This is a genomic window from Rhodococcus sp. KB6, assembly GCF_001445685.1.
GTDB lineage: Bacteria > Actinomycetota > Actinomycetes > Mycobacteriales > Mycobacteriaceae > Rhodococcus_F > Rhodococcus_F qingshengii.
In genome coordinates, this window is the sequence record NZ_LNAK01000134.1 from 173,227 (window position 1) to 229,702 (window position 56,476).

At 61.9% G+C, this 56,476-nt stretch carries 54 protein-coding genes (1 of these 54 cut by a window edge); 26 read left to right on the top strand and 28 right to left on the bottom strand.

What is annotated here, in order from left to right:
- The 3 genes from ASU23_RS20745 to ASU23_RS20755 form a co-directional block, all read right to left on the bottom strand.
- Positions 1–1,122 (bottom strand): RtcB family protein (locus tag ASU23_RS20745; protein ID WP_058038625.1); only part of this gene is annotated, 1,122 nt, incomplete at its 3' end.
- Positions 1,123–1,219: 97 nt separating this feature from the next.
- Positions 1,220–1,453: a hypothetical protein gene (locus ASU23_RS20750; RefSeq protein WP_058038626.1), complete on the bottom strand. Its 234-nt coding sequence runs from the start codon at positions 1,451–1,453 to the stop codon at positions 1,220–1,222.
- Positions 1,454–1,534: 81 nt separating this feature from the next.
- Positions 1,535–2,542 carry an iron-siderophore ABC transporter substrate-binding protein gene (locus ASU23_RS20755; RefSeq protein WP_253741419.1) on the bottom strand — a complete coding sequence of 336 codons (1,008 nt, stop codon included), beginning with the start codon at positions 2,540–2,542 and terminating at the stop codon, positions 1,535–1,537.
- 144 nt (positions 2,543–2,686) lie between these two features.
- Between ASU23_RS20755 and ASU23_RS20760 the strand changes: the two genes are divergently transcribed.
- The gene (locus ASU23_RS20760) at positions 2,687–3,493 is read left to right on the top strand and encodes an AraC family transcriptional regulator (RefSeq protein ID WP_058038627.1); all 807 of its coding nucleotides are present in this window, start codon (positions 2,687–2,689) and stop codon (positions 3,491–3,493) included.
- 114 nt (positions 3,494–3,607) lie between these two features.
- On the opposite strand, the gene ASU23_RS20765 is transcribed toward ASU23_RS20760, so the two are convergent.
- Positions 3,608–4,342 (bottom strand): hypothetical protein, encoded by a 735-nt coding sequence (locus ASU23_RS20765; RefSeq protein WP_007734864.1) that lies wholly within the window; start codon positions 4,340–4,342, stop codon positions 3,608–3,610.
- Positions 4,343–4,604: 262 nt separating this feature from the next.
- Here ASU23_RS20765 and ASU23_RS20770 point away from each other — a divergent pair, with 262 nt between their 5' ends.
- The 5 genes from ASU23_RS20770 to ASU23_RS20790 all read left to right on the top strand — a co-directional run bounded on the left by ASU23_RS20770 (position 4,605) and on the right by ASU23_RS20790 (position 9,478).
- Positions 4,605–4,961, top strand: coding sequence for a YraN family protein (locus ASU23_RS20770; protein WP_039973464.1), 357 nt, complete (start codon positions 4,605–4,607; stop codon positions 4,959–4,961).
- Complete coding sequence (locus tag ASU23_RS20775) at positions 4,961–6,469, top strand: YifB family Mg chelatase-like AAA ATPase (RefSeq protein WP_058038628.1); 1,509 nt, start codon at positions 4,961–4,963, stop codon at positions 6,467–6,469. Before ASU23_RS20770 ends, ASU23_RS20775 begins: the two co-directional genes overlap by 1 nt.
- On the top strand, positions 6,466–7,593 hold the full coding sequence (gene dprA / locus ASU23_RS20780; RefSeq protein ID WP_003942814.1) for a DNA-processing protein DprA: 1,128 nt from the start codon (positions 6,466–6,468) through the stop codon (positions 7,591–7,593). Before ASU23_RS20775 ends, dprA begins: the two co-directional genes overlap by 4 nt.
- Before the next feature lie 461 nt (positions 7,594–8,054).
- Positions 8,055–8,414 carry an Lsr2 family protein gene (locus ASU23_RS20785; protein WP_003942721.1) on the top strand — a complete coding sequence of 120 codons (360 nt, stop codon included), beginning with the start codon at positions 8,055–8,057 and terminating at the stop codon, positions 8,412–8,414.
- 293 nt (positions 8,415–8,707) lie between these two features.
- Positions 8,708–9,478: a siderophore-interacting protein gene (locus tag ASU23_RS20790; protein WP_058038629.1), complete on the top strand. Its 771-nt coding sequence runs from the start codon at positions 8,708–8,710 to the stop codon at positions 9,476–9,478.
- Here ASU23_RS20790 and ASU23_RS20795 read toward each other — a convergent pair.
- A complete protein-coding gene (locus ASU23_RS20795; protein ID WP_058038842.1) occupies positions 9,475–10,647 on the bottom strand; it encodes a multidrug effflux MFS transporter in 1,173 nt (390 codons plus the stop codon). The genes ASU23_RS20790 and ASU23_RS20795 overlap by 4 nt on opposite strands.
- An 84-nt stretch (positions 10,648–10,731) precedes the next feature.
- On the opposite strand from ASU23_RS20795, the gene ASU23_RS20800 reads away from it, so the two are divergent.
- Together ASU23_RS20800 and ASU23_RS20805 are read left to right on the top strand one after the other, a co-directional pair.
- Positions 10,732–11,658, top strand: a complete 927-nt coding sequence (locus ASU23_RS20800) for a tyrosine recombinase XerC (RefSeq protein ID WP_054187787.1) — start codon at positions 10,732–10,734, stop codon at positions 11,656–11,658.
- A gap of 123 nt (positions 11,659–11,781) precedes the next feature.
- Positions 11,782–12,891: a MinD/ParA family protein gene (locus ASU23_RS20805; protein WP_058038630.1), complete on the top strand. Its 1,110-nt coding sequence runs from the start codon at positions 11,782–11,784 to the stop codon at positions 12,889–12,891.
- A gap of 25 nt (positions 12,892–12,916) precedes the next feature.
- Here the strand turns inward: ASU23_RS20805 and ASU23_RS20810 are convergent, their stop codons facing one another.
- A complete protein-coding gene (locus ASU23_RS20810) occupies positions 12,917–13,417 on the bottom strand; it encodes a M23 family metallopeptidase (RefSeq protein ID WP_042924423.1) in 501 nt (166 codons plus the stop codon).
- 307 nt (positions 13,418–13,724) lie between these two features.
- On the opposite strand from ASU23_RS20810, the gene rpsB reads away from it, so the two are divergent.
- The 6 genes from rpsB (at position 13,725) to ASU23_RS20840 (ending at position 18,772) form a co-directional block, all read left to right on the top strand.
- The gene (gene rpsB, locus ASU23_RS20815; protein ID WP_003942709.1) at positions 13,725–14,582 is read left to right on the top strand and encodes a 30S ribosomal protein S2; all 858 of its coding nucleotides are present in this window, start codon (positions 13,725–13,727) and stop codon (positions 14,580–14,582) included.
- 152 nt (positions 14,583–14,734) lie between these two features.
- A complete protein-coding gene (gene tsf / locus ASU23_RS20820; RefSeq protein WP_007734877.1) occupies positions 14,735–15,562 on the top strand; it encodes a translation elongation factor Ts in 828 nt (275 codons plus the stop codon).
- A 200-nt stretch (positions 15,563–15,762) separates the two neighbouring features.
- On the top strand, positions 15,763–16,491 hold the full coding sequence (gene pyrH, locus ASU23_RS20825) for a UMP kinase (protein ID WP_003942722.1): 729 nt from the start codon (positions 15,763–15,765) through the stop codon (positions 16,489–16,491).
- Positions 16,492–16,534: 43 nt separating this feature from the next.
- On the top strand, positions 16,535–17,092 hold the full coding sequence (gene frr, locus ASU23_RS20830; RefSeq protein ID WP_042924420.1) for a ribosome recycling factor: 558 nt from the start codon (positions 16,535–16,537) through the stop codon (positions 17,090–17,092).
- A gap of 48 nt (positions 17,093–17,140) precedes the next feature.
- Complete coding sequence (locus tag ASU23_RS20835; protein WP_003942673.1) at positions 17,141–18,037, top strand: phosphatidate cytidylyltransferase; 897 nt, start codon at positions 17,141–17,143, stop codon at positions 18,035–18,037.
- Positions 18,038–18,043: 6 nt separating this feature from the next.
- Positions 18,044–18,772 carry a class I SAM-dependent methyltransferase gene (locus tag ASU23_RS20840; protein ID WP_058038631.1) on the top strand — a complete coding sequence of 243 codons (729 nt, stop codon included), beginning with the start codon at positions 18,044–18,046 and terminating at the stop codon, positions 18,770–18,772.
- Positions 18,773–18,851: 79 nt separating this feature from the next.
- On the opposite strand, the gene ASU23_RS20845 is transcribed toward ASU23_RS20840, so the two are convergent.
- Together ASU23_RS20845 and ASU23_RS20850 are read right to left on the bottom strand one after the other, a co-directional pair.
- Positions 18,852–19,694 (bottom strand): CoA ester lyase, encoded by an 843-nt coding sequence (locus ASU23_RS20845; RefSeq protein WP_030535660.1) that lies wholly within the window; start codon positions 19,692–19,694, stop codon positions 18,852–18,854.
- Between the two features lie 95 nt (positions 19,695–19,789).
- Positions 19,790–20,200, bottom strand: a complete 411-nt coding sequence (locus tag ASU23_RS20850) for a lipopolysaccharide assembly LapA domain-containing protein (RefSeq protein WP_073512295.1) — start codon at positions 20,198–20,200, stop codon at positions 19,790–19,792.
- Between the two features lie 102 nt (positions 20,201–20,302).
- On the opposite strand from ASU23_RS20850, the gene rlmN reads away from it, so the two are divergent.
- On the top strand, positions 20,303–21,412 hold the full coding sequence (gene rlmN / locus ASU23_RS20855) for a 23S rRNA (adenine(2503)-C(2))-methyltransferase RlmN (protein WP_003942816.1): 1,110 nt from the start codon (positions 20,303–20,305) through the stop codon (positions 21,410–21,412).
- Positions 21,413–21,490: 78 nt separating this feature from the next.
- Here rlmN and ASU23_RS20860 read toward each other — a convergent pair whose 3' ends face one another.
- Positions 21,491–21,760, bottom strand: coding sequence for a DUF2631 domain-containing protein (locus ASU23_RS20860; RefSeq protein ID WP_003942762.1), 270 nt, complete (start codon positions 21,758–21,760; stop codon positions 21,491–21,493).
- Positions 21,761–21,880: 120 nt separating this feature from the next.
- Between ASU23_RS20860 and dxr the strand changes: the two genes are divergently transcribed.
- The 5 genes from dxr to ASU23_RS20885 all read left to right on the top strand — a co-directional run bounded on the left by dxr (position 21,881) and on the right by ASU23_RS20885 (position 28,340).
- The gene (gene dxr / locus ASU23_RS20865) at positions 21,881–23,038 is read left to right on the top strand and encodes a 1-deoxy-D-xylulose-5-phosphate reductoisomerase (protein WP_003942815.1); all 1,158 of its coding nucleotides are present in this window, start codon (positions 21,881–21,883) and stop codon (positions 23,036–23,038) included.
- Between the two features lie 7 nt (positions 23,039–23,045).
- On the top strand, positions 23,046–24,263 hold the full coding sequence (locus tag ASU23_RS20870; protein WP_007734886.1) for an RIP metalloprotease: 1,218 nt from the start codon (positions 23,046–23,048) through the stop codon (positions 24,261–24,263).
- Positions 24,264–24,350: 87 nt separating this feature from the next.
- Complete coding sequence (ispG, locus tag ASU23_RS20875) at positions 24,351–25,508, top strand: flavodoxin-dependent (E)-4-hydroxy-3-methylbut-2-enyl-diphosphate synthase (RefSeq protein ID WP_007734888.1); 1,158 nt, start codon at positions 24,351–24,353, stop codon at positions 25,506–25,508.
- A gap of 111 nt (positions 25,509–25,619) precedes the next feature.
- Entirely contained in the window at positions 25,620–26,456 is an 837-nt protein-coding gene (locus ASU23_RS20880; protein WP_003942692.1) for a GNAT family N-acetyltransferase, read from the top strand.
- 69 nt (positions 26,457–26,525) lie between these two features.
- Entirely contained in the window at positions 26,526–28,340 is a 1,815-nt protein-coding gene (locus ASU23_RS20885) for a penicillin-binding transpeptidase domain-containing protein (protein ID WP_042450801.1), read from the top strand.
- 4 nt (positions 28,341–28,344) lie between these two features.
- Here ASU23_RS20885 and ASU23_RS20890 read toward each other — a convergent pair whose 3' ends face one another.
- The gene (locus tag ASU23_RS20890) at positions 28,345–29,154 is read right to left on the bottom strand and encodes a LuxR C-terminal-related transcriptional regulator (protein WP_058038632.1); all 810 of its coding nucleotides are present in this window, start codon (positions 29,152–29,154) and stop codon (positions 28,345–28,347) included.
- A gap of 178 nt (positions 29,155–29,332) precedes the next feature.
- Between ASU23_RS20890 and ASU23_RS20895 the strand changes: the two genes are divergently transcribed.
- Complete coding sequence (locus ASU23_RS20895) at positions 29,333–30,955, top strand: AMP-binding protein (protein WP_042450797.1); 1,623 nt, start codon at positions 29,333–29,335, stop codon at positions 30,953–30,955.
- A gap of 55 nt (positions 30,956–31,010) precedes the next feature.
- On the opposite strand, the gene ASU23_RS20900 is transcribed toward ASU23_RS20895, so the two are convergent.
- The 6 genes from ASU23_RS20900 to ASU23_RS20925 are packed head-to-tail and all read right to left on the bottom strand — an operon-like array spanning position 31,011 to position 36,753.
- Entirely contained in the window at positions 31,011–31,796 is a 786-nt protein-coding gene (locus ASU23_RS20900) for an ABC transporter permease (protein ID WP_058038633.1), read from the bottom strand.
- A complete protein-coding gene (locus tag ASU23_RS20905; RefSeq protein ID WP_042450795.1) occupies positions 31,771–32,673 on the bottom strand; it encodes a 2-aminoethylphosphonate ABC transporter permease subunit in 903 nt (300 codons plus the stop codon). Before ASU23_RS20905 ends, ASU23_RS20900 begins: the two co-directional genes overlap by 26 nt.
- Positions 32,670–33,845, bottom strand: a complete 1,176-nt coding sequence (locus ASU23_RS20910; protein ID WP_058038634.1) for an ABC transporter ATP-binding protein — start codon at positions 33,843–33,845, stop codon at positions 32,670–32,672. Before ASU23_RS20910 ends, ASU23_RS20905 begins: the two co-directional genes overlap by 4 nt.
- Before the next feature lie 2 nt (positions 33,846–33,847).
- On the bottom strand, positions 33,848–34,897 hold the full coding sequence (locus tag ASU23_RS20915; RefSeq protein WP_003942754.1) for a 2-aminoethylphosphonate ABC transporter substrate-binding protein: 1,050 nt from the start codon (positions 34,895–34,897) through the stop codon (positions 33,848–33,850).
- Positions 34,898–34,922: 25 nt separating this feature from the next.
- A complete protein-coding gene (locus tag ASU23_RS20920; protein ID WP_058038635.1) occupies positions 34,923–35,600 on the bottom strand; it encodes a phosphonatase-like hydrolase in 678 nt (225 codons plus the stop codon).
- Positions 35,601–35,625: 25 nt separating this feature from the next.
- A complete protein-coding gene (locus ASU23_RS20925; protein ID WP_007734899.1) occupies positions 35,626–36,753 on the bottom strand; it encodes a TIGR03364 family FAD-dependent oxidoreductase in 1,128 nt (375 codons plus the stop codon).
- A gap of 96 nt (positions 36,754–36,849) precedes the next feature.
- On the opposite strand from ASU23_RS20925, the gene ASU23_RS20930 reads away from it, so the two are divergent.
- The gene (locus ASU23_RS20930; RefSeq protein WP_007734901.1) at positions 36,850–37,593 is read left to right on the top strand and encodes a GntR family transcriptional regulator; all 744 of its coding nucleotides are present in this window, start codon (positions 36,850–36,852) and stop codon (positions 37,591–37,593) included.
- Between the two features lie 5 nt (positions 37,594–37,598).
- Positions 37,599–38,195 (top strand): methyltransferase domain-containing protein, encoded by a 597-nt coding sequence (locus ASU23_RS20935; protein ID WP_165638306.1) that lies wholly within the window; start codon positions 37,599–37,601, stop codon positions 38,193–38,195.
- Between the two features lie 20 nt (positions 38,196–38,215).
- On the opposite strand, the gene ASU23_RS20940 is transcribed toward ASU23_RS20935, so the two are convergent.
- The 7 genes from ASU23_RS20940 to ASU23_RS20970 form a co-directional block, all read right to left on the bottom strand.
- Positions 38,216–39,343 (bottom strand): NAD(P)/FAD-dependent oxidoreductase, encoded by a 1,128-nt coding sequence (locus ASU23_RS20940; RefSeq protein WP_058038636.1) that lies wholly within the window; start codon positions 39,341–39,343, stop codon positions 38,216–38,218.
- Positions 39,344–39,352: 9 nt separating this feature from the next.
- Positions 39,353–40,039, bottom strand: a complete 687-nt coding sequence (locus tag ASU23_RS20945) for a TetR/AcrR family transcriptional regulator C-terminal domain-containing protein (protein WP_030535648.1) — start codon at positions 40,037–40,039, stop codon at positions 39,353–39,355.
- A gap of 306 nt (positions 40,040–40,345) precedes the next feature.
- The gene (locus ASU23_RS20950) at positions 40,346–41,491 is read right to left on the bottom strand and encodes a serine hydrolase (RefSeq protein ID WP_047271320.1); all 1,146 of its coding nucleotides are present in this window, start codon (positions 41,489–41,491) and stop codon (positions 40,346–40,348) included.
- Positions 41,492–41,617: 126 nt separating this feature from the next.
- Positions 41,618–42,523 (bottom strand): hypothetical protein, encoded by a 906-nt coding sequence (locus ASU23_RS20955; RefSeq protein ID WP_253741421.1) that lies wholly within the window; start codon positions 42,521–42,523, stop codon positions 41,618–41,620.
- 127 nt (positions 42,524–42,650) lie between these two features.
- Complete coding sequence (locus ASU23_RS20960) at positions 42,651–44,009, bottom strand: L-serine ammonia-lyase (protein WP_058038638.1); 1,359 nt, start codon at positions 44,007–44,009, stop codon at positions 42,651–42,653.
- A complete protein-coding gene (locus ASU23_RS20965) occupies positions 44,006–45,220 on the bottom strand; it encodes an amidohydrolase (RefSeq protein ID WP_058038639.1) in 1,215 nt (404 codons plus the stop codon). Before ASU23_RS20965 ends, ASU23_RS20960 begins: the two co-directional genes overlap by 4 nt.
- Positions 45,221–45,272: 52 nt before the next feature.
- A complete protein-coding gene (locus tag ASU23_RS20970) occupies positions 45,273–46,538 on the bottom strand; it encodes a DUF3100 domain-containing protein (RefSeq protein ID WP_253741423.1) in 1,266 nt (421 codons plus the stop codon).
- A gap of 214 nt (positions 46,539–46,752) precedes the next feature.
- Between ASU23_RS20970 and ASU23_RS20975 the strand changes: the two genes are divergently transcribed.
- Entirely contained in the window at positions 46,753–47,751 is a 999-nt protein-coding gene (locus tag ASU23_RS20975) for an Lrp/AsnC family transcriptional regulator (RefSeq protein WP_228402203.1), read from the top strand.
- A 36-nt stretch (positions 47,752–47,787) separates the two neighbouring features.
- Here the strand turns inward: ASU23_RS20975 and ASU23_RS20980 are convergent, their stop codons facing one another.
- Genes ASU23_RS20980 through ppk2 form a run of 4 tightly spaced genes read right to left on the bottom strand, consistent with a single transcriptional unit; the run spans position 47,788 to position 54,113 of the window.
- Complete coding sequence (locus tag ASU23_RS20980) at positions 47,788–48,753, bottom strand: endonuclease/exonuclease/phosphatase family protein (RefSeq protein ID WP_054187746.1); 966 nt, start codon at positions 48,751–48,753, stop codon at positions 47,788–47,790.
- Positions 48,754–48,801: 48 nt separating this feature from the next.
- Entirely contained in the window at positions 48,802–50,496 is a 1,695-nt protein-coding gene (locus ASU23_RS20985; RefSeq protein WP_058038641.1) for a SulP family inorganic anion transporter, read from the bottom strand.
- A gap of 17 nt (positions 50,497–50,513) precedes the next feature.
- On the bottom strand, positions 50,514–53,255 hold the full coding sequence (locus ASU23_RS20990; RefSeq protein WP_058038642.1) for a cation-translocating P-type ATPase: 2,742 nt from the start codon (positions 53,253–53,255) through the stop codon (positions 50,514–50,516).
- Between the two features lie 27 nt (positions 53,256–53,282).
- Positions 53,283–54,113 (bottom strand): polyphosphate kinase 2, encoded by an 831-nt coding sequence (gene ppk2, locus ASU23_RS20995; RefSeq protein ID WP_228402274.1) that lies wholly within the window; start codon positions 54,111–54,113, stop codon positions 53,283–53,285.
- A 191-nt stretch (positions 54,114–54,304) separates the two neighbouring features.
- Between ppk2 and ASU23_RS34935 the strand changes: the two genes are divergently transcribed.
- Together ASU23_RS34935 and ASU23_RS21005 are read left to right on the top strand one after the other, a co-directional pair.
- A complete protein-coding gene (locus tag ASU23_RS34935) occupies positions 54,305–54,556 on the top strand; it encodes a three-helix bundle dimerization domain-containing protein (protein ID WP_007734945.1) in 252 nt (83 codons plus the stop codon).
- Between the two features lie 133 nt (positions 54,557–54,689).
- Complete coding sequence (locus ASU23_RS21005) at positions 54,690–55,067, top strand: SHOCT domain-containing protein (protein WP_003942794.1); 378 nt, start codon at positions 54,690–54,692, stop codon at positions 55,065–55,067.
- On the opposite strand, the gene ASU23_RS21010 is transcribed toward ASU23_RS21005, so the two are convergent.
- Positions 55,045–56,476, bottom strand: partial view of a hypothetical protein gene (locus ASU23_RS21010; RefSeq protein ID WP_050656479.1) — the 3' portion only. It continues 14 nt past the right edge of the window; the window shows 1,432 of its 1,446 coding nt (coding positions 15–1,446); its start codon lies off the right edge, out of view; its stop codon occupies positions 55,045–55,047. The genes ASU23_RS21005 and ASU23_RS21010 overlap by 23 nt on opposite strands.

Genomic DNA, 56,476 nt, shown 5'->3' on the forward strand with positions numbered 1-56,476 from the left:
CGCGTCGTCCATCACGACGTCGATGTCCTTGTACGCACCCGGGATCTCGTCGAGGAACGCCGCGGAACGCTTGTATTCGATGCCGACCATTGCCTTGTCGAGATCTTCGATGGTGAAGGTCTTGCGTGCCTGGTTACGTCCGTACACCCGACCCGCGCCGTGGGGGCTGGACTTGAACGACGGTACGTTTCCCTTCCCGACGACGACGTAACTCGCCGTCCCCATCGAACCGGGGATGAGCCCGGGCGTGCCCTCGTCTGCCTTGATCGCACCCTTACGGCTCAGCCACACACCCCTGCCCATGTGGAACTCCTTCTGGGTGAAGTTGTGGTGGCAGTTGATCCGCTCGACTTCGTCGATGATCGCGGGCTTGCCGTCTCCCATGAAATGCGCGAAGTCCTTCACGACGCGGTCCATCATCTCTTCGCGGTTGAGCAAAGCGAAGTGCTGAGCCCAGTTGAGATCGGTGATGTACGAGTCGAATTCGGGTGTCTTCTCGACCAGGTAGGCAAGATCCGGATCGGGAAGGTTGATGTACCACCGCTCGCACAAGTCCTTGGCGATCTTGATGTGATACTGCGCGAGCTTGTTTCCGATACCGCGGCTTCCCGAGTGCAGGAACAGCCAGACGCCGTCGCTTTCATCGAGTGTCACCTCGATGAAGTGGTTACCAGAGCCCAGCGTTCCGAGCTGAAACCTCCAGTTGTTCTTGAACTTGTCGTAGAAGGCCAGGCGATCGCCCGCCATTGCCTCGAGTTCTGCGATGCGGATTTTCGCCGTGTCGCTCAGCGTCTTGTTGTAGACACCTGCCGAGAGCGGAACGGAGCGTTCGATGCTGTGGCGAAGTACGCTCAGGTCGCGGCCTTGAAGGTCGCGTGCGTTGAACTGGGTTTTGACCGCGATCATTCCGCAGCCGATATCGACTCCGACGGCGGCGGGCATGATTGCGCCTTCCGTCGGAATGACCGAACCCACCGTCGCTCCCGCACCGAGGTGCGCATCCGGCATCAATGCCAGATGTGGACGGACAAAAGGCATCTGGGACGTGCGCAGCGCTTGCTCGCGAGTGTTTTCGTCGAGTATCGATGCCCAGTTCCACAACCTCTTGGTGATCTTCTCCATCAGATTTCTCCCACATAGTTCACAGCCGAACCCATCGGTCCGGTGTGTCGTGCAGGAATGACCATGCGCTCGGTCAGTGGTTGTGTGCAACCCCTTTTCAGGTTCGCAGGCCGTCTGCGAGTTCGTAGATTCGTCCGACGTACTTCTCCTGGAAGGCTTTTCGGGCAGCATCTGCCTGTTGCCGTGCGCCCATCTGGGAGTAGAGGTACTCGAGATGAACCAAACTCTCGCCGATGTCGACGCGTCGCTGGTCGAGAACCGTCAGCTCGTCGACCAATCGAGCCAGATCGAGTCGTGCAAGATCCAGCGCTGTCTCCGGTACCTCGTCCATGGTGATCCTCGATGTCCGTGAGTGCTTCCTGACCCCGAGGCTAACACTCTTCGAACATATTTTCGATACCTGCCCTGTTGTTTACTTCGACAACGTGGCTGTCAGTTGGTCGATGGCATACGGAATGCTCAGGACGGTATTGCCGGACATCGCCGCGCCGACGGGTGGATCTGCGGTGTACCGCACGACTATCGCATTTCCGCTCTTCACGGCGGGTAGTCGCTGGTAGAGCGTGTTGTCGGCGAGGGCTTTCTCTCCCCCCGGATCGGCCATCACGATCAAACGATCAACGGGTTCGAGGATGTCGTATCGCTCGTTCGGCAGCCAGTCGCCGAACTGGTCGCCGACGAATGCGTCGACGGTCGCGGGGAGGGTGAACCCGAGTGACGAGACGAAAATGCCGCGTGGGTCGTGCGACGAGAACACGTATCCCTCGGGAGTGTCGAGGTTGACGATCGTTGCGGTTTGCCCGGCGAACTCCGGGTGTGCAGCGCGGGCGGCGGCAAACGCGTTTTCGGTATCCGTGATCAGTTGCTGAGCTTGTGGTCCTTTGCCGAGGGCGCGCCCGGCGGTGAGCGTCATGTCGGTCCACGGCGTTGTGTACGCGTCGTAGTCCTTGCTCTGCGCGACAGTCGGCGCAATCGAGGTCAGCTTCTTGTAGGTTTCCGTGTCGATGTCGGCGTACAGCGCGAGGATCAGATCTGGTGCGAGGGAGGCGATTTGCTCGAAGTTGAAGTCTCCGCCGCTGTTGATGTAGGTCGGAGTCTTTCCCTTCCAGTAATCCTTCGTCCACGGCCAGCTTTCATCCATGCCGGACCCCCACCATTCGGCCATGCCGACGGGTTCAACTCCCAAGGCGAGCAGTGGTTCGTGATCGGTGTATCCGAGTGTCACTACCCGCTGGGGTTCGGCATCGATTGTCGTCGAACCCTGTGCGTGCTCGATCGTCACGGGGAATGCGCCGTTGCTCTGGCGCGCTGATGCGGTGTCGACGCCTTGCGAGGTTCCACAGGCGGTCGAGAACCCGATGATCGCGGCCGTCGTGAATAAGGCGGCGAGGATTCGGGTGCTACGTGAGGGCACGTGCATGCTCCTTCGAAGTGGTGGGCGAAGTGATCTGAGTTCCGCATGAAGTGCTGAGCTGGTCGCGTCAGCAATAAAGTGAGGCTAACCTTTGCAGGATCGTCGGTCCATCCTTCAGGATGGACTCGGATACGCCCAGAAAGACGCAAAATGTCCACTATCGAGTACTCGACTCGCCCAAAGTCCTTGCTAGCGCTGCCCGATAGTCGCGGACGGACATTCAAAGATTTTCAGGTCTACACCAACGTCGTGGAGGCCGTGACCGCGTACGGGGCTCACCGCCACCCGGAGCATCAGATCGCCTGGATGAGTGAAGGGACGATGCAGATTGCTGCCGGGGGCAACGTGTGGCACCTGCACAGCGAGCACTTGGTCTGGTTGCCGGGCACCGTTCTCCACGACATGACGCTTCTGTCGGCGGGATGCATGATCGCGGCCTATGCGCGTCCGGATCTACGCCCTGGCGGGCCCAGGTGGACTCAGCCACTGGTTCTCGAAGTCGATGCTTTGTCCGCTCAATTGCTGCGCCATCTCGCAGATCGGACCATCGACGATGCTCGGCGGTTGATGAGTCAGGAGTTGCTCTACGACATTCTTGCTGCCGCGCCCGAACGGCACGACGTCCTCGCGGTTCCTCGTAATGCTGCGGCGAGTTCGGTTTCTGCACGGATCCTCGCCGATCCGGCAGACTCACGGACGCTGGGGGAGTGGGCGGGCGAACTCGGGGTCAGTTCCAAGACCTTGATGCGTGCCTTTGTCGCCGATACTGGGATTACCTTCGGACAGTGGAGGACTCGCGCCCGAATGTATGCGTCGCTCGAGATGCTCGCGCGGGGTGAGGGTGTCAACGACGTTGCCCCGCAGGTGGGTTACCGAACCAGTAGCGGGTTCATCGCCGCATTTCGGGAAACCTTCGGTACGACGCCGGCCCGGTACGGCGGAAAGCTGACGCGGTGATTTGCTGATGATTTCTTGAACTCGGTTGACGGCAAAGCTTTGTTCGGCAACGTAGAAATGGGCCGAGCTACCAGCATGTGCTGGTAGCTCGGCCCATTTCTAATTCGAACTGAGTCAGCTCATGTTGCCGAGCACATTGCCCAGGACACCGCTGATGACATTGGTCATCGACCCCTGCGGATCGGTGAGGGAACCGAATACCTGGCCCGATCCGGAGTTGAGTGAGCCGAAGCCCATGTCCTCGAGGCTTCCGGCGCCCGCCTCGACGGGGTTCGGCTGCCGGATGGTGACGCACACGCCCATCGGATTGATGTTCCAGTCGCCCGCCGCCAGCACAATGTTGGTGCCGGCGCCGCTGTCGAGCTGAGAGCCGACAACTGCGTTATCGGGAACCTTGTAGGTGGTCTCCAATGCGATGATGCCGCCACCAGCAGTGGTCCATCCGCCGCCCTTTGCCACCACGGAGTTGTTGCCGACGACGACGGTCTTGGTGACGTCGTCCCACTTCTGGTCGCCGATAAGCCATTTGACGTTCAGGCGAGCCTTGACCAGCTGGAATCCTGCCGGGTGGAAATCGCGGATCTGATTGACGAGTGCTCCCGAACCGGAAACCTTTGTCAGGTAGGTGACCGTCTGTCCCGGGGCGACCTTGCCGTCGCCGACAACCTCCTTGCTGACGGTGTACGGCGTCCCGAGGGAACCGGCCCAACTGTCGGTGACCGACTGGTTGAGCGCGCATGCCGGTGCTGCTTGCGCCACCGAGGCTCCAAGTCCAACAGTGACGCCGGCGGCGATGAGAACGAGGGATGTAGTGGTTGCTACTGCGTGGCGAAGTGAGCGGCGGGCCATGTAGAACTCCATTCAGCGGGGTGCGTGACGGTTTGAGCAAAACTGTAACTAGTTCTACTGGACTTTCGTCCAAGATGTGGCTGATTTCAGAAAATTGTCAGGTTTCGGGTCGCCGTTGGTGTGTCGCGCTGCCGAATTCCACAGGTTCCGAGTTGTGAACAGGTTGTTTTCGGATGGCTTGGTTTTGTGGTGGTGGGTTGAGGGTGGTGGTTGGGACGCGTTTCGTATGGGCGGGCGCGGGGTGTGAGTGGTGGGGGCTGCGATGGCGAGGAATATGGCGTTGGGGGCTCGGGGCGAGGATGTGGCTGTCGAGTTCCTGATTGATGCGGGTTTGGAGATTGTCGAACGCAATTGGCGTTGTCGGTACGGCGAGTTGGATGTTGTTGCGACGTCCGGTGATCGAATTGTGTTCGTGGAGGTGAAGACTCGCTCGGGTGCCGGGTACGGGAGTCCGGCGGAGTCGGTGACGTTCGCGAAGCAGCGTCGGATTCGGGTGTTGGCGATGCACTGGCTCACTGATTCGGGCCGGTCGTGGTCGAGGGTCCGTTTCGATGTGGTGGCGGTGTTGATCGGCCGGGACGGCGTGCCTTCGGTCGAGCATTTTGTGGATGCGTTCTGATGGCGTTGGGGCGGGCGCATTCTGTTGCGGTCAGTGGTGTGGACGGGCAGATAGTGGAGATCGAGGCGGATATCGGGCGCGGGTTGCCTGCGGTGCATTTGGTGGGGCTGCCTGATACGGCGTTGCACGAGTCGCGTGATCGGATTCGAGCGGCGGTGACCAATTCTGGTGAGGAGTGGCCGGACAGCAAGGTGATTTTGGCGTTGTCGCCGGCGACGTTGCCGAAGGTGGGCAGTGTTTACGATTTGGCTTTGTCGTTGTCAGTTCTCGATGCGGCGAAGAAGTTGCCGCGGAAGTTGTTGCGGGAGACTGTGTTTTTGGGGGAGTTGGCGCTCGACGGTCGTTTGCGGACGGTGCGTGGTGTGTTGCCTGCGGTGCTTGCGGCGAAGCGGGCGGGGTGGGGGACTGTGGTGGTTCCGGCTCGGGCGTTGGCTGAGGCGGGCTTGGTGAAGGGGATCGAGGTGCTGGGCGCTGACGATCTGTCCGCGGTGATCGGGTGGTTGCGTGGGGAGTTGGCGCTTGCTGTTCCTGATGTTTTCGAGCGTGCTGGTGTGGTGGCGGTGCGGGATTTGAGTGAGGTTGTCGGGCAGACGGATGCTCGGTGGGCGATCGAGGTTGCTGCGGCGGGTGCGCATCATTTGATGTTGACGGGTCCGCCGGGGATCGGGAAAACGATGTTGGCGCAGAGGCTTCCGGGGATTCTTCCGCCGTTGACGGAGGGGGAGTCGTTGGAGGTGACGGCGATTCATTCGGTGGCGGGGGTGTTGCCGGAGGATCGGCCGTTGATCGATATGCCGCCTTTCATTGCGCCGCATCACAGTTCGTCGGTCAGTTCGCTGGTGGGTGGTGGTAGTGGGATGGCTCGTCCTGGTGCGGTCAGCCGCGCCCATCGCGGCGTGCTGTTTCTCGACGAATGTGCCGAGATCGGGGTGAAGGTGCTCGAAGCGCTACGCACACCACTCGAAGACGGGGAAGTGCGAATCGCCCGGCGGGACGGAGTTGCTCGGTACCCGGCGCGGTTCCAGCTGATCCTGGCCGCGAATCCGTGCCCATGCGCGCCGCCGCGAGACGCGGACTGCGTCTGCGCACCCGCGGCGCGTCGCCGTTACCTGGGGAAATTGTCTGGCCCGTTGTTGGACCGAGTCGACATCAGGGTCCGGATGCAGGCGGTAGCAACCGGAGCGCTGATCGACGAAGTGGGGGAAAGCACCAGCGATGTTCGTGCGCGCGTGGCGGCGGCTCGGGACACTGCAGCCCAGCGGTGGAGTGAGTACGGGTGGCGGACCAACGCGGAGGTGCCAGGGCCGGCGTTGAGACAGAAGTTCAGACTCTCGCGTGCAGCGCTGGCGCCGGTGGAACGGGCGCTGCGTAAAGGTGTCATCACTGCTCGTGGGGCGGACCGAGCGTTGCGGGTTGCCTGGAGTGTCGCCGATCTGGCAGGTGAGCCGATGCCCGGACCAGACCAAGTTGTCACCGCACTCGACTTTCGAGACAGGGGATTCCAATGACTGCACACGATCCACGACTACTCGCTTGGGCATATCTGTCCCGCGTCGTGCAGGGCCCTAGCGCATACATGTCCATGTTGATCGGCGAGCTCGGGGTCGAAGAAACTGCGAGGGCGGTTCGCAACGGCGATCTGCCACCCGCGATCGAGGAGAAGACGCGAGCCCGCGCTCACATCGACACAGCCCAACGAGACCTCGACCTGATGGAGGCGATGGGTGGCAGACTCGTAACACCGAACTGCGCCGATTGGCCGGCGTGGCGAATGCTTTCCTTTGACGGACTCGATCCCTCCGGGGGTGAGACGGCGCCATTTGTGTTGTGGGTGTTGGGGTCCGGGGATTTGGTTGATCTGACCGAGAGATCGGTTGGAATTGTGGGCACGCGGGCATCTACTGCGTACGGCGAACACGTGACGGCAGAGATTGCCGGTGACCTCGCTGTCGACGGATGGACCGTGATTTCCGGGGCGGCCTTCGGTATCGACGGGGCCGCGCACCGCGCTGCATTGGGCGTAGGTGGAAACACACTGGCTGTCTTGGCCTGTGGGGTGGACCGGGCGTATCCGTCAGGGCATGCGCGACTACTCAAACAGATAGCGAGTTCGGGTGCAGTGATAAGTGAATATCCGCCGGGCACAACACCTGCAAAGTTCCGGTTTCTGGCAAGGAATCGACTGGTAGCTGCGTTGTCGGACGGAGTAGTGGTGGTCGAGGCGGGTTGGCGCAGTGGTGCACGCAATACCGCCAATTGGGCTCGAAAACTAGGCCGTCCCGTGATGGCGGTGCCCGGACCGGTTACCTCGGCATCGTCGACCGGATGTCACCGGATGATCCGCGAAGGTGAAGCGCAACTCGTTTCCAATGCCGTGGATGTAGTCGAAGCGTCAGGCCCATTTGGTGTCGGGGATTCCGCGGAGGATGCAGCCGCGACGCGTGACATCGACGCATTGCGAGGCAATTCTCGATTGGTATACGAAGCATTGCCGGGAACGGGGTCTCGCAGTACGCGTGAGTTGTCCGAGGAATCGGGATTGCTCATAGCTCAGGTTCGTGCCACTCTTCCTCTGCTCGAACTGGAGGGATTTGCAAGTTCTGATTCCAGTGGTTGGTTTCGGACGCGGTAGTACGTGAACTACTTCTGCGCCCGTCAGACCATGCGTGGCGATGCTCACTAATCGTTTGCGAAGACCGTGAATCGTCAATACCCGCAGCGCATCGGAAATGGCACGTCAGGGCTATTTTTCACGAATTTGCTCGACTGTGTGCAATGTAATTCTCGATGCGTTTCGCCGACCCGACCTGCAAGTTCGACGGGTCTCAGGAAAGCCTCAGGTCAATGTGCATGGAAGTCCGATTAGTCTGGATCACGATGACGGCGGGCATTGATTGACACCCGGCATCCGAGGGATGAATGTGCAGAATTTTCAGGGTCGTGTTCGGTCGAGGCAATGCCGCTAACCCGCTGCTAATTCGGACCATTGAGTCTGTTCGGAAACGGTGAAGGCTTTCGAACTTCTTTTGTTCATCAACGCTCTATCTGTGTATTGTGAAGGAGAATTGAATCGATCATTGAAAGAGGAGTGCAATGGCTGAGAAGCTGATTCGGCAACTCATCGACGACCTTGATGGTAAGCCGATTGACGATGGATTCGGTGATCGAATTGAGTTCTCTTACCAGGGAACGGATTACGTGATCGATCTGCGCGCCACCAATGCAGAGAAGTTCGACGCTGCGGTGAAGCCGTTCGTCGAGGCTGCTGCGAAGGTGAGCGGGAAGCGCGGCAAGAAGGCTCAGGCTGCATCTCCGCAGGCCACATCAGGTTCCGGACGCTCCAAGGAGACGCTCCAGGCCATCCGTGACTGGGCAGGTAAGAACGGTTACGAAGTTGCTCCGCGTGGGCGTATCAAAGCGGAAATCATCGACGCTTTCGACGCTGCACACTAGATTGAATTAAATACACCTCTGGCTCTCGGCGAACTCGCCGGGAGCCAGAGGTGTATTTTACTGTTGCTTTGCCGAGTTCTCGGACAGCTTTGTCCGACAGGTCGTCCGTGTGAAGCAGATCAGATAATTCGTCTAAACAGCGCCGAATTTACCCAGCAGATTGGTCGGTTTCTTTCGCTCTGTACAAAGGTCGACAGAGCGCTATGTGGAGTCGCCGGCGAGGTATTTCGCCCTCGTGCTGCAATTGTCGTGTACATTAGTTAGGTAACACTAACTTTCGGAAGGATCTTTCTGTGGCCAAGCCGACAACTGCATTGACGGTTCTGCGGACCGAACAATTGACCCCCCATATGGTACGAGTGTTTCTCGGGGGACCAGGCTTCGAGTCGTTCACTCCCAGCGAATACAGCGATTCCTATGTAAAGATCGAATTCGGCACTCCTGATCAGCCGTCACTGCGCACCTACACGATTCGTTCGTACGATCTTGATGCCAAAGAGATTGCAATCGATTTTGTCGTCCACGGCGACATGGGTGTCGCAGGTCCATGGGCCGCGTCAGTTCAGCCGGGCGCTGAGATTACTCTGCGGGGACCCGGTGGCGCGTTTTTGCCGTCACCAACCGCTGATTGGTATCTCTTCGTCGGAGACGAGACCGCAATACCCGCTATTTCCGCGTCGATAGCGCGATTGGCGCCGAATGCGGTCGGCTACGCCGTCGTCGAGGTCGGGGGACCGGAAGACGAAATCGCGCTCGATGCCCCAGAAGGTATTGCCGTGACCTGGCTGCATCGCGGGGCATCGTCCGACGCGGTCGGCGAAGAATTGGCGGGCGACAACGCTCCGGTTGTCGCCGCGGTCAAGGCGCTCGAGTGGTTGCCGGGCGAACCGCACGTGTTCATTCACGGTGAAGCGCAAGCCGTCATGCACAACCTCCGGCCGTACATTCGCAAGGAACGAAATGTCCCGGCGTCGGCCGCTTCTATTTCCGGCTATTGGCGTCGTGGTCGCACCGAAGAGGGCTTCCGGGTCTGGAAGTCCGAACTCGCTGCGGCCGAAAACTAACTCGCGGCGGCCGTGCCGCGAGTCAGCAACACGAGCGCAACGGCCGCGAGAACTCCGAAGGTGGGAATTGCGATTGCCATCGGAACTGCCGTGTCTTCTCCCGCAATTCCCACCAACGGCGAAACCAGCGCCGCCAAGCCGAACTGGCCCGCTCCCATCAGCGCTGAACCGGTCCCGGCCGCGTTGGTGACCTCTCCTTGGGCGAGAGCGGTCGCATTGCCCATGATGAACCCGATGCTCGAAATTGCCACGAACAGTGGGACCAAGATCAACCAGGTATTCGTGGAACTGAAAACCACGCTGGTGCAGAACAATACGGCGCCGCCCATGAGGAGTAGGCACACCCCGAAACGCAGCAGCGTGCGTGCTCCGACGCGACCGAGCAGGCGAGTGGTGATCATCGCTGCCGTGACCATTCCGGTGGCGTTCACTGCGAACACGATCGAGAATTGTGACGGACTCAGCCCGAGAACGTTCTGAACGACGAACGGTGACGCGGAGATGTACGCGAACAAGGCGCCGAATCCGAAGACGAATGCGAGCGCATATCCGAGGTAGTGCCGATTGCGGACCACGTATCGCAGATTCGAGATCAGGGCCTTCAATCCGCCGCCGTGGCGTCGCTCGGGCGGAAGTGTCTCGGGAACGAGCAAAACGACACCAGCCACCATTACAGCGCCCGCGACCGCCAGGACCCAGAAGATCCCGCGCCACCCGACGGGGCCGAGAAGTGCGCCGCCGATCAGTGGCGCGACCACGGGAGCGATACCGCCGATGATCATCATGATGCTGAAGAGCTTCGCTGCGTCGTCGCCGCGCGCTCGGTCGGCAATACAAGCGCGGGCAAGAACGATGGCAGCGCCTCCACTCAAGCCCTGGACGAGTCGTGCACCGATGAGAAACTCGATGTTCGGCGCCACCGCGCATGCCGCGCCGCTCAGTGCCGTGATGATTGTCGCGGCCAGCAGTATTCGTCGCCTGCCAAGTCCGTCGGAGATCGGACCGACGATCAGCTGGCCGATTCCGAGGCCTGCCATGAAGGTGGTCAGCGTGAGCTGAACGCTGGCCGCAGTAGTGTCGAGTGCATCCGCCATCAACGGTAGGCCGGGCAGGTACATGTCGATGGACAGTGGAGCGATTGCGGAAATCAGTGCCAGTACGCACAACATCTTCAGAGGAATTGCTCGATTCACCGATCAACCCTATCGGCGAGGGAGCTTGCAGTTTCAATCGCGGCGAGCGAGCGTGTGTTCATGACTGACGCATTGCCGGCGAGCTTGAGCGTTCACCTCGATGCGTATGCCGAGCACCTCCGACTGAGCCGAGGCCGGTCGGAACACACGATCCGCGCCTACGTCGGTGACGCGCGGGCATTGCTGACCCATTTCTCCGCGGGTTCGGAGAATGCAGATCTCGACCGCCTCGACCTAAGTGTCATGCGTTCGTGGTTGGCCGCCCAGAATGCCGTAGGAACAGCCCGTACGACGGTAGCTCGACGGGCTTCTTCGGCGCGTGGGTTCACTGCGTGGCTCGCGCAGACCGGACGCATTTCCGTCGACCCGGGCACACGTCTGGCGGCTCCACCAGCTCGCCGGACGCTGCCGACGGTACTGCGCCAGAGCCAGGCCCTCGACGCAATGGATGCGGCGGAAAGCGGTGCGCAGCAACAAGACCCGCTCGCCCTGCGAGACCGACTCATCGTGGAATTGTTGTACTCCACCGGAATTCGCGTCGGCGAGTTGTGTGGACTGGACGTCGAGTCGGTCGATGCCGATCGACGATTGCTTCGTGTTCTCGGCAAGGGGAACAAGGAGCGGTCGGTGCCATACGGCCTGCCCGCAGAATCGGCACTGAACGGCTGGCTGGAGCACGGACGACCCGCGCTGTGTTCGGATCGGTCCGGGCGAGCGTTGCTCCTCGGAGTTCGAGGCGGCCGACTCGATCAGCGTCAGGCGCGTTCGGTGGTCCACGAAACCATGGCTGCAATTCCAGGGGCTCCCGACATGGGTCCGCACGGGCTTCGGCACTCGGCTGCGACACATTTGCTGGAGGGTGGTGCGGACCTTCGTGTGGTCCAAGAACTCCTCGGTCATGCGAGTTTGGCGACCACTCAGCTGTACACGCACGTGTCGGTCGAACGGCTTCGATCCGTCCACGATCAGGCCCATCCGCGCGCCTGATTTGTGGAGCGACGCGAGTTCTCGGCCGGTATTTGGTAGCGTCGCAGCTCAGAAGAGTGAACAATCGGCAAAGTTCGATCGTCGTGTCGAGACACTCGATTACATGCGATATCCGGGGGATTCGTGAACCGCCAAGATGTGAAGCACCTGCCGAACAGCGGCCAACCAGCCTGGCTGTCCGAATCGCCGCAACCGGCTCCCGGGCCGGCGCCGACGCCGGAGCCTGTGGCGCGACTGCAAGAGGTCTGGTCCGCGCCACCGCCACCGTCGAGCCAACAGCAGGTGACAAACCAGGATCTGGTTGCCGAAGCTTTACTGAAACGCCCGAAACGGACGCCGCGTGGCGGCTGGCGTAGGGGATTGCATCGTGCGACCGGAGGTGTGGTCAATCTGGGGGATTCGACCAACGAACAGCGCAACCGTGCACTGGCCGCCCGAATCGAGCAGCCGATCCGCAACGACTACCGAGTCGCTCTGCTCTCGCTCAAAGGGGGCGTGGGCAAGACGACGGTCACGGTCGGACTCGGTGCGACGTTTGCTTCGCTGCGTGGTGACTGCGTCGTGGCGGTTGACGCCAATCCCGATTTCGGGACTTTGGCACAACGTGTTCCGCTGCAGACCAATTCGACAGTGCGCGATCTGATTGCTGCTAGACCGGACATAAAGAGCTATTCGGACGTTCGAGTGCACACATCCCAGTCGTCGAGTCGTCTCGAGGTGCTGGCGAGTGAGCAGGATCCGGCGATTTCGGAGGCATTCAGCGAGGCCGACTATCGCCAGGTCATCGACATCTTGCAGGTCTACTACAACATCATCCTCACTGATTGCGGTACCGGGATCATGCACTCGGCGATGAACGGCGTTCTGGATCTTGCCAATTCGTTGGTTCTGGTCAGTTCGCCGGCAATCGACGGAGCGCGCAGTGCAGCGGCAACGCTCGACTGGCTTCAGTTGCACGGATACGGCCATCTGGTCGAGCGGACCGTCGTCGTCATCAGCGCCGCCAGACCAGGGTCGAGCGTCATCGACATGGACGCGTTGGTGGACTATTTCATGCGTCGATGCCGCGCCGTCGAGGTCATTCCTTTCGACGAGCATCTCGCGGAGGGGTCGGTGATGGACCTCGAATTGATGCGACCGGCCACCAGACGGGCGTTCATGGAACTGGCAGCGATGGTGGCCGACGACTTCGCGGACGCTGTGGGTCGGCACGCCGTTTCCGAATGGCGCTGATTCTGCGACCGATTTCTGCGACCGATCAGCCTCCTTTCAATGGCTTGAGCCTGAGCGGTTGCGACCGAACCAGTCCGAGTGGATCGAGATACTCGCGTCCTCTGCGCAAGCCCCAGTGCAAACATGCTTCGACAGCGCACCCTTCGTGCCCGGTTTCGAGGGTTCCGATCACTGACCTGGCTGCGACGCGTTCACCTGTGCGAACGACTGCGGTGACGGGTTCGTAGGTCGTGCGTAGGCCGCCGGAATGATCTATCGACACCGTCGGCTTTCCGGCGACCACTCCCGCGAACACCACGATGCCGTCGCCGGCCGCGAGGACGGATTGGCCGGCGCTGCCGCCGAGATCGACCCCGCGATGACCCGGCAGCCAGTTCTCGGCCGGTTTGTCGAAAGCGCGTTCCACGTGCGGCCGAGGAGCGAGCGGCCAGTCGAATCGCGTGTCTGCTGACGCCGTGCCTACGGCGACACAGCAGGAGATCACGGCAAATACCACGCCTCGTCGAGCTCCGCGCAAGATCGTCATTCCTTGATCTTGCGTGGAGTAGCGCACGCTTCAATGCAGATCAGACGGGTAATCCACAAGGTAGCCGCCGATCCACAACCGCCGGTTCGGTCTGTTGCTACCGGGGTGGTTATGGCATCGGGGGACGAGGACGTACACTTGTCGAGCGGTCTGTGCTCGCACAGTCCGACTTCGCGCGCCCGCGCACGTTTTCCGGCCTCGGCTGGTCCTGGTTCTCACGAAACAGGTCCGACGGCCGTGCGGGTGCCAGGGCAGGGATCACCCGATCGCCTGCATCAACCGGATTGAAAGTTTGAGGTACACAGCCATGGCTGTCGTAACCATGAAGCAGATGCTCGATAGTGGAACCCACTTCGGACATCAGACCCGTCGCTGGAACCCGAAGATGAAGCGATTCATCTTGACCGACCGCAACGGCATCTACATCATCGACCTCCAGCAGACGCTGACGTACATCGACAAGGCGTACGAGTTCGTCAAGGAGACCGTTGCCCACGGCGGCACCGTTCTCTTCGTCGGTACCAAGAAGCAGGCGCAGGAGTCCATCGCTTCCGAAGCGACTCGCGTCGGAATGCCCTACGTCAACCAGCGTTGGCTCGGCGGCATGCTCACCAACTTCACCACCGTTCACAAGCGTCTGCTTCGCCTCAAGGAGCTCGAGGCAATGGAGCAGACCGGTGGATTCGAAGGTCGCACCAAGAAGGAAATCCTCATGCTCACGCGTGAGATGACCAAGCTGGATCGCACCCTCGGTGGTATCCGCGACATGGCCAAGGTTCCTTCCGCGGTGTGGATCGTCGACACCAACAAGGAGCACCTGGCAGTTGCCGAGGCTCGCAAGCTGAACATCCCGGTCATCGCGATCCTGGACACCAACTGCGACCCTGACCTCGTCGACTACCCGATCCCGGGCAACGACGACGCCATCCGTTCCGCAGCACTGCTGACCAAGGTTGTCGCTTCCGCGGTTGCCGAAGGTGTGCAGGCACGTGCAGGACTGAGCGCCGACAAGGACGCGAAGCCCGAAGCCGGCGCAGGCGAGCCCCTCGCCGAGTGGGAGCAGGAACTGCTCTCGCAGGCAGCTCCGGCCGCAGAGGCTGAGGCAGCTCCGGCTGCAGAGGCTGAGGCAGCCCCCGCCGCAGAGGCACCGGCCACCGAGGCCTGATTCGTTGAAACCGGCCCTGACCAAGAGTTCTTTTGGTCAGGGCCGTTTCACCGTTAGGCCCGAGCACCACCGTCAGGCCGTGCTTCACCGTTAGGCCGTGCTTCACCGTTAGTCCTAGGTCCGAAACAGACACATGAGGAGGCTCGCTAATCATGGCGAACTACACCGCCGCTGACGTCAAGCGGCTCCGTGAGCTCACCGGCTCCGGAATGATGGCATGTAAGAACGCACTCGCAGATGCAGACGGCGATTTCGACAAGGCCGTCGAGCAGCTGCGCATCAAGGGCGCGAAGGATGTCGGAAAGCGCGCAGAGCGCACCACCGCTGAGGGTCTCGTCGTCGCCAAGGACGGCGTCATGATCGAGATCAACTGCGAGACCGACTTCGTCGCCAAGAACGACGAGTTCATCAAGCTGGCCGACGAGATCGTGACCGTCGCTGCTGCTGGTAAGCCTGCTGACCTCGACGCTCTCAAGGCGCTCGAGCTCGACGGCAAGACCATCGACACCGTCATTGCGGAGCAGTCCGCGAAGATCGGTGAGAAGCTCGAACTGAGCCGCGTCGCTTCCTTCGACGGCCCCGTTGCCGTTTACCTGCACAAGCGCAGCTCCGACTTGCCGCCCGCTGTCGGCGTTCTCGTCGAGTACACCGGTGAAGGCGATGCTGCTGCTGAGGCCGCTCGCGGCGCTGCAATGCAGGTCGCAGCACTCAAGGCGAAGTACGTCACGCGTGACGAGGTTCCCGAGGAGATCGTCGCTTCCGAGCGTCACATCGCCGAAGAGACCGCCCGCGCAGAAGGCAAGCCCGAGCAGGCACTGCCGAAGATCATCGAAGGCCGCGTCAACGGTTACTTCAAGGACGTCGTTCTGACCGAGCAGTCTTCGGTCACGGACTCCAAGAAGACCGTCAAGGCGATCCTCGACGAGGCAGGCGTGACCATCAAGCGCTTCGTGCGTTTCGAGGTCGGCGCCTCCGCTTAATTCGGAGCCCGCACACATGGACCCCGCCTGAAGAGCATTTGCTCTACCGGCGGGGTCTACGTGTACCTGGGGCCTCCGATGAGGCAGGATGAGAGTGCCTCGGGACGAGTCCCGGGGGCTTTCCTATGCCGCGGTGTCCGATTCGGCGGCAGAAGAAGAATGAAGGACCTACAAGGTCTTGTATCGAACTGAGGAGAACAATGTCCGAACCAGCCAACGAACGTCCAGGATTCAAGCGGGTCCTGCTCAAACTCGGCGGCGAAATGTTCGGAGGCGGCAAAGTCGGTCTCGATCCCGACGTGGTCACCAAGGTGGCTGAGCAGATCGCAGAGGTCGTTCGATCGGGCGTACAGGTTGCAGTGGTCATCGGCGGCGGAAACTTCTTCCGCGGAGCGGAACTGCAGCAGCGTGGCCTCGATCGCGCGCGCTCCGACTACATGGGCATGCTAGGCACCGTCATGAACTGCCTCGCTCTGCAGGATTTCCTGGAGAAGGCGGGCGTCGATTCTCGCGTGCAGACGGCCATCACCATGGGCCAGGTCGCCGAGCCGTACCTCCCCCTTCGCGCACGCAGGCACCTCGAGAAGGGGCGCGTAGTCATCTTCGGTGCCGGGATGGGTATGCCCTACTTCTCGACTGACACCACTGCTGCGCAGCGCGCGCTGGAGATCGGTGCCGAGGTAGTGCTGATGGCCAAGGCTGTCGACGGCGTCTACTCGGCCGACCCGCGTCTCGACCCGGACGCGACGATGTACGAACAGATCACGCACCGTGAGGTCATCGAACGTGAGCTCAAGGTCGCGGACGCGACGGCATTCAGCCTGTGCATGGACAACTCGATGCCGATGATGGTGTTCAACCTCCTCACCGAAGGAAACATCGCTCGCGCGGTGTCCGGTGAGAAGATCGGCACCCTGATCAAGTCGTGAGTGACACCCAAAAAATGATGCAGAACAACATGGAGGAACAGCCGTGATCGATGAAGCGCTCTTCGAGGCAGAAGAGAAGATGGAAAAGGCTGTCACGGTAGCCAAGGACGATCTCGGCTCGGTTCGCACCGGACGCGCGAACCCCGGTATGTTCTCGCGCATCGTGATCGACTACTACGGTTCGATCACGCCGATCACGCAGCTCGCGAGCATCAACGTCCCCGAGGCCCGCATGGTCATCGTCAAGCCGTACGAGGCTTCGCAGCTCAACGCGATCGAGACGGCGATCCGCAACTCGGATCTCGGGGTGAACCCGTCCAACGACGGCAGCATCATCCGCATTTCGGTTCCGCAGCTCACGGAAGAGCGTCGACGTGAACTGGTGAAGCAGGCCAAGTCCAAGGGCGAGGATTCCAAGGTCACGCTGCGCAACATCCGCCGCAAGGCGATGGACGAACTCAGCCGGATCCAGAAGGACGGTGAAGCCGGCGAGGACGAGGTCGGTCGCGCAGAGAAAGAACTCGACAAGACCACGGCGAAGTACGTGCACACGGTCGAGGAACTCGTCAAGCACAAGGAAGCAGAGTTGATGGAGGTATAGCCTCCTCATTTGCAGTGTTTGTCGTCGGGAGTAGATCAGGGAGTTTGGGTGCACGCACAAGAGGGAACCGCCGGTGGTCCCGTCACGGACGGGCCTACGGGCGGCGCTGAGGGCGCGCAACCGCCGAAGTCGAAGGCGGGCAGGAACCTACCTGCCGCCATCGGCGTCGGAGCTGGCCTCGGCGCCTTGGTCATCGGCACTTTGATCTTCCTGCCCCCCGGATGGATCGCCGTCGTTGCGATCGCGATGTTCATCGCGACGTGGGAGGTCACCACGCGGCTTCGTGAAGCCGACATCGAGGTGCCGCGAATTCCGCTTCTCGTCGGCGGGCAAGCCACGATCTGGCTCGGCTGGCCGTGGGGACCGGTCGGGGTGCTCAGCGGATTCACCGCGACCGTCCTGGTATGCATGGTGTGGCGGTTGTTCGACCACGGCCTCAAGGCGACCCCGAAGAACTTCCTGAGAGACACCTCCATCACGGTGTTCGTTCTGGCGTGGATCCCGCTGTTGGCGTCATTCGGTGCGTTGATGGTGCTCGAAGACGACGGCCCCGGTCGCGTCTTCGTCCTGATGATCGGTGTCGTGTGCTCCGACATCGGCGGCTACGCGGCTGGAGTGCTGTTCGGGAAGCACCCGATGGTGCCCGCTGTGAGCCCGAAGAAGTCCTGGGAGGGATTCGTCGGCTCCCTCATTTTCTGCGTCATCGGCAGTTTGCTTTCGGTGACGTTGATACTCGACGCGAATTCGATGATCGGCGTCCTGCTCGGTGTCGTCCTGGTGGTAGTCGCGACGGTCGGCGACCTGATCGAATCGCAGATCAAGCGTGAACTCGGCATCAAGGACATGGGAACCTTGCTTCCCGGCCACGGCGGAATCATGGACCGCCTGGATTCACTCCTGCCGTCGGCATTTGTCACCTGGCTGATTCTGTACGCACTCGTCTGATTTCTCGTGCGTGATTTCTTCTCCGGCCGATCCAAGCCCATTCCCAGTCCGAACATCTGGCATTGGCCGGACGTGTACGAAATCGAGAACCGCGCGCAGGACGTCGACGGTTCCCTCTGGGCGGCGATGCGAGCCCGGGTCGACTGGACTGGACGCGATGTCGTCGATGTCGGCTGTGGGGCGGGGTTCCATCTACCGGAGTTCGCTCGTACTGCCCGTCGTGTTGTCGGAGTGGAGCCGCACGCACCGCTGGTGAAGGCCGCGCGGGAACGAACCCGCGATTCGGCGTCGATCGACGTAGTCCAGGGTTCAGCAGAGTCCACGGGTCTGGTGGATGCTTCAGTCGATCTCGTCCATGCCCGTACGGCGTACTTCTTCGGAAAAGGCTGCGGCCCCGGAATTCGTGAAGCAATGCGCATCCTGAGGCCCGGGGGAGCCCTGCTGATCGTGGATCTCGATGTGAGCGCCGGCCCGTACGGGGAGTGGATGAGGGCGGATCTGCCCAAATACGATCCCGCGGCGGTCGAAGCGTTCTTCGAGGCTCAAGGATTCTCGCTCACGCGCGTCGAGACCCGGTGGGAGTTCGAGAATCGAGACGATATGCGGCGGGTACTCGGAATCGAGTTCACCGAGAAGACTGCCGAGCGTGCGTTCTCGCAAGTAACGGGATTGGGCTTCACGGTGCGATACCGGATCCATGTTCGGTCCAAACCACGATCACTCGAACTTGCGTGAAGGCGGGCTCAAAAGACGAACGTCAGGCGCTCCGACTTGAGCGCCTGACGTTTTCTGCACCGATTCAGTAGTAAAAAAATCAGTGATCGGTGGGGATGTGGAACAGGGTGGCGAGCTTGTGAATCTTCTTCGCCTTGGCGAGCTTGGGCAAGTCGCTGCCGTCGCGCACGCGTGAGCCGTCTTCGCCGAGATCGTCGATGACATTCTGAGCCCAGATCGCGTCGGCCACGGAGGGACTCAGTCCCGCGTTGACGGGGGCAGTCTGCGCGGTGGTCATGCAGAGTTTGCCGGCCATGCCGAGTGACAAGGTGATCGCACAGTCTCGGGCGAGCAGATCCAGATCGGGGCCGAGCGTGGGACCGTCGATCGGCGGAGCGATGCGTGCCGCGCGGCTGGCGATGGTGAGCCGCGAACGCGGGTACGACATCGACGTGGGGGAGTCGTCCATCCCAGTGTCGCGCCGGAAGTCGCCGCTGCCGAATGCGAGACGGAAGATGCCGTCAGTGCGTGCGATCTCGGGCGCAGCCTCGAGTCCCACCGCGGATTCGACGAGAGCAAGAATCTTGGTGCCGTCGGGAAGTCGCTCGGCCGTGGCGTCGGCCTGCTGACCGCTTTCGGTCTTTGCGAGCATGACACCCTCGAGTCCGGGGAGGCCCGCGAGTACGGCCAGATCCTCTTCCCAGAACGGTGTCGTGGCGTCGTTGATCCGAACCCAGGCGTGATTGTGTTCGCTCAGGAATGCGGCGACATCGCGGCGGGCAGCTGGTTTGTTGGGTGCGGTGACGGCATCCTCGAGGTCGAGAATGACGGCGTCGGCCGCACTCGCGAGTGCGGCGTCGAAGGTGTCCGGTTTGGACGCGGGGACGAGGAGCCAGGATCTTGCCTGCTGCGGGGCAATTCGCGAGGTCACAGGTCTCTCCATGTGAGTAGTCACATCAGGGCCTTTCCGGTGATTTCCACGACATCAATGATGCCTGCTGGCCCATCGATCGACCCAATTGCGTAACTAGATTTCAGTCACATCTGCCGCTTCGCTGCGCGCCGGATCTGAATGATGCGAACGCCGCCTGCCAACGCCATGATCAATGCGCCCGCGATGGCGGAAAGCAGGATCGTGATTCCGAGCGGAAAGTCGATCTGCCAGGCGAGGATCTTGACGGAGACGCTCTCGAGGTTCTGCAGGATGAACACCAGCAGTAAGATCAACACGATTGCACCTATGACCAGGCCAACCCAGGTCGTGGCGGCTCTGGTTCGGTCGGTGACCGACGTTCCGGTCGGCACCGGTTCAGGCGTCGGTGTCGGTTCCGGATCGTGTTTTTCCACTGCCTTGTTCTCGTCCACCTTCGGAAGTTCCGGATCGGGGCCGAAACCGTCGGCTGGGCCGTACACGGGGGAATTCGACGGATCCTCTGGTGTGGTTGACATGACATGATCATCACTCAACCTGCGCGAAGTTGCACGGGTAATCCGGCCACAATCGGGTGGCAGTGGGGTAGCACCCCAAAACAATGGGACAATGGTGTAACTATGGCTGCCTCTCTTCCCCTCGTTTTCACTGCACCCAAGCGCGGAATGCCTCCACGGCACCTCGCCGATCTCGATTCCGCCGAGCGCAAAGAAGCGGTGAAAGAGCTCGGCCTTCCGGCTTTCCGGGCCGATCAGCTGGCGCGTCAGTACTACGCGCGGCTCGAAGCCGATCCGGAGAAGATGACCGATCTCCCCGCATCGGTGCGCGAGAAGGTGGGGGAGTCGCTGTTCCCGACCTTGTTGACCCCGATCAAGCACCTCGCGTGCGATTCGGGCGACACTCGCAAGACCCTGTGGAAGGCACATGACGGAACGCTGCTCGAAAGCGTCTTGATGCGCTATCCCGACCGGGCAACACTTTGCATCTCGAGTCAGGCAGGCTGCGGAATGGCCTGCCCGTTCTGTGCGACGGGTCAGGGCGGCCTCGACCGCAACCTCTCGACCGCCGAGATCGTCGATCAGGTTCGCGAGGCAGCGGCCGCCATGCGCGACGGTGAAGTCGCCGGCGGCCCCGGACGCCTCTCGAACGTCGTGTTCATGGGTATGGGCGAGCCTTTGGCGAACTACAAGCGTGTGGTGGCAGCGGTACGACGGATCACCTCGCCTGCACCCGACGGCCTCGGCCTGTCTCAGCGGTCCGTCACGGTCTCGACCGTCGGCCTCGCTCCCGCTATCCGCAAGCTCGCTGACGAAGGCCTGAGCGTCACGCTGGCGGTATCGCTGCACACACCGGACGACGAACTGCGCGACACTCTTGTCCCGGTCAACAATCGCTGGTCAGTGTCGGAGGTACTTCAGGCTGCCCGGTACTACGCAGACAAGACCGGTCGCCGTGTGTCCATCGAGTACGCGATGATCAAGAACGTCAACGATCAGCCGTGGCGCGCGGACATGCTGGGCAAGAAGCTGAAGAAAGCACTCGGCGGGTTGGTGCACGTCAACCTGATTCCGCTCAACCCGACTCCGGGCAGCGAGTGGGACGCGAGCCCCAAGGACGTCGAGCGTGAGTTCGTGCGTCGGGTCATCGCCCAGGGCGTCTCGTGCACGGTGCGCGATACGCGCGGTCAGGAAATCGCCGCAGCCTGTGGCCAGCTGGCAGCCGAGAACTGAAACGTTCCAGGCCTGAAACACGTAAAGAGAAGGCCTCCACGAACTTTCGTTCGTGGAGGCCTTCTCTTTGTCAGGTTTCTAGCGCGGGCGGCGACGGATGACGATGTCGCGGACCAGAATGAAGATCATCAATCCGGCGGTGCCGATGAGCCACAGATCCTCGACCTTGCCGTGATGGTTTCCGATCATCATCAGAAGCAGGAATATTGCGAAGAACCATCCGAGGAAACGGAAAAACTTGAGTCCTTCACCACTCCACCCCCATGCGGCAGAGGGAACCTCGGCCTCATCGACGTGCGAGACCACGACGGGGGCGCTGGACTTGACGTCCAACTGGGTATCGGCCACGGTCGATCCTCCTGCTCATTCGGTTGCACTACTGCCCAATATGGTGACATACGACTGCCTGTCGTACGTAGTTGGGCGTCGATAAGGTTGTTCTCAGGTGTTATCAGGAACAATGGGCGAGTGCAGGAAACCACACGTACCCGCGTCCTCCTCCTCGGCAGTACCGGTTCGATCGGTACCCAAGCGCTGGAGGTCATCGCTGCCAACCCCGACCGTTTCGAAGTAGTCGGTCTTGCAGCGGGCGGCAACAACGTCGAGTTGTTGGCCGAACAGATTCGTGCAACCGGCGTCACGGACGTCGCCGTCGCCGATCCTGCAGCGGCATCGGCGCTGGAATCGGTAACCGCCCGTTCGGGACCGAGCGCCGTGACAGAACTGGTTCGGGACAGCGGTGCCGATGTTGTCCTCAATGCGCTCGTCGGTTCGTTGGGACTCGAACCGACACTGGCGGCTTTGAACTCGGGAGCGCGCCTGGCGCTGGCGAACAAGGAATCGCTTGTCGCCGGCGGAGCTCTGGTGACGAAAGCCGCCGCCCCCGGTCAGATCGTGCCGGTCGACTCGGAGCATTCGGCGCTTGCCCAGTGCCTACGTGGTGGAACAGGCGACGAAGTGGCCCGGTTGGTTCTCACCGCTTCGGGTGGGCCGTTCCGTGGCTGGAGCGCCGAGGATCTCGAAAGTGTGAATCCGGCTCAGGCAGGTGCGCACCCCACCTGGTCGATGGGCCCCATGAACACCCTCAACTCGGCAACTCTGGTCAACAAGGGCCTCGAGTTGATCGAGACGAACCTGCTGTTCGGGATCGACTACGACCGCATCGACGTCACCGTGCATCCGCAGTCGATCGTGCATTCCATGGTGACCTTCTTCGACGGATCGACGCTGGCACAGGCGAGTCCACCGGACATGAAGCTCCCGATCGCTCTCGCTCTCGGCTGGCCGGACCGCATCGAAGGTGCGGCGTCGGCATGCGACTTCACCACCGCCTCCACCTGGGAATTCGAGCCGCTCGATTCGTCGGTGTTCCCCGCCGTCGATCTGGCGCGAAGCGCAGGCAAATCCGGAGGTTGCTTCACCGCGATCTACAACGCGGCCAACGAAGTGGCGGCTCAGGCATTCCTCGACGGTGTCATTTCCTTCCCGGCGATCGTCCGCACGGTGGCTGCTGTTCTCGACGATGCAGGTCAATGGTCCGCAGAACCGGTTACCGTGGACGACGTTCTGGCCGCAGACGGCTGGGCACGCACACGAGCGCGTCAGCTCGTGAAGCAGGAGGGCTAGAGCTTTCATGGTTTTTGCACTGGGCGTAGTGCTGTTTGCCCTCGGCATCGGCGTGTCCATCGCCCTGCACGAAGCCGGTCACATGTGGACGGCCAAGGCTTTGGGAATGAAGGTTCGCCGCTACTACATCGGCTTCGGACCGAAAATCTTCTCGTTCCGTCGAGGTGAGACCGAGTACGGCCTCAAGGCGCTGCCGCTGGGCGGATTCTGCGACATCGCGGGCATGACGGCCCTCGACGAGATGACGCCTGAAGAAGAGCCGCACGCGATGTACAAGAAGGCGGCGTGGAAGCGCGTCGTCGTCATGTCCGGCGGTATCGCGATGAACTTCATTCTCGGGTTCCTCCTGATCTACGCATTGCTCCTCGGTTGGGGTCGAACCAGTACGGAGCCGGCACCGCCTGTTGTCAAGGGCGTGACGTGTGTTGCTCCGACGCAGCTCGGACAGGATCAGGGGTGGAAACTCGCGGATTGCACCGGTACCGGCCCGGCGGAGGCAGCCGGAATTGCTGCCGGCGATCGGATCGTCGCGGTGGACGGTCAACCGACGGACACTTTCGCCAAGGTTTCCGCGGCGATCCGCGACAAGTCCGGGACAGTCACGCTCACAGTCGAGCGCGGCGACGAGACTGTTCAAGTTCCGGTCGACGTATCGCCGGTTGAGCGTTACGTAGCCAAAGACGGCAGCACAACGCCGGAACTGGCAAAGGTAGGCGCTGTCGGAATTGAGGGTGTCAGCAATCTGATCGAGTACAACGCGCTCACTGCTGTTCCGGCGGCCTTCGACTTCACCGGCCAGATCATGGTCGACTCGGTAAAGGCGTTGGCTGACATTCCGTCGAAGGTGGGGGCTCTGTGGGAGTCGATCACGGGCGGCGAACGCGCCCAGGACACACCGATCAGCGTGGTTGGTGCCAGCGTGATCGGCGGTGAAGCGGCGGACCGTGCACAGTGGGCGACGTTCGTCGGACTGCTCGCATCGATCAACTTCTTCCTCGGTGTTTTCAACATTCTGCCGCTGTTGCCGCTCGACGGCGGTCACATCGCGGTGGTCTTCTACGAGAAGATCCGTGATTGGTTCCGCGCCCGCCGAGGCTTGATTCCCGGCGGCCCGGTCGACTACACCAGACTCCTTCCGATTACTTACGTATTCATCGTGATCGGTGGCGCGTTCATGTTGCTGACACTCACGGCTGACATCGTCAATCCGATCAAGATCTTCTGACCGTGTGAGAAGGGTGACGGTTGCCGCGCGGTAGTGCGGCGATCGCCCGGCTAAACTTGCAGTGAAGCTATGAAAGAAGGCACAGACGTGACCATCCCTATCGGACTGGGAATGCCCTCGGCACCCGCAGCGATTCTTGCTCCTCGACGCAAGACACGGCAGCTGCAGGTCGGCACGGTAGGTGTGGGCAGCGATTTCCCCATCTCGGTGCAGTCCATGTGCACCACGAAGACGCACGACGTCAATGCAACGCTGCAGCAGATCGCGGAACTGACCGCGTCCGGTTGCGACATCGTTCGTGTCGCCTGCCCGCGTCAGGAAGACGCGGACGCTTTGTCGATCATTGCGAAGAAGAGCCAGATCCCGGTTATCGCCGACATCCACTTCCAGCCGCGCTACATCTTCGCGGCAATCGATGCGGGATGCGCTGCGGTGCGCGTCAATCCGGGCAACATCAAGGAATTCGACGGCCGTGTCAAAGAGGTGGCCAAGGCTGCCGGTGACGCAGGCATTCCGATCCGTATCGGTGTCAACGCGGGATCGCTCGATCCTCGGTTGATGGAGAAGTACGGCAAGGCGACGCCCGAAGCGTTGGTCGAGTCCGCGCTGTGGGAGGCCGGGTTGTTCGAAGAGCACGGCTTCGGTGACATCAAGATCTCCGTCAAGCACAACGATCCGGTGATCATGGTCGAGGCTTACCGCCAACTCGCCGCCAAATGCGATTACCCGTTGCACCTCGGCGTCACGGAGGCAGGGCCGGCGTTTCAGGGCACGATAAAGTCCGCGGTCGCCTTCGGTGCGCTGCTCGCGGAGGGTATCGGCGACACGATCCGGGTTTCGCTCTCGGCCCCGCCGGCCGAGGAAATCAAGGTCGGTAACCAGATTCTGCAGTCTCTGAACCTGCGTCCCCGCAAGCTCGAGATCGTCTCTTGCCCCTCGTGTGGCCGTGCACAGGTCGATGTCTACACCCTTGCCGACGAGGTCTCTGCCGGCCTCGAAGGCATGGAGATCCCGCTGCGCGTGGCAGTCATGGGTTGCGTTGTGAACGGACCGGGCGAAGCGCGTGAGGCCGACCTCGGTGTGGCGTCCGGCAACGGCAAGGGCCAGATCTTCGTCAAGGGCAAGGTCATCAAGACGGTGCCCGAGGCACAGATCGTCGAGACGTTGATCGAAGAGGCGATGAAAATTGCCGAAAGCATGGAGGGTGACGCCTCGGAGGGTGCGCCGGTCGTCACCGTGAGTTGAGTGATTGCCGGATGAATCTTCCCCGTCGGTGTCAGGTTCGTGGCAATCTGAGTGCATCATGATCGGGTAGTGATATTCGTGGACGCGCAGTCGAGTCGAGGGGGTTGACGGATGCTCAAACTCCTCGGAGCCAAGCAGGTCGGAAGTCGAGATCTCGAAGACGTCCGACGGGTACTCGACGCCGATCCGGTGGCGGCCTGCATGATTGCCGCGCGCGTCGAAGAATGCGGCGTCGACCCACGAATGATTCACGGCGAGCTGTGGAGTCGAGGGGGGCCGTTGTCCTCACTGTGCTTTGCCGGGGCGAACCTGGTTCCGCTTCGAGGCGATCCGGATGACATTCGGGCATTCGCCGACCGTGCCTGTCGGATTCCGCGCATGTGCTCGTCGGTGGTCGGCCGCGCCGAATTGGCGTTGCCGCTGTGGGAGATGCTCGAGCTCGACTGGGGAACTGCGCGGGAGGTTCGCCCCGAACAGCCGTTGCTCGCGGTTTCCGAGCCGCTGGCGTGCCCGTCGGATCCACTGGTCCGGCAGGTTCGCTCGGACGAACTCGAGATCTATCTGCCTGCCGCGATCGCGATGTTCATCGAAGAGGTCGGAGTCGACCCGCGTGCCAACGACGGTGGGCGCGGATACCGGCACCGTGTCGCTAGCCTGATCGCCGCTGGTCGAGCGTGGGCGCACATCGAGGACGGCCAGGTCGTTTTCAAGGCGGAGGTCGGTTCGATGTCTGCTCGCTGTGGCCAGATCCAGGGTGTGTGGGTCAACCCGGAATTTCGTGGGCAGGGCTTCGGCGTGACCGGTACAGCGGCTGTAGCGGAGTCGATCATGGCGACCGGTCGCATTGCGAGCCTGTACGTCAACAGCTTCAATACGATTGCGCGGTCGACCTATTCGCGGGTGGGGTTCCGACAGGTCGCGACCTTCTCGACGGTGCTGCTCGACTGACCGTACAAGCTGCGTGCAATGGTCGCGCCTACGCTGGGTGGAGCATTTGTCGCCCTACTATGGGGCTCGATGAACACTCGGCATTTCTCTCGTAGTCGCTCGGCCCAACTGTTGGCCTCCTGCACCGTGATTTTCTTGGCGGTGGGGATCAGTTCGTGTACTCCGAAACCCGCCGGCCCCGAGCCCGTCGCGCAGCAGTTCCTGAGTGCGTTCGGTGACAGGGATATCGACGAGGCAGCAAAACTGACGGACCGGCCTGACTCCGCGGGTCCTGTATTGAGTGACACCTGGGATGCGCTCCAGGCCGAGTCGATGACTGCCGAGACCACGTCGGTGAAGATGAACGGTGACACAGCGACGGTCGGCTACACCTACGAGTGGCACCTTCCGAAAGACCGCGTGTGGACGTACGACGGCGAGCTGCAGATGGGACGCAAGGACGGCGACTGGTCCGTCCGGTGGAGTTCGACGGACGTTCACCCGCGCCTCGGTGACAAGCAGACGATGTCGTTGCGGGCAACCGCGGCGCCGCGAGCGCGGGTCAACGAGCATTCGGGCACGGATGTCCTGGTGCCGGGAATTGTCTACCGAGTGAAGTTCGATCGCTCCAAGAGCAACGACATCATCGGTTCCGCAAACAATCTCGCAAGTGTTCTCGGTCGGTTCGATTCTTCGCTGACGGGTCAATCGATCGCCGAATCCTCGACGGCCGTCAAGGGCGACTATCTGGTGACCCGCCTGCGCAGTGACGACTACGACCAGGTATCGGCGCAACTGGGAGCCATCTCGGGAGTATCTGTCTCGGACGAATCGGATCTCGTCTCGACGGACCCGGAGTTCGCGCCGGACCTTCTCGGGCAGATCAAGAAGACGATCATCGACGAGGTCGACGGCAAAGCCGGCTGGAGTGTCGTCACGGTCAACCAGAACGGCGTCGACACCGATGTGCTGACCGAGACTGCGCCGCAACCTGTTCCGTCGTTCAGTATCAGTTTGGATCGCAACATTCAGATCGCTGCTCAGCGTGCCGTGAACGTGAACAAGGATCAGGCGATGATGGTAGTCATCGAACCGTCGAGTGGGGCGATCCTGGCTGTCGCACAGAACAAGGCAGCAGACCGCGACGGACCGGTCGCGACGATGGGTCAGTACCCGCCCGGTTCGACGTTCAAGATCATCACGGCAGGCGCCGCAATTTCGACCGGTCAGGCGACCCCCGACACGATGGTGCCCTGCCCGGGCCGGATCGAGATCGGTGAGCGCAGCGTCCCCAACTACAACGAGTTCTCACTCGGCACGGTGCCGATGGCAACGGCCTTCGCGCGTTCGTGCAACACGTCCTTCGCCAAGCTGGCCAGCGAGATGCAACCAGACACGTTGACCACTGCCGCAGCGCAGTTCGGCATCGGCCAGGACTACAACGTGGTGGGATTGCCGATCGATTCCGGTTCGGTGCCGCCGGCGTCGGACCTGGTGCAGCGGACCGAAGACGGGTTCGGTCAGGGAAAGGTCGTGGTCAGTCCGTTCGGAATGGCGATGGCAGCGGCGACGGTCGCGAACGGTTCGACTCCGGTGCCGCAACTGATTTCAGGGCGCGAAACCACCATCGACGGTGAGCGCCCGGCGATCTCGCCCGCCATGGTCGACGGCCTGCGCGGCATGATGCGACTCGTGGTCACCAGCGGTACTGCAGAACGCGTCGAAGATCAGGGTGAGGTGTACGGCAAGACCGGTGAAGCCGAGGTCGAAGGGGGATCGCACGCGTGGTTCGTCGGCTATCGCGGGAACCTGGCCTTCGCGACTCTGGTTGTGCGGGGCGGAAGTTCGGACAACGCCGTCGCAGTCACCCGCGACATGCTCACCGCCCTGCCTGAAGGCTACTGACCCGTCAGGGGAGCAGTCCCAACCTCCGGGCGGTCACCACGGCTTCGTGGCGTGAGCTCGCGTCCAGCTTTCCCATCGCGCTTCGCAGATAGCTCTTGACTGTTTCCGGGCGAAGGGAAAGCCGTTGGCCGGCTTCGATGTTGGTGCAGCCGAGTGCGACCTGAGAGAGAACGTCCACTTCACGCGGGGTGAGCGTGACTTCGGATTCGGCGTCGGCGGTAGGACGCAGCAGGTTGGCCAAACGCTGGGAGAGTCCGCGGAGTTTGGTCTGCAAGTCGGTGTCGGTGACGGTCTGGGCGACACTGCGTAGTTCGGCGTGGACTCCGCGGATCTCTTCCGAAGACATACCGTCGGCGGTAGTCGCGGCGGCGGCCTGCAGTAGTTGCAGGCGACGATCGACTTCGTCGCGGATGGCGAACTCCATCCCGAGACGCCGGGATGCGCCGACCATGACGTCTGCTGTGCGGTCACCCAACGGAGCGGAATCGCGGATCGCGGCGTAGAGCACAGCGCGCGATTTTCCCGAAACCATGACCGGAACGGCGATGATCGAATGCAGGCCCTCGCTGAGAACAGGACGGTCGAAGTGATGAGTGATGGACTGCGAATTGCCGTAATCGTTGACGGTGATCGGTGAACCCTGGGCTACGACGCGTCCGCCCATGCCCGAGCGCGGCGGGATGGCCAAGCCCTTGAGGTTGTTGGTGCGGGTGCCGACGAATTCGCTCAGGTGCAGGGTTCCGTCCTGGACCTCGCCTCCGAACAGCACGGGAACAACGCCCTGAGCTGCGATTGTGCGGAGTTCACCTCGCATTGCGTCCCCGTCGCGGGGGCGCAGAAGTGACGAAGCATGTCGGTTCACGCAGGTACCCCTTTCTGGGGGTAGTGAAGTTCTCTTGTGAGCTAGATCATAGGGGGTGAACAGTACGTATGACGAGCCGCCCACGTAACCGGTCGGGCCAACCATACGACGATCGATAAGGAGCAAGTTGATGAGCACCGATCCCACCGCACGGGTGCGCGAGCTGCTGGACCAGTACGACACCCCGCATGCCAGCGCCGCAGAATTGCTCTGCGATCGGCATCCCGCGGATGGCGTTGCATTCACCGTCGTCGAGGCAGACCTTAGCTCGGTGGACCTCACGTACGGTCATCTACGTGAGCAGTCGGCGCGTTTCGCAGCAGCTCTGGCGGACCTCGGAGTCGAGCCGGGTGACAACGTAGCGACTCTCATGGGCAAGTCAGCGGATCTCGTGGTCGCGCTCCTCGGGATCTGGCGCCGCGGCGCGGTCCACGTGCCGTTGTTCACGGCATTCGCCTCGCCCGCCATCGCATTCCGCTTGACGGCCAGCGGTGCGAAGGTCGTCATTTCCGACGCCAATCAGCTCGAGAAGCTCGCGCCGGGAGAGGACATCCCCGCCGACGCAGCGTGGCAGGTCATCGTCGCGGGCGGCGCGGCCGGTGACGAGTTGGACTTCGACGCACTTGTCGCAGCTCAGGATGCCGAAGACGCGAAGGGCGCTGCTCAGGCCGTCGGCGGAAATGCACCGATGGTGCAGTTGTTCACCAGTGGCACCACGGGAACACCCAAGGGCGTGCCGGTACCGGTGCGTGCGCTCGCGTCGTTCCACGCCTACCAGGAGTTCGGCCTCGACGTCCGAGAGGACGACGTGTTCTGGAACGCCGCAGACCCGGGCTGGGCGTACGGGCTGTACTACGCGTTGCTCGGCCCGCTTGCCGCCGGCACGCGAAGCCTTCTGCTGCACGCCGGATTCTCCGCGCCGCTGACGTGGCAGATCATCGAGAAGTTCGGTGTCACCAATTTTGCCGCCGCTCCGACCGTCTACCGCAGTCTGCGTGCCGACAAGGCGCCGGTTCCGGAAGGCATCTCGCTGCGCCGCGCTTCCTCGGCCGGTGAGCCCTTGACTCCGGATGTTGTTGCGTGGTCGAAGAACTCGTTGGGCGTCGAGGTCCGTGATCACTACGGCCAGACCGAGCACGGCATGTTCATCGTCAACGCCTGGGCCGACGGACTTCGCGACGATGTCCGTCCCGGATCCATGGGTCGTCCGTTGCCGGGTTGGTCTGCCGCTGTGCTGGAAGACAATTCGGATGACATTGCACCGGCCCGCACTCAGGGCCGCGTGGCGATCGATACTCACAACAGCCCGTTGATGTGGTTCACCGGGTACGTCGATGCGCCGGAGAAGACGAAGCAGCGATTCAGCGAAGACGGCCGCTGGTACATCACCGGTGATGCGGGAATGACGGACGAGGACGGATTCTTCTTCTTCTCCTCGCGCGACGACGACGTCATCATCATGGCGGGCTACCGCATCGGTCCCTTCGACGTCGAGAGCGTGCTGGTCATGCACGAGCACGTCATCGAGGCCGCCGTGGTGGGCATGCCCGACGAGTTGCGTGGTGAGGTTCTCGAGGCGTTCGTCGTTCTTCGCGAAGGTGTCGACGGTGACGACGAACTCGAGAAGGAACTGCAAACCCTGGTGAAGAAGAAGTTTGCAGCGCACGCATACCCGCGCACAGTGCACTTTGTTCCGAACCTGCCCAAGACCCCGAGTGGCAAGGTTCAGCGGTACATCTTGAGGAAGGGATAAACCCTGCTGTGCGCCTTTATTAACCCCCGGCGGTTAATAAAGGCGCACAGCAAGGTCAGCGCCGACGAATTCTGCCGACCACCATGAGGGCGACCAGGGTGACTGCGAGCAGCAGTGTCGTATTTGCTGCGGCAAGAAATACCTGGCCACGGTCGGTGAGTCCGAAGATGCTGACCGGCAAGGTCTTCCATGTCGCCGGGTAGACCATGACCGTTGCGCCCAGCTCACCCATCGACAGTGCGATGGAAAGCCCGGCGGCCGCACCCAACGCTGGGAGCAGCAGCGGTAGCGTTACCCGTGTCAGCACCCGCACCGGGCCGGCGCCGAGTGATTCGGCAGCTTGACGGTAGGCGGGATCGAGCCGTTCGAGCGCGGCCGATACGGAACTGAAGGCAAAGGCAAGCACCAAAACCGTGTGAGCGAGAATCACGATCCACTTGGTGCCGCCGAGCAGTAGCGGGCGCTCGTTGAAAGTGATGAGCAGACCCAAGCCGATCGAGACCGACGGAACCGCAATCGGTAAATGGAATACGGCATCGGTGATGCGCCGCAGCCACATCGGTGCCTCACGCGAGGCCAGCGCGGCCCACGTTCCGACGATCAATGCCAATGCCCCCGCGATGAATGCAGTCTGCAAACTGACGATCAGGCTGGCGAAGTGCTCATCGGACAGCGCCGTGGAGAAGTTCTTGCCGCCGAGATTCGACGGGAGTGGACCGGTCCACGATCCGGCCAAGGCAGCCGCGACGACGGTGGCGATGGGCGCGACGAAAACCACCGCGACGACCAGGGTGAAGAATCCGAGTACGAGGGCCCTAGAGCTTCGTGTCCACAGCAGCACGGCTGCCTCCCATCAATCTGTTGAAGGTGAATCGGTAGAGGCAGTACAGGCCGAGTGAGAGTGCGACCTGGACCGTCGCGATCACTGCCGCGCCGGGCAAGTCGAAGGTGACAATCCCGCGGGTGTAGATGAGGACCGGAAGAGTTACGACGTCTTTAGCCCCGGTGAAGAGCACGATGCCGAATTCATTCAGTGTCATCAGAAGTACGAGCGATCCACCGGCCAGGAGGGCCGGCCACGCTTCCGGCATCACCACCTGCCGCAGAACTCGGACGGGTGACGCGCCGAGACTGGCTGCCACGTCGAGTTGTTCACGCGGAATCTGGGTGAACGCTGCCAATAGCGGACGCACGACAAAGGGTGTGAAGAAAGTGATTTCGGCCGCGATCACACCGAACGGAGTGTTGAGGAAATTCAGTGGGCCGCTCGCATCGCCGGTGATGCGGACGATCAAGGCGTTGACGGCGCCGGCTGTCCCGTACAGGAACGTGAACGCCAGCGTGATCAGGAAAGACGGCAGGGCGAGCACCGTGTCGATCAATCGCCCCACCACCTTGGATCCGGCGAACGGAACGAAGGCCAGCACCAAGGCGAGGAAGGTTCCCAGGATCAGGCAACCCAGGGTCGACGCCACGGCGATTTGGATGGTCCGCCAGAGCGCGGTTCTGAACAGTTCCGAACCGAGCACCGAAGACCACGTGGACAACCCGGTGCCATCTGCGGTGCTCAGAGATTCCGTGAGGACACGCGCAGTGGGATAGACAGCAAACACGAGGACAAGAAGCAGTGGTGGCAGCGTCCAGCCGATCCGGCGCCACGCGATCGGGTCTTTGTGCTGGGGCGCAGCGGTTTCGGGGCGTTCCAGGGTTGTCGTCATGGGTGGCGATCCGCCGGAACCAGGACACTGCCGTCCGTGGGCAGGACGACGCCCACTTCGGTGTCGACCGGTCGTTCGTCGTGCCCTGGAACATCCGCGTCGACGCGGACATCGTCGAGGCCACGTACAGCCAGCGTCAGACGCGTCGTGGAACCGCGCCAGACGCTCGAGACGATGCGCGCCGGGAATGATCCTCGTGCGCCGAGGCCGGTTACGGCTACCGCGTGTGGACGAACACACAGGTAGGCGTCCATGTCGGACTCCCATTCGATGTGCCCGATCTCGGGCTGCGGGGCGTGAGCAGTGAACGGCGTGCCACCGATCGAGACCAGCGCGGAGGTGCCGATGACGCGTGTGACGGTGCAGGGCAGCAGGTTGGCACCCCCGAGGAACGCCGCGGTGAAGCTGGACGGCGGACGTTTCCACAAGGCCTCAGCGGTGTCGATGTCCGCGAGTGTGGCGTTGCGCATCACTGCGATTCGGTCTGCCAGCGCCAGGGCTTCACTCTGATCGTGCGTCACATAGAGCATGGCTGTGTCAGGTAGTGCTGCGCGCAGTCTCGCCAGTTCGCCGAGCATGCTCTCGCGAAGTTGAGCATCCAGGGCGGCCAGTGGTTCGTCGAGGAGGAGTACTCCAGGGCGAATTGCCAACGCTCGGGCAATGGCGATTCGCTGCTGTTGACCGCCGGAAAGTTCACGGGGAAGCCGCTTTCCGTACGCCGACATCCCGACCATGTCGAGGGCTTCGGCCACGCGAGGGCCGATCTCCGACCGCGGCACGCGATGGGCTCGGAGTCCGAAGGCTACGTTTTCGGATACTCGCATGTGCGGGAAGAGAGCGTACGACTGAACGACGACGCCGATACCGCGTTGTGCGGGAGGCAGATTGGTGATGTCTCGGGTGCCGAGCTTGACGGAACCGGACGTGGGGCGGACAAATCCCGCGAGGGCCTTCAGAGCGGTCGACTTGCCGGATCCACTGGGCCCCAGCAGTGCCACAGTTTCACCCGGCGCCACTCGTAGATTGAAATCGACGAGTGCATGGGTTGCGGTCTTCCCGCGGCCGTAGGCGACGTTGACGCGATCGAAGGTGATGGCCGGAGCAGAATGTTCGATCGCTCCGTGAACACCGACGGTCTCGGGGAGCGTCCGCCCCAGTCTGGTTCTTGCCATGATCAGCTCCCGGTGGCTTTCTGGTAAGCGGCGATGTCGGCGTCGAGCGAGCTGAGGACGTCGTTCCAGTTCGGGGTCCACACATTCACGCCCTGCAGAACTCCGGAAGGCGTGTTCTTGTCGGTGGATTCTCCGGCAGCGCTTCGGACGTCCTCGCGGACTGATACGCCGAGTGCATCGGTGGCGACGGTCTTCTGCGATTCTTCGGAGAGCAGGAACTCCATCAACTTCTTGGCTTGTTCGCTGCTCGGTGCGCTCTTGGCGAGGCCCATCACGTAGGGCAGTGCAATGGTGGTGCGAGTGCCGTCGGCTCCAGCGGGGAAGAAGATGTCGAACTTCGATCCGTCGTCGGCGATGGAGGCGAGGTTCATCTGGACGTCACCGTTGGCGACCAGCAGCTCTCCGTTACTGACCTTGGGCTGGAGCTTTCCGGTGGAAGACGAGGGTCCGACGTTGTTGGCCTGGAGCTTTCCGAGGTAGTCGAGTGCTCCTTCCTTACCCATCAGGTGCTGGAGCAGCAAGAGCACCGCGGTACCGTCGCCGGCCTGGCCGGGCGTGGAGTACTGCAACTTGCCCTTGAACTGGTCAGTGAGCAGATCGTCCCAAGATTGTGGGGCGGGTGATGCAGTCGGATTGGCGATGAACGAGAGGTAATTCTCGACGACGGGTACGTACTTGCCGGCGTCGTCCTTCTCGTCGGCAGGAACGGCGGAGGTGTCGATTCCGCTGGGCTCGAGCAGACCTTGGGCGTCGGCCTTCTGGATGAACGGGGGCAGCGTGATGATCACGTCTGCCTGTGGGTTGGACTGCTCCTTTTCGACGCGGGAGACGACCTCGCCGGATCCGGCTTCCACGAGGTTGACGGCGATACCGGTCTGCGCGGTGAAGGCGTCGAATCTTCCCTTGTACCAACCGGACAGGCCGTCGGCGCTGTATACGGTGACGGTCTCGGTGTCTGATCCGGCAGCAGTGCCGGTGCCACCGCAGGCAGTGGTGAACGAAAGGACGGACACGGCGAGAGCGGCCGCAGCGATGCTCGGGCGTAGACGCATGACGATTCCTTTTTCGGAGGTGAGATCAGGAGTGGGTGAGGAGTTCGGCGAACTCCGTCACGGACGGGACGATGTGGGTGGCTCCGGCGTCGCGAAGCTGTTGCTCGTCGTGTGCGCCGGTCAGAGTTCCGGCGACGATGGATGCGCCGGAACGAATGCCGCTGAGCACGTCGTTGGACGTGTCGCCGAGTACGGCGATCTGGTGGACGTCGTCGATCGAAAGTTTGAGCAGGGCAGCCAGAATCAGGTCCGGGTGCGGTCGACCGCGACCGGCCTCGGCGGGGGAGAGGGTGAGATCGGCGAGGGTTTCCCAGCCGAGCGCGACGAGGAGTTTGTCCTGCGTCGATCGGCTGAACCCGGTGGTCAAGGCAACTTTGATGCCGGCCTCGCGCAAAGTGGTGATGGCTTGCTCGGCGCCGGGGATCGGCTCGGCCAGGCCCTGGTCGATGAGGGAGTCGTACGTGGTTTCGAAGGCGGCGTTCGCGGCCTGGGCGCGGTCTTCGTCACCGAAGATCGCCCGGAACACGACGATCTTCGACTGGCCCATCGTGTCGAGGACGTACTGGCGAGCGGCGTCGGCTTCCGGGCCTTCGGCGGGCAGTCCGCCGGCTTCAGCGGCGGCAGCGAAGGCGCGAAGAACCAGTCCGTCGTCGGCGACGGTGGTGCCGGCCATGTCGAGAACGGCAAGGGTGATCGGAGACATGAGAAGTCTTTCTTGTCGGAGAGATTCAGAGACCGAGCTGGTCGGCGGTTTGTTCCGCCAGTGCCGGGCCGAGCGTCATACCGCGGCCACCGGGGCCGGCAACCACCCAGACGTTGTCGGCAGCTTGTGCGCGGTGAACAAGTTGTGAGGGGTCGATGCACTGGCTGTAGACGCCCGCCCAACGCTTGACGATTGGCGGAAGATCGCGTCCCAGAAGTGTTTCCACGACTCCGGACAGATGGCGATAGGGCGCCTCGTCGACATCGAAGTCGAAGGGTTCTTCGTATTCGTGGGTATCGCCGATGGTCAGCCCGCCGTGCAAGCGCTGCACGCACAGGAGTTGCATGCGGTGCTCCTCGGCAGTCGGTTCCTGCGGCTGTACTGTACGGAGGTGATCGAGGGCAGATCCGGCGAAACCCGGGTAGTAGCGGAAGCTGTCACCGTCAGCGATTGCGGTGGTGAGCTTTTCGCCGAGTGGGGCGCTCTGCATCATCTGCAGGCGCACACGGCGCAACGGGAGATCGCCGGCGAGATCGCGAGCCAATCCGCCGAGTGTTGCTCCGGGGCAGACGATCACGAGATCGGCGTCGAAGCTGCGACCGTGGTCGTCGCGGATGTGTGCGCCGGAGGTGGTCGTCGTGATCTCGCGGGCTTCCGTTCCGGCGTGGAAGGTGTAACGGCCGGTGGATTCGAGGTAAGAACGGATGGCGGGGAGCGCTTGCCGTGACTCGACAGCGGCGTCCAGCGTGCAGTGCAGTCCGCCGAGAAACTTGCCCCGGAGCGCGGGGTTGACGACGCGAACGGCGTCGGGATCCAGAAGCGCGAACCCTCGGTTGTCGGCGTCCGGCCGAGAGAACGCTTCCTGCGCGACCGCGACCTCCTCCTCGGTGCGCATGAGGGTGATGGAGCCGGCTGGGCGGTATCCGACGCCGGGGACACGGGCGGCAAGGTCTGCCCACAGTTCGCGCGAGCGCAGCGCAGCTTCGAGTTCGTGCGGGGCTCGCCCGGATACCCAGACGAGGCCGAAGTTCCGTACCGTGGCACCGCGGGCTTCGGGCTCACGTTCGAGATGGATGACGTCGTGTCCCCGACGGATTGCCTCGTCGGCGTGCGCCGTTCCGAGGATCCCTCCGCCCACAATCAAAATTCGCATGTAGAGATAGTGACGTTTGGTCTAGACCAATAGGGGGAATCGAGACGAACTCCAGGTTAACAATTGGTATAGACCGAATTCTTGTACGCTTGCGCCATGAATCAGCAGACGTCCACCGGGCCGGGGACCTCGAGCGTCGTGATCGAACCGGAGTTGAAGTACTACCGGGTGCGCACCGAGATCGAGACCATTCTCAGTGGGCTCGAGGAGGGCGACGCAGTCCCGTCCGAGCGGGAATTGGCGGCGCGGTTCACAGTCGCTCGCGAGACGGTCCGTCAAGCGCTTCGTGATCTTCTTGTCGAAGGGCGAATCGAGCGGCGGGGGCGGGGCACTGTCGTCGCGAGTCCGAAGTTGGTTCAGCCGCTATCGATTCGTTCCTATACCGAAGGTGCTCTGAGCGCTGGGCGAGTACCCAGTCGTAAGGTTGTGACCTTCGAACGAATGTCGGCCGACGACGGTCTCGCCACGGAATTGGGTATCGAACCAGGTGACAGCGTCGTTCACCTCGAGCGTGTTCTCTTCGCCGACGGAGAGAAGATCGGACTCGAATCAACGTTCCTGCCGGACAGCAGGTTCGGTGAGATGCTCGACGCTTTCGATGCGACGACGTCGCTGTACGCGGCTATCCGTTCCATCGGCGTGGTCTTTGCCTCCGCAACCGAACGGATCGAGACGGTGCTCGCTTCACCGCGGGAGGCAACCCTCGTCGAGTCCACCACCTCGATGCCGATGCTTCTATTGCACCGGACCTCCGTCGATCCGGACGGTGTGCCGATCGAGCGGGTTCGCTCGCTCTACCGCGGCGACCGCATTGCCTTCTTGACGACGTTGCGGGAGTGATGGCCGTGGACGACGCAGGCGACATCACACTCGCGAGTTATGAGGCCGGTGCGAATCTGTATGCAGCTAGACCGTATGTCATGGGGGAGGCGATGGTCCGGTACCTCGCCCGGATCGCCAAGCTGGTGGACGGAGGGACGATTCTGGAACTCGGCAGTGGTCCCGGCCGTGATGCCGAGTACCTCGAATCTCTCGGAGTATCGGTGGCGCGCACTGACGGCGCACTCGCCTTCGTGGAAATGATGAGGGCAGAGGGTTTTACAGCTGAGGTTCTCGACATGCGAACTGGGCAGTTCAACGGAACGTACGATGCCGTGGTGGCAAATGCAGTCCTGCTTCATTTGCGACGCGACGAGTTCGAATTCGTCGCGAGAAAGTCGCGAGGTGTAGTCGGGGCAGAGGGAATTTTTGCGTTCACGGTCAAGAGGGGCGACGGAACCAGTTGGAGCAAAGCGAAATTGGGGTTGCCGCGCCACTTCACATTTTGGCAGGAGGACCAACTTCGTCAGGTGCTCGGCAGAAGCGGGTGGGAAACTTTGTCAATCGACGCCGTGGTCGGTCCCACTGCCGATTGGTTGCATGTCATTGCACGGGCGAACTGACAATCAGGCAACGGCTCCGGTCACGCGTGTGAGGTGAACATGTCCACGAGCCCCTGGGGTGCGTTCTCGCCGAAGCACATGTCCAGTCCATCAGCGGACTGTTGTGCCTCCGCGGCGCTGCGTGGGAATAGGCGCTCTTCGTAGACAGCTAGCCCTTCCTCCGTGCTGCTGTGCGACGCGATCGCCTGGCCGAGTTCCGCGCCGTCGAGCATTGCCAGGTTCGCACCCTCTCCGGCAAACGGCGACATGACGTGTGCCGCGTCCCCGAGCAGAGTGACCCCGGGAGTACGGCTCCAACTGTGGCCGATGGGAAGGGCATGGATGGGGCGAGGGGTCAGCGAGCTGTCGGCTTCGACGATCAGTGAACGCAGTGACTCGTCCCAGTCCGAGAAGTGTTCCAGCAGAACCTTCTTCGCGATGTGATCGTCGGAGAAGTCGACACTCGCTGCCCAGCTCTCGGGAACTCGCAGGGCGGCATAGATGTGCAGACTGTTGTCGGTCTCACGGTGGGCAAGGAAGCCCTTGTCGGCACTGAGTGCGAACATCATTCCGCCGCCGACGGTTTCAGCGGCATCCACGTGCTGGTTGTCGGCGTCGTGAAGGTCGAACTCCACGAATGATATTCCGGTGTACGCAGGAGTGTCGTTTGAAACCAATGGACGGATTTTCGACCACGCACCGTCGGCGCCGACCAGGAGATCGGTGGTGAAGTGGGTTCCATCCGCGAGGTGAACTTCGTGTCGACCATCCGGCAACGGATGAGCACTGCGGACCTTGGCTCCCCAGTGGATTGTTTCCTTCGGAATTGAGCTGAGCAGTAGGTCACGGAGCTGGCCGCGGTCGATTTCCGGGCGGTCGCCGTCTCCGGTGTCCTGCTCGCTCAGGTGCACGACGGCATTTCGATCGAGGACGCGTGTCTCTTCCCCGCCTTGATGAACGAGGGCGCGGAACTCCTCATAGAGGCCGGCGGCACGAAGCGCGATCTGACCCGAGTCTTCGTGGATGTCGAGCATCCCGCCTTGAGTTCTGGCTGTCGGTCCGGATTCGAGATCGAATACCGCCGAATCGATTCCGCGGAGATGGAGGACTCGGGCGAGGGTGAGGCCGCCGAGGCCGGCGCCGATGATTGCGATGGGGTACTGGTTCATGGTGGGTTCCTAAGAAGTGAGTGGGGTGTTCTCGATGCCCGTGATGAGCGTGCGGAATCCCCAGGAGAGGCGCGCCGAGGGTTCACCGGCAAGTAGAGCTGTTGCATGTCTTGCGACGAGTGGGTGCGTCTGCGGGTTTGCGTTCTGGATTGCGTCGGTCAACGCGCTCCATTGGGCATCCGCGTCGGCGGAATTGTTCGGCGCCGAGTGTTCGGCAGCAGTGGACGTCGCGTACTGCAGTAGCAAGTCCACGCCCCACGCGGCTTGACCTGGAGGGACTTCGCCTTCGTCGAGCAATGCCAGCAGGCGCTCGAGCAGGCGTACGTAGTGAACTCCGCTGGGTCGGGAAACGAGTGCCGACTGGGCGAGACCGGGATGATCGAACAGCACGGCCGTGTACGAGGTCAACACCCGTTCAAGGCGAGCTTGCCAAGTGCCGGAGGAATTTTCGGCGAGGTCGACCACTCCGAGAAGTGTGTCCAGAACGGCGGCGTGCAATTCGGCGGTATTGCGCACGTACACGTACATCGATGCCGGCCCGGTGTCGAGTTCGAGGGCGAGTCGACGCATCGTCAATTTCTGCAAGCCCTCCGACCGCAAGATTTCCACCGCGGTACTGACGATGCTCTCGCGTGTCAGAGCGGGTTTGGCCGGACGATTGCGACGGCTCGACGGACTTGTTGGCTGAGTGGGCATGATTTCACCGTACACGAACATGTTCGTAACGAACATGTTCGTTAGATCACGCACTGAACGTCCACCGCTGTGCGGAGCCATATCGGGAGCGGTGGGTTACATGCCTGAACCGCCGGAGAGCATTGCGATCGTCAGTAGGATGCCACCCACAATCCCCACGAGCGGGCTGTCGCTGTCGAGAAGCCAGTCGTTCAACGATCCCATGAGTGCCTCTTTCGGGTTTCGATCTGTCGACGGTCGAGCCTATCGACAGATCGAAACCCGAGATGTCACTTTCGTCCGAATTGTCGATCGGACCCGAGGTGATCAGCCGTAGACGTTGCCCGGGCTGATCAACTTGGTGATCGGCACCATCAAAGCGCTGGTCAGGTCGGTCTCTCCGTCGATGTCGGTGTTGATGAAGACGACCAGGGTGGTGTCCTTCTCGGGCAGGTAGACCGAGACTGTTTTGTAGCCGGGCAGGCTTCCGTTGTGACCGATCCAGCCGCCGCTGTTGAACAATCCGAGTCCGTACCCGGAGTTGTCGTCCCCTTCGCCCAGGGGCTCGGTGTGCAGGCGCTGCTTCTGAGTGTCGTCGGCGAGGAGATCGCCCTTGGCCAAGGCCGGAACCCAGATGCGCATGTCGTCCAACGACGAGATCATTGCGCCCGCGGCGCCTCCCCACGACGGGTTCCAGTCCGTTGCTGCGGTCACGGATTCGTCGAGTGTTTGGTTGGTGTATCCCTGTGCGTGGGGGTTCGGGAACGCGTTGGTGGTGGGAAAGCTGGTGTGCTCCATTCCGAGTGGTGTGGTGATCTTGGTGTCGATGACGTCCGACAGTGTTGAGCCGGTGACCTTCTCGATGACCATGCCGAGCAGAAGGGTGTTGGTATTCGAGTAGTCGACAGTGGTTCCTGGTCGAATTTGGAGTGGGAGGTCCTTGACGTATCCGAAGAGCTCTTCGGATGTGAATGATCGGCGAGGGTCGGAAAGAACATCCATGACAAACTGTTCGGACGTCGTGTAGGCCACGAGGCCGCTGCGCATCCCCGCCAGCTGGCGCAGGCTGATCGCATCGCCTTCCATGACGCCGTCGACGTACTTGGAGATCGGATCATCGAGACCGATCTTTCCCTCGTCGACCAATTGCAGCAGGGCGGTCACGGTAAATGTTTTGGTGACGCTACCGATCCGGTGGTAGAAGTCGGTTTCCATCGGCGCTTTGGTTGCCGTATCCGAGACTCCTGCAACCTTGACGTAGTTGCCGTCGGGCCCCCAAATGCCCACCATCGCACCGGGAATCCCGGTCGAATTCACCGCTGCGTCGACGATCGAATCGAGCTGGTCGGTGATGGTCGAGTCCATGATCTTGTCGGATGTGTCTGTGGATTTGTCCGTGCTGCAGCTGATTACAGCTCCAACCATGGCGCTGCACAGGCCGACAAGCAGGATGCGTCTTGCTCCGGTTTTCATGAGTCGAACTCTGCCTGCCCGAGGGCACTCACACATCGACCCCGGGTACGGCAGACGCAGTCCCCAGGTACCTCCTCAACCGGTACCGGGGGACTACGGAACCCTGGCCTGAACCCTTGACTTGGGTCAGAGTCCGCCGTTGAAGAACGCCGCCAGCGCGGGTGCCGGGTCTGCCGCGGTGCCCATATTTGCTACGCCGACAACGATCAATCCCAGCGTGAACAGTGCAGCGAGAAGACCGATCGACCCCGACACGAATCTCGTCCGTCGCTCGGATCGCGCCGTTCTCGCGAAGCGTGCCCACACGACCACAGTCACGATCAGTGATATTGCTGCCGCGATCAGCGCGACCACCGCCATGGCCAAGTGATACCGCGCGAAGTCGCTGATCATCAGTTCGAGGACAGGGCTTTGCTGGTTTCCGGTGCCCGTCGACTGAGCGAGCTGTTGGCGGACCTGCCCGACAGTGTCGCCAGGTGCCCCATCCGCCTGGGCCACGGGCAACATCGAGATCAGCGAAGAGAAGGGTGCAACGACACCTTGGATATTTGCCATCACGAGTACCGAGGAAAACATCGCGAGGAGCGTGACCAGCCCTCCCGCCGAGACGAATGCGAGTTTCTTTCCAGCCGTCAGAGGGCCGGCGTTCACGAACGACGCCTTGAGCATCCGGCCGAGTGCGAGCAGAACCGTCAGCAGGATTACCGCGATCACGGCCTTGGCCACGTGGTACCGCAGCCAGTAGTCGACAGCGGACTCCAAGCTCGGCGAGAAGGCTTGGACACCGGAACTCCAGTATTCGACGAACGCGGCGCGGACCGTCTCGACGAGTTCTCCCTGGTCTGCGTACCCATCACCCGGCCTACTCGTCAGCATGCCCGGGGCGAGAACGAAGGCAGCGGAGAAACCGGCGACCAACGCGATCAACGCGGCGATCTTGCGACCGGAGGACTGCGTCGAGCGCGACGGCCCCGCAGTGTTGTGCCGTGAAGAATTGTGCAGTGGGATTCCTCCAGCGTGATGAGCGATCATCTGGTCACCGTCCACAAAGTCATGTCACCGAGTGTAGAAATCGGTACACCGGACTTCATCGTTCGAGAGGATGATATTTCCGGCGACGGCGTCCGCCCGCCCTCGCCGCTGCCGTCGACATCCCCCCTCAGCACTCGACGACATTGACGGCGAGCCCGCCTTCACTGGTTTCCTTGTAACGCACGGACATGTCGTTTCCGGTTTGGCGCATGGTTTCGATGACGGTATCGAGGCTCACCACATGCGTCCCGTCACCGAGGTATGCGAGCTGAGCTGCGGTGACTGCAGTCGAGGCGGCTACGGCATTTCGTTCGATGCAGGGGATTTGGACCAGGCCACCAACCGGATCGCAGGTCAGCCCCAGATGGTGTTCCATGGCAATCTCAGCGGCATTCTCGATTTGTCGTGGTGATCCGCCCATGACAGCGCACAAGCCGGCTGCCGCCATCGCGCAGGCAGCTCCGACCTCACCCTGGCACCCCGCCTCCGCACCCGAGATCGAGGCATTCGCCTTGATGATCGATCCGATTGCGGCTGCGGTGAGGAGAAAGGTTCGAACGTCGTGAACACCGGCGCCCGCCGCACGTATGTGGTGGTATAGCACTGTCGGCACGATGCCTGCGGCACCGTTCGTCGGAGCCGTTACCACGCGGCCACCTGCTGCATTTTCTTCGTTGACCGCCATGGCGTAGACGGTCAGCCACTCGCGTGAGGAGGGTGCGCAGTTACGTTGTTCCAGTTGAATGTTCGCAGACCGTGCTCTTCGGCGAACTCCGAGACGCCCGGGCAATACACCTTCGGTCTGGGTGCCGCGTTCGATGCAGTCGCGCATCGCGGACCAGATCGCGTCGATGCCGGTGAATGCCCGATCCTGGCCGTGTATCGCGATTTCGTCCGACAGTGCCAGTTCGGCGATAGTTCCGGAGCCGCATTCCGCCAGTAGCTCTTTCGCGGTTCGATAGCGTGAGTTGATCGAATGCGCGCTTGCTTGCGTCTCCGTTCCGGCACGCAGTACGAATCCGCCACCGATCGACAGATATATACTCGTACAGACGATTTCGCGACCGCTGAAGGCGGTCAGTGTCATCGAGTTGGGGTGCCCGTGACGGCGAACGAGCGGCTCGAACACCATGTCCTCGTGAGTGAACACAACGTGCCCGAGTGAGCCGCCGACGAGCTTCACCGATCCGCCGTCCGAGAGCTCGGCCCAATGCCCGTGAACGTCGTTCGGCTCGCACGTTTCAGGATCCAACCCACGAAGTCCCGCGATCACCGCGTCGGGAGTGCAGTGCCCTATTCCGGTGGCGGCGAGAGAGCCGTGCAGATTGCAGCGAATTCGGTCGACCGACGCGGTCACGCCGGCGTCGGAGAGCTCGCCGACAAAAGTGCGGGCGGCTCGCATCGGACCGACCGTGTGTGAACTGGAGGGCCCGATCCCGATGGAGAAGAATTCGAGCGCGGAAACATAGACGCCGGTGGTGCTCATTCGGCGCTCGTGACGGTAGTCGCTCCTGACTCGCGCTGGGCCGCAATCGTCAGGAGGTTGGAGCGCGAGTCCCCGGTGGCGGCTCGGATCACAGTGCGTGCCATTGCAATTGCTCCGTGCAGAACAGCTTCGTCGCCCGCTGCGGAGCGGGCATCAGCGGCAAACTCGATCGTGTGAGGAACTCCGGTAACGCCGCGTAACGCGATCATCGGGTGGATCGAGGGAACCACCTTCGACACGTTGCCCATGTCTGTCGAGCCGCCGGTCAGGGGAGTTCGGGCGGCCGCGGTGCGGCCCAGGCTCGCGATCTCCTCGTCCCAGATCGTCGCCAGCACGCGATGTTGAACAAGCTCCTCGTAGCGCGGTTCGGCGCGTTCGGTCGACCAGGAGCAGTCGCTGGCCACAGCTGCGCCCTCGAAGCAGGAGAGCATACGACGCTTGGCGTCCAACAGCACGTCGAGTTCTGCGGCCCGAACTTCCGCTCGCACCAACGCCGAGGCCGGAATGATGTTTGTTGCTTCGCCGCCGTGCTCGACATAGGCGTTGAGCCTGACGTCGGACGGAAGTTGTTGACGGAGAAGTCCGATGGCGACCAAGGCGATCGTGGCGGCGTCGCCTGCGTTGATGCCCTTGTGTGGCGCAGCGGCCGCGTGTGCGGCTCTTCCGGTGTAGGTCACGTCGAACCGGTCGACTGCCTGCGTTCCGGTGACGGTGCAGCTGACGTCTTCACCTGCAGCGCCGTGGACCATGATCGACATCGCCGCCCCCTCCCATGCGCCACGTTCGAGCAGCAAGACTTTCCCGCCGCCATGTTCTTCGGCCGGCGTACCGAGAAGGACGACGGCCAGGCCGTGTTCCTCCGCGACCTCTCCGAGCGCGACCGCTGCTCCCAGTCCGGCAGCGGCGATGACATTGTGTCCACACGCATGACCGATGTCGGGAAGGGCGTCGTACTCGGCGCAGACGACGACGCGGAAAGGGCCGGAGCCCCGCACCGCTTCGAATGCCGTCTCGAGGCCGTAGGCGGCGCGAGTAACCCTGAAGCCGGCTTCCTGCGCGGCGTCCGCCAAGAGGGCCGACGCATGATGCTCTTCGAATGCCAACTCTGGGTGAGCATGGATGGTGTGGCTGACGTCGATGAGGCGTGATGCCCACTTCTCGATCGTGCTCGAAACCGAGTCTGTGCGGGTGCGGGTGTCAGCGATGGACATGGGTATTGGTTCCTTTCAACATCTTTGGTTCTCAGCGTTTTCGGGTGCAGTTCTAGTGCCAGAGGCCCAGCGCGAACTCCGCGACGACCACGGAAAGTAGGTAAGAGGCGAGGATCGCGACGATTCCGACGGGCACGATCTTCCAGCCGATCGTCTTGAGCAAGGGAAGGTCCTTGCCGAGGCTGAGACCTGCGACAGTCAAGGTGAGGGTGCAGATCGAGAGAAAGTCGACAGTCCCGACGGTGCTCGAGACGAAATCACCGATGGGGGACCACGGTGTTGTCGCCAAGGCGCCGATGGTGATGATTGCGATCATCGCCGCGATCTTGCCGCGGGTCAGGCGGGCCACGCCGACGCCCAGGAGCAACAATCCGGTGAGGATCAAGTAACCGACGATGATCGATCGAGATACGCCACCCGCTGCGATCGAGGAGACGATGACCCCACCGACGAACAGAATCGGAACGATCGTGGTCAGCGGCACGGTGACGCTCGGCGCAACCGCTCGTGGGGCAGTGTCGGCTTTCCGTTCGCTGGTCGTCTTCGAGCGCTTGGTGAGTGCGCCGTAGATTCGATCAGCAAGGGGGAGTGCGACATACATGCCGACATACACGCCGAGGAGGCCGGTGATGATGTTGGATGTGGCCGCCACGGCGAGTACCTGGTCGGCCATCTCGGGGTGCGCCGAAACGACGCTGGCGGCAGCGGCAGCCATCATCGAGCCGGATCCGACGCCGGCACCCATCGCCAACGCGAGGGGGTCGAAGATGTTGAAGGATGTAGCCAGTGACGCAATCAGGCTGATCAGCACGGCACCGAACAGAGTGCCGAAGACGTACATCGACAGGACTCCACGGTACTGGTCGGAATCGGGGCCGTAGCGTTCGCTGACCATCGCGAAGGAACCCTCGCGGTCGATGGAGAAGGTTGCTCCGACGGTGGCCGGCCCCATCCGAAGGAGTACCGCCAGCGGGAGTGCGAGAGCGATAGTGCCGAACAAGTGCCCCAATTCCTGCAGTAGCAGTGCGGGGCCCGCCTCGAACAACAATTGGGTGTTCGGGCCGATGGTGAAAGACAACCTTGCACAAAGCAAGAGAACAGCCAGGCCCATGATTGCCGAGGCCGCAGCCTGAAGGTCGAGGCCGAGTGGTTTCCACTTCTGGCTCGAGACGACACCGCCGGCAATCAGTCCCCACACCATGGGCAGGATCGTGATGGCGGCAGCGCCGACGGGAATCACTGCGGGGCCGATCAGTTGCGCGCCTGCCGCAAGCCCGAGGAGCAGAATCACCACGATCCACAGGCGTGGCGACCGCATGGCAAAAACGACTTTTTGCGTCGCGGTTTGATCGCTGACTGGGGAATCGTCATGCGAGACAGGGAATGCTTCGGTCATGTCGGTGTCTTTCTCGAGGGGGCGAACGAACGCAAGAAGTAAGGGTTCTCGAGGCTCAGGATTTGGTGGACTATTGATGTGATGAAGTTAGGATCGACGCGTTTCGATCCTGTTTCGGTGCAGCATTCTTTTGAAAGTGAGGTCCTCGGTGCAGGATCAGATGCTCAAGGACGACGATCTTCGGCTGTTGAACGCACTGCAGATCAGGCCGCGAGCGTCGTGGTCCGAGCTTTCACGCGCGATCGGTTCCGACCCGGTCACCCTGACCAGGCGTTGGGAGCGTCTGCACTCGCAAGGAATAGCGTGGATCGCTGCGTACCGTGGTGGACCCATCGTGTCGGCGACCGCACTTCTCGAGATCGAATGCGCACCGGCACAGACCATGAGCGTTGCCGAACAGATCGCGCACGATCCCGAAGTTCTCACAGTCGATCTCACAACCGGCAATCGGGATCTGCTCGTCACGCTCACCTGCACTGACCTCGATCAATTGTCCAGGTACGTGTTGGAGCGAACACAATCCCTGCCGATGATCACCGCGATGCGAACTCAGATCGTGTCCTCGGCGAACTCCGACGCGAGGAACTGGCGTCTACGTGCTCTCGATGCGGAAGAAATTGCCGCGCTCGAGTCGGCCCCGGCGGGAAAGATTCGTGGTGTACGCGCCGGCGAAGAGGAACAGTCGCAGCTGTTCGACATTCTTTCTCGCGAACCACGTGTCACCGTCTCGGCACTCGCTGCGGCCCTCGGAGTCACGCCGGCTCGCGCTGGGGCGCTCCTTTCTCACGAGCTGTCGACGGGGCGACTGGTCGTCCGCACGGAGATTGCTCGGCCCTACTCCGGCTGGCCGGTCTACGCCTGGTACTTCTTACGTCTCGACGGGCGAAAGGAGGCAATTGCTCAGCGCCTTTCGCACCTGCGTGAGGCGAGGCTTGTTGCTTCTACGATCGGCAGCTACGACATCGCATTGGCGGTGTGGCTGCGCTCGATCGACGACGTGCAGCGTCTGGAAGGTTATCTCGCCGAGCAGTTTCCGGGCGTATCCGTGGTGGACCGGTCGATCGTCCTGCGTACGCCGCATCACCTGCATCGGACGATCGATGTGTCGGGTCGAAGCATGCCGAAGCACGGGTGATCCGCAACTCGTTCGCTCGGGTCGGGTGCTCTCCGACTAGTTGGGGATCGCCACGTCGACGATCAAGCCGAAGTGATCGGAACCTTCGATGTCGATCCGCTCGAGTGACTTCGCCTGTCCGCCCCGCAGAAGTACATGGTCGATGCCGACGATCGCGGGAAATTTCTTGTCCGCCGGATAGGTGCGCACGATGCCTACTCCCAATTGGTCTGCGGCATCGGAGTAGCCGACATCGAGGAGGTCACGGAATTGCTTGTGCGTGAATGTGGTGTTGAAGTCGCCACTGACGATGACGGTTTCCTCGGCGGCAGCAGCGTCGAGCGCGTTTCGCAAAGTGCTCAGCTCGGCAGTCCACACGTCGGGCGGGGTCACGTACGCCGGTCCGGGGTGAACCGCCAGAAGGGTGAACGGAGTCGAGAAGCCCACTTCGGCAACAAGATTGGTCGGTCCGAATCCGTTCAATTCCCGAGTGTCCGTCAGCGGATAACGGCTGTAAATACCGGCGCCACCCCCGCCGGCCTCGTCCGGTACCAAGTAGTGATGCGGCAGCAGTTGCTCGAGTCCTTGATCTCTGAGAGAGCCTTCGAGTGATGTGGTCAGTTCCTGAACCGTCAGGACGTCGACTGCCTTCTCGCGCACCGTCGCAGTCAAACTGGCGGGATCTGCCTGCCCGAAGAGAAGGTTTGCTTGCATTACGCGCAGAGTCGGCCCGTCGATTTCGGAACTGTTTGCCACATACAGTGGACTGATCACCGACGCGCCCACCGCAATCAGTACCACCGAGATCGCCAGCAGGATCCAGCGGCGAAAGACCAGGCATATCAGGGACGCTGCGAGTGTGACCGCAAGCAGTATCGGGACGAAGGAGGCCACGGCGATCAACGGGTTGATCGGCTTGGTGGAGTACAACGCGATCAGCGAGACAACGCCGACGGCGATACCGCCCACGCCGGCGACCTGAGCGATACGGCGTGCCGGAACATTGTCCGTCGTGAATCCCATACCAAACGGTACCCAATGCAGCCACGGCTCCCGACTGCCTGGCGTTTGTCAGTCGCCGGTTCGGGTGCGGAATGCGTTCACGGCGGCTTCGACGGTCGGGTAGAAGTGCGTCGAATCGAATCGATCCCCGACTCCGAATCGGATGAGTCGATCCTTGATCGGACCTTTCATCTCTGCGAATGCCAACCGAATTCCTTTGCCTTCGAGGAATGTATCCAGATCGACGAGTTCGTCGACTGCCGTTGTGTCGAGTCCGGTGATCGGTTCGGCGGCTATAACCACCCAGTCGACCGGATCTGGCGCCTTGGCGACGACGGAGCGAACGTACTCGTCGAAGATCTCGCCGTTCGCGAAAAACAGTGGCGCGTCAAACCTCACCAACACCAGGCCGGGGATGCGATGCCCATCTGGATGGCGTTCGATGTCGTGGAATCCGGTGGGTTCGCCCGTCTCGACGAGTTCGGTTCGATGTGGCTGCCATACCTGCGCGATGACCGCTGCGAAGGACAGTCCGATCGCAACAAGGATGCCTTGTAGCACACCGACCAGGGCGACGCCCAGAAACGCCGCGACGGCGAGGCCGAATTCCACGGTGCTCATGCGCCACATGCGGACCATGCCGCCCACGTCGATCAGTGCACACGCGGCGACGATGACGACGGCGGCCAGTGTTGCATCGGGCAGATATGCCGTGAGTCCGGGAGCGACGAGGACGAACACCAGGACCGCGAGCGCCCCGACGACGCCGGCCAATTGTGTGTGCGCCCCACTCTGTTCGGCTACCGGAGTTCGTGACCCGCTCGCCGAGATCGGAAACCCGCCGAACAGCCCGCCGGCCACGTTCGCGACACCGATCGCCTTCATTTCGGTACTGCCGTTCACGTCCTCGCCGTGGCGGGCGGCGAAGGTGCGCGAGAGAACGCCGGTGTCGGCGAAGGCAATCAATGCGATACCGGCGGCGGGCCCGATCAGATGGCCGACGTCCTGCCAGGTGACTCCACCGACGGAAGGGAGGGGGAGTCCTTCCGGCAGTGCGCCGACCATGCCGATGTCATCGGTGAGACCGGCGGCAGCGGACAAGACTATGGCCGCGACAACGGCCACCAGAACGCCGGGAACAACAGGTACCCAGAGCCGGAAGGCGACTATGACGACTAGCGAACCGACACCGATGGCGGCAGCGAGGGGGTCGACGTCGCCACCCACCAGGGCCTTTGAGATTCCGCCGATTTCACCGAGTAGACCGGACGCGTCGACGGAGAATCCGAGCAGCTTGGGAATCTGACCAACTACGACGACGAGTGCAATGGCGTTGAGGTAGCCGAGGCGGATCGGTTTCGAGAGGAGTTCGGTCACGAAGCCGAGACGAAGGAATCCGCCGATCACGAGGATGAGTCCGACAAGAATGGCGAGAACACCGGCTAGTGCAAGCGCATTCTCCGAATCGCCGACCACTGCCAGCGGTATGACCGCGGCGGCAATCAGCGGCGCCAGTGACGAATCAGGTCCGAGTACAAGGATTTTCGAGGGCCCGACTACCGCGTAGGCGAGCAAAGGCACGATGGTGGCGTACAGCCCGGCGTACGCAGGCAACCCGGCGGCCTCGGCGTAGCCCATGCCTGCCGGGATGAGCAGGGCAGTCAAGACGAGTCCGGCAGTGACGTCTGTTCGCAACCACTCGCGGCGATACCCACGGGCAGTCGCGACGCCCGGTAGCCGACCTAGACTCTCCGCCCACATCATCGTTTGATTGTCCTCCCTCAGTGGAGCGAACGGGCGCGCTCGGGGGCAACCGCGGTGGTCGCAGGGAGGGGCGCAGGTGCCTGTGCGAGGCGGCGGCGTCGAATTGCCTTGTCCAACTCGACGACAACCGGGATGATCAGCGACCAACCCAGGCAGGCGAGCCACTGGGCGCCGGTCAGTGAGGTTGTCATGAGGAGGTCCTGGAGGACGCCCGCCTCGACGGCGAATACGGTCACGACCGTGGGGATCGTCAAGATCTTGATGGCACCGAGAACCGGTGGAACCACGCCGGACTCGGGATCACGCCGCATAGTCAGCCCCGCGAGAATCGAACCGAGAGAGAGCACTACGAATGCTGTGGTCATGGGAACATTCGCCTCGGAAGTACTCATTTCACCGGGTGCGAGAAGCATCGCCGCGAGTGTCACGGCAAATTGCAGGACACCGTACGCGAGCCACTGAGCGACTGCGCTTCGATGTGCGATCGGCATCTTGGGATCGCGCGGAGGCTTGTTCATCAGATCGGGTGGCGGCGGGTCGAGCATGATCACGGCGACGGGGAACAGTGTGATGAAGAAGTGCTGGAACAGCACCATCAGTGGCGTCAGTGCCACACCCTCGTTGATGTTGAAGATGCTCGCAGCGAGGAAGAGGAGAACCAAGGAGAAGAGTTTCGACATCTGGTAGCGGATGTACGAGACGATTTTTCCGTAGATGTTGCGGCCCAAAGTAATCGCGGTGATGAGGGTGCCGAAGTTGTCGTCGGTGAGCACCATCTTGCCCGCCTGTTTGGTCACCTCACTGCCCGAGCCCATGGCGACGCCGATGTCTGCCTTCTTCAACGCGGCGGCGTCGTTGACCGCGTCTCCGGTCATCGCGACGACGGCGCCACCGCTCTGCATGACATCGACCAAGCGAAGTTTGTCCTGCGGAGTGACGCGGCCGAACACGTGCAGGTTCGGCAACGCGGTCGACAGTTCTTCATCGGTCATCGCTTGCAACTCGCCGCCGCCCACCGAGCCCGGGCCGAGTCCGAGTTCGGCACCGATCGCTGCGGCGGTGATGGCATGGTCGCCGGTGATCATGCGGACCTCGATGCCGGCCCGGTGTGCGGTTCGCACCGAATCGACCGCCTCCGGACGCAGCGGGTCGATGATGCCTGCCATACCGACAAACGTCAGGTCCTCGACAAAGGACATGGGGTCGGCCACGACAGCGTCTTCCCGTCCGTCGAGGCGTCTGACCGCGAATGCCAGCACCCGAAGACCCTTTTCGGACATGGACTGATTTGCTGCCGTGAGTTCGTCTCGGACTTCCTCGATCGGGACCTGCCGACGGCCGGGGAGAATGGCCGAAGAACACCGAGCGAGGACGACATCGGGTCCGCCTTTGACCAATCCGACGAACTGACTTACGCCGTCGACTTCGAGGTGGTGGTACGTGGCCATGAACTTGTACGCGGAATCGAACGGAACCGTCGCCACCCGCGGGTAGGTCCGTCTGGTGAGTGGGGCGTCGGCACCGATCTTTGCCGCGAGCACCACGAGCGCGGCCTCGGTCGGGTCGCCGACAACTTCCCCGGAATCGGAAACCGTTGCATCGCTGTCGAGACACAGTCCGTATGCGAGAAGGGTGAAGTCGGGTGGTGCCTCGCCGGCAACCTGCGTGATCCTTCCCGCTTTGGCGTAGCCTTCGCCGTCGACCGTGTACCAACGGCCGTGGACGTACAGCGATCGGACGGTCATCTGGTTCATGGTCAGCGTGCCGGTCTTGTCCGAGTTGATTGCACTGGTCGCGCCGAGTGTTTCGACGTCGGTCAGGTTCTTCACGACGGCCTTGGCGTCGGCCAGTTGACGGGCACCGTAGGCCAGCATCGCCTGGACGAATGTTGGCAGGCCGGTCGGAATCGCGGACACTCCCATTGCGATACCAAGGAGCAGAAGCGTAGTCAGGTCCTGCCCACGAAGGAGCCCGATGACGACGATGACGATCACTGCCGTCCACGCGATGATTCCGAGAAGTTTGGTGAGAGAGTCCAATTCACGTTGAAGTGGCGACTTGCCAGGGGCGACCGCCGACAACATCGACGCGATCTGGCCTATCTGCGTCTGCATCCCGGTCTCGGTGACCACCATGGTCGCCGTGCCGCGGGTGACCGAGGTGTTCTGGAAGACCAGATTGCTGCGGTCTCCGAGCGGAATATCCGCGTTGTTCAGCGTATTCGGGTCCTTCGGTATCGGCGCGCTTTCCCCGGTCAATGCGGCTTCCTGCGTCTCCAGGGTGGTGGTGGCGAGCAACCGTCCGTCGGCAGCGATGATGTCTCCTGCCTCGACTTGGACGATGTCACCCGGCACCAGTTCGGTAGCGTCGAGTTGTATCAGGTTCCCGTCACGAATGACCCGTGCTTGGGGCGTCTGCATCTTGGCGAGGGCGTCGACGCTGGCCCGTGCCTTCAACTCCTGTCGAGTTCCGAGGACGATGTTGAGCACGACGAGCACCGCCACCACGATTGCTGTCGGCACTTCACCGATGGCGATGCTGACCGCGGCCACGGCGACGAGCATCAAGTTCATCGGATCTTTCAGCTGCAACAGCGCGATCGACCACGTCGACGGCGGTGGCGTCGAGGTGATTTCGTTCGACCCGTAGCGTCGTCGCCGTTGGTCGGCCTCATCCGACTGCAGTCCGCGCTCCGGGTCCGACTGCAGTACGGACACGACTGATTCGCCACTCTGCGCATGCCACGGCGTGGGGCTCATGACCGCACATCCTTTCCTTGGCGATCGTCAATACCGGGTCGGAATCCAGTGCAGCGGTTGTTTGGGCGTCTGGTAGCCGTGAGCCTTCTGCCGTTTCGGCAGGGTGATGTCCGTGGATTGCACGGGCTCGTAGGGGATCTGACTCAGAATGTGGCTGATGATGTTGAGTCGTCCGCGTTTCTTGTCATTGTTGTTTGCGACATACCATGGCGCCCAGCCGGTGTCGGTGAAGCGAAACATCTCGTCGCGGGCACGCGAGTAGTCGTACCAATGACTGAACGACTTCAGATCGAGATTCGACAGCTTCCAGATCTTTCGAGGGTCGTCGATCCGGCTCTGCAGACGTAAGAGCTGCTGTTCTTCGCTGACCTCGAGCCAGTACTTGAGCAGAATGACTCCCGATTCGACGATCGCGCGTTCGACGGTCGGAATGAGCTGGAGAAATTGATGTGCTTGTTCTTCGGTGCAAAAGCCCATTACTCGTTCTACACCGGCACGGTTGTACCAACTTCGGTCGAAGATGACGATCTCACCGGCAGCCGGAAGATGCGGGACGTAGCGCTGGACATACATCTGCGAATGCTCTCGCTCGGTCGGGGCGGGTAACGCAACGACCCGGAACACTCGCGGACTCACTCGCTCGGTGATGGCTTTGATGACACCGCCCTTCCCCGCGGTATCTCGACCTTCGAATACGATGCAGACCTTGGCTCCAGACGATTTGACCCACTCCTGCAAAGCCACGAGTTCGCCGTGCAACGGCTTGAGTTTGCGGCGGTACACCTTGTTCTTCATCGGCTTTTCTGCCACGGGCGGCGCGTCGTCGGTAAGGGTCGACGGGGTGTCGTCGTGAAGAATCCGAGCGTTCTTTCCCACTTCCACTCCCTGGCATCATGAGCGCAACGCGAGCGCGCGGGGAACCGTCCGCCCTTATGTGTATGCCCCATATTCGGTGAACCTATTCTCTTCGCAATCGAGACCCGAATCGTGTTGTTTTCGAACCCTTTCCGAGTCTTGACGTGCTCGGCTGGACGGACGACCATTAATGGATGACTGGCGACGAAGAGTTGCTCCACGTCGAGCGGGTGATCACTCGCCTGATTTCCCGCTATCCCGCCGTTCCTCCACCGGAGATCGAAAACAGAGTGCGAACAATTCACCAGCGTTTTGCGGGATGTCGGATCCGCGACTTCGTGCCTCTTCTGGTCGAAAAAGCGGCCAGACAAGAGATCTCGGATCGGAGAATCGTGATTCCGATAATGGATGAGCGGTCGGCGAGTCTGAACTCTCTCGAGCTGTAGCCGGAACGGGGATCGTCGGCGCATACTGAAATGACCTTGGACCAGGGAGTTCTGGCCGAATGCAGGAGCTCAGGCGCGGAACGTCAGCCTCCCGAACTCCTGATGTGTAAAACCGAGTACAGGGAGCGTTGACATGGAAGGCTTCTGGGAATTCTTCTGGTTCATCTTCGTCTGCTTTGCCTTTGTGGCGTACTTGAGCGTGTTGTTCTCGATCATCACCGACTTGTTCCGTGATCACGAGACTTCGGGCTGGGCCAAGGCGTTGTGGATGATATTCCTCTTCGTCATTCCATTCCTGTCCGCGATGATCTACGTGGTCGTCAAGAATGACGGAATGACGAGGCGGTCGATGGAAGCCGCTCAACAGCACATACACGCGCAGAGTGATTACATTCGAAAGGTCGCCGGGAAATCGCCGACTCAGCAGATCGCCGACGCCAGAGAGCTTCTCGACTCAGGCGCGATCAACGAAGAGGAATTCCAGGCCATCAAGGCAAAGGCGCTGGCGTAGTTTTCGTATCTTCTGCCCCGGGCCTGGCGTCGTCGGTTCCGCCGTCGTCAGGCCCGGCGTCCTGCGCGGCGGCGCGTGCGGGACGAACCAATACTTCCAGTGCGACGAGAGCAACGAGCGCAATGACGACGATCCAACCAACGACCAATCCGGTGGGGTAGCGCCAGAAGAGCAGCAACAGGGCGGCGATGCCGATGATGGCACAGCGCAGTGGGACACGAAGCTGATTGGCCCACCGCTCCACCTGATTCGGCGTTCGGCCGCTTGCAGAATGCCGGACGAAGTCCAACGCCTGCCCGTAGCCTCGACGAACGGCGATCGCCGACGACGACCCACCGATCAGGTAGGCGCCGAGCCCCACCACCACACCGAGGAGCGCAACCGCGCGAAGGCTCGTCCGAAGCGGAACCAGAACTGTGTCGATGACAGCGGTGGCGGCGTCTGGCGAGAGGATATCGGTAGGGACACTGTCGAGGTAGATTGCACGTCCGATCAGAATTCCGATCGCAAGAACAAGCATTCCCAACGCAATCGACAGACCGACCAGGGACAGCGTACGAAGCCTGCGACCGGTTGGCGCAACGGCGACAGCGGCTGCTGCGCAAGCGATTCCCAACCACGGCAGCACCGCCGAGACCTTGTCGAGTGCCGAGACGGCTCGCTGCGCCTTCACCAGCTCGGGGGACTGGAAGAGAACAAACTCCTTGTCCACGGACGGGATTTTGTCTGCGAAAGCGAAGCCGCGGTCGGTCAGCGCCGTTTTCACGCGGTCGATGATCGTGCTCAGTGAAATGCTGACCGTTCCGCTCTGGTCGACCTCGACCGAGTCGGGTCCGTAGTTTCCGGTCATGACGGCGACGAGGGAGTTGTGCGCCGCTCGGTTCGCCTGAATCCAAAGGTCTTCGAACTGCTGCGTCCGAACGAGCGAGGCCACTGTGTCGTGGACGAAACTCTTCGCCTGGCCGGCGATCACCGGTGCCAAACCCACCAACGCCTGGTCCACGCGAGGGGCGTTGGCTTCGAGATTCGACACGTCCGTCAATGCTGTGAGTGCCTCGGTGGTGAGCCCTTCGACGTCGACGCGATCGAAGATCTCGTCCGTGACTTGATTCGTGATCTCCGCTTGCACGGCTGGATTCTCACCCAGTGGCGCTACCGTGCTGACGTAGCGGTCCGTGTCGAGGATCTGACTACGTACGAAGCGGGTGGTTACCGACAAGACTGCGAGCAGTGCGACCAGCACCAGCAGGATTGTCACCGCGGTCCACCGCAGCCCATGTCGAGGTGGTCGGGAGACTTTCTCGACGGTCGTTTCGCGGGCGCTGGGAGTCTGCTCGCGAAGTGTTGCTACCTCTTCGCGCAACCGGGCTAGTTCGGCACGTTCGTCCTCCTGGAGTGGTCCGTCGCTC

What these genes read in the sequence shown, in the direction of transcription:
- ASU23_RS20750 (WP_058038626.1), bottom strand. Translation starts at nt 1,453, where the DNA reads ATGGACGAGGTACCGGAGACAGCGCTGGATCTTGCACGACTCGATCTG.
- ASU23_RS20755 (WP_253741419.1), bottom strand. Translation starts at nt 2,542, where the DNA reads ATGCACGTGCCCTCACGTAGCACCCGAATCCTCGCCGCCTTATTCACG.
- ASU23_RS20760 (WP_058038627.1), top strand. Translation starts at nt 2,687, where the DNA reads ATGTCCACTATCGAGTACTCGACTCGCCCAAAGTCCTTGCTAGCGCTG.
- ASU23_RS20765 (WP_007734864.1), bottom strand. Translation starts at nt 4,342, where the DNA reads ATGGCCCGCCGCTCACTTCGCCACGCAGTAGCAACCACTACATCCCTC.
- ASU23_RS20770 (WP_039973464.1), top strand. Translation starts at nt 4,605, where the DNA reads ATGGCGAGGAATATGGCGTTGGGGGCTCGGGGCGAGGATGTGGCTGTC.
- ASU23_RS20775 (WP_058038628.1), top strand. Translation starts at nt 4,961, where the DNA reads ATGGCGTTGGGGCGGGCGCATTCTGTTGCGGTCAGTGGTGTGGACGGG.
- dprA (WP_003942814.1), top strand. Translation starts at nt 6,466, where the DNA reads ATGACTGCACACGATCCACGACTACTCGCTTGGGCATATCTGTCCCGC.
- ASU23_RS20785 (WP_003942721.1), top strand. Translation starts at nt 8,055, where the DNA reads ATGGCTGAGAAGCTGATTCGGCAACTCATCGACGACCTTGATGGTAAG.
- ASU23_RS20795 (WP_058038842.1), bottom strand. Translation starts at nt 10,647, where the DNA reads ATGTTGTGCGTACTGGCACTGATTTCCGCAATCGCTCCACTGTCCATC.
- ASU23_RS20800 (WP_054187787.1), top strand. Translation starts at nt 10,732, where the DNA reads ATGACTGACGCATTGCCGGCGAGCTTGAGCGTTCACCTCGATGCGTAT.
- ASU23_RS20810 (WP_042924423.1), bottom strand. Translation starts at nt 13,417, where the DNA reads ATGACGATCTTGCGCGGAGCTCGACGAGGCGTGGTATTTGCCGTGATC.
- rpsB (WP_003942709.1), top strand. Translation starts at nt 13,725, where the DNA reads ATGGCTGTCGTAACCATGAAGCAGATGCTCGATAGTGGAACCCACTTC.
- tsf (WP_007734877.1), top strand. Translation starts at nt 14,735, where the DNA reads ATGGCGAACTACACCGCCGCTGACGTCAAGCGGCTCCGTGAGCTCACC.
- pyrH (WP_003942722.1), top strand. Translation starts at nt 15,763, where the DNA reads ATGTCCGAACCAGCCAACGAACGTCCAGGATTCAAGCGGGTCCTGCTC.
- ASU23_RS20845 (WP_030535660.1), bottom strand. Translation starts at nt 19,694, where the DNA reads ATGGAGAGACCTGTGACCTCGCGAATTGCCCCGCAGCAGGCAAGATCC.
- ASU23_RS20850 (WP_073512295.1), bottom strand. Translation starts at nt 20,200, where the DNA reads ATGTCAACCACACCAGAGGATCCGTCGAATTCCCCCGTGTACGGCCCA.
- rlmN (WP_003942816.1), top strand. Translation starts at nt 20,303, where the DNA reads ATGGCTGCCTCTCTTCCCCTCGTTTTCACTGCACCCAAGCGCGGAATG.
- ASU23_RS20870 (WP_007734886.1), top strand. Translation starts at nt 23,046, where the DNA reads ATGGTTTTTGCACTGGGCGTAGTGCTGTTTGCCCTCGGCATCGGCGTG.
- ASU23_RS20880 (WP_003942692.1), top strand. Translation starts at nt 25,620, where the DNA reads ATGCTCAAACTCCTCGGAGCCAAGCAGGTCGGAAGTCGAGATCTCGAA.
- ASU23_RS20885 (WP_042450801.1), top strand. Translation starts at nt 26,526, where the DNA reads ATGAACACTCGGCATTTCTCTCGTAGTCGCTCGGCCCAACTGTTGGCC.
- ASU23_RS20890 (WP_058038632.1), bottom strand. Translation starts at nt 29,154, where the DNA reads ATGCGAGGTGAACTCCGCACAATCGCAGCTCAGGGCGTTGTTCCCGTG.
- ASU23_RS20895 (WP_042450797.1), top strand. Translation starts at nt 29,333, where the DNA reads ATGAGCACCGATCCCACCGCACGGGTGCGCGAGCTGCTGGACCAGTAC.
- ASU23_RS20905 (WP_042450795.1), bottom strand. Translation starts at nt 32,673, where the DNA reads ATGACGACAACCCTGGAACGCCCCGAAACCGCTGCGCCCCAGCACAAA.
- ASU23_RS20910 (WP_058038634.1), bottom strand. Translation starts at nt 33,845, where the DNA reads ATGGCAAGAACCAGACTGGGGCGGACGCTCCCCGAGACCGTCGGTGTT.
- ASU23_RS20915 (WP_003942754.1), bottom strand. Translation starts at nt 34,897, where the DNA reads ATGCGTCTACGCCCGAGCATCGCTGCGGCCGCTCTCGCCGTGTCCGTC.
- ASU23_RS20920 (WP_058038635.1), bottom strand. Translation starts at nt 35,600, where the DNA reads ATGTCTCCGATCACCCTTGCCGTTCTCGACATGGCCGGCACCACCGTC.
- ASU23_RS20925 (WP_007734899.1), bottom strand. Translation starts at nt 36,753, where the DNA reads ATGCGAATTTTGATTGTGGGCGGAGGGATCCTCGGAACGGCGCACGCC.
- ASU23_RS20930 (WP_007734901.1), top strand. Translation starts at nt 36,850, where the DNA reads ATGAATCAGCAGACGTCCACCGGGCCGGGGACCTCGAGCGTCGTGATC.
- ASU23_RS20940 (WP_058038636.1), bottom strand. Translation starts at nt 39,343, where the DNA reads ATGAACCAGTACCCCATCGCAATCATCGGCGCCGGCCTCGGCGGCCTC.
- ASU23_RS20945 (WP_030535648.1), bottom strand. Translation starts at nt 40,039, where the DNA reads ATGCCCACTCAGCCAACAAGTCCGTCGAGCCGTCGCAATCGTCCGGCC.
- ASU23_RS20950 (WP_047271320.1), bottom strand. Translation starts at nt 41,491, where the DNA reads ATGAAAACCGGAGCAAGACGCATCCTGCTTGTCGGCCTGTGCAGCGCC.
- ASU23_RS20955 (WP_253741421.1), bottom strand. Translation starts at nt 42,523, where the DNA reads ATGATCGCTCATCACGCTGGAGGAATCCCACTGCACAATTCTTCACGG.
- ASU23_RS20960 (WP_058038638.1), bottom strand. Translation starts at nt 44,009, where the DNA reads ATGAGCACCACCGGCGTCTATGTTTCCGCGCTCGAATTCTTCTCCATC.
- ASU23_RS20965 (WP_058038639.1), bottom strand. Translation starts at nt 45,220, where the DNA reads ATGTCCATCGCTGACACCCGCACCCGCACAGACTCGGTTTCGAGCACG.
- ASU23_RS20970 (WP_253741423.1), bottom strand. Translation starts at nt 46,538, where the DNA reads ATGCGGTCGCCACGCCTGTGGATCGTGGTGATTCTGCTCCTCGGGCTT.
- ASU23_RS20980 (WP_054187746.1), bottom strand. Translation starts at nt 48,753, where the DNA reads ATGGGATTCACGACGGACAATGTTCCGGCACGCCGTATCGCTCAGGTC.
- ASU23_RS20985 (WP_058038641.1), bottom strand. Translation starts at nt 50,496, where the DNA reads ATGATGTGGGCGGAGAGTCTAGGTCGGCTACCGGGCGTCGCGACTGCC.
- ASU23_RS20990 (WP_058038642.1), bottom strand. Translation starts at nt 53,255, where the DNA reads ATGAGCCCCACGCCGTGGCATGCGCAGAGTGGCGAATCAGTCGTGTCC.
- ASU23_RS34935 (WP_007734945.1), top strand. Translation starts at nt 54,305, where the DNA reads ATGACTGGCGACGAAGAGTTGCTCCACGTCGAGCGGGTGATCACTCGC.
- ASU23_RS21005 (WP_003942794.1), top strand. Translation starts at nt 54,690, where the DNA reads ATGGAAGGCTTCTGGGAATTCTTCTGGTTCATCTTCGTCTGCTTTGCC.